Origin of the sequence: Streptomyces sp. NPDC057307 (assembly GCF_042667665.1) — a bacterium.
GTDB lineage: Bacteria > Actinomycetota > Actinomycetes > Streptomycetales > Streptomycetaceae > Streptomyces.
Genome location: NZ_JBHUZM010000047.1, coordinates 1 through 50,390, shown reverse-complemented (window position 1 = coordinate 50,390; position 50,390 = coordinate 1). Strand labels below are relative to the sequence as shown.

The window sequence follows — 50,390 nt, the reverse complement described above, 5'->3', positions numbered from 1 at the left end:
CGTCGGCGGACGTGACGGCGGCGGCAGCGGCCTCCGTCGCGGTGGCTGCCGCCTCCGCGAGCGCCGCGGCGGGCTGGGTCGCCGCGATGGCGGCGGCGACGGCCTTCACCGCGGCGGCGGACGAGGCCGCGTCGGCCTTGGCGACATCGGCGGCGGTGGCGGCGTTGGCCGCGGACGCGGCGGCGGCCGTCGTGGAGGCCGCGCAGGCGACGGGATCGGCCGCGGCCGAACTCGGCCCGGCGGTACGGGTGTCGGCCTGGGCGACAGCCGTGGCACCGACGGTCAGAGCGGCCACGGTGAGAGCGGCGGCGGCGATGCGTTGAAGCGTCATGAGGGAACCCCTGTCTGCTGAAGGGTGAGCCTCGGTGCCCGGCGCAGGGGCCGGACCACGGATTCCACCGGGACGGGGAACCGAGGTGGCTCACACCGGAAGCACAACACCCGCCGACTCCGGTGTCCTGTCGGCAGTTGGGCGCATCCCGCCCGCGACCCCCACGCGGACGCCCGCCGCCACCCGCGCCGGAGCGCCTGCTCACAGGGCGTGGCGCGGCCGGACCGGGGGGCCGTCCGGCCGCCGCCCCACCGGCCCAGCCGAGTTCCCCGTACGAGCACGGGACTCGCCGCCGTACGCCCGCCCCGTACGCCCGTCCCGTACGCCTCAGATCAGCCGGGAGCGGATCAGGAACCGCACCCCTTCCGGTGCCTCCAGCGAGAAACCGCTGCCGCGCCCCTCCACGACGTCCACGATCAGCCGGGTGTGCCGCCACGCCTCGTACTGGCTCACCGACATCCAGAACGGCACCGGCTCCGTGACGCCCTCGACCTCCAGGGACTCCAGGAGCACGTCCGAGTTCCCCGTACGGAACTCACCGTCCAGGTAGCACATGGGCGCGCTGCCGTCGCAGCAGCCGCCCGACTGGTGGAACATCAGCGGTCCGTGCTCGGCCCGCAGTTGCCGTATCAGATCGGCGGCGGCGGGCGTCACCTCCACCCGCGTGCTCTCCTCTGCCGCGCTCTCCTCTTCGCTCATCCCGCCAGTGAACCGGACCCAACGTTGCATGAAGGTTGCGTGCCCGCGGGGGAGCTTCCTGAATTGCCATCAGATATTTTATGACCGGGTATACCGCAGGGCATCAAGTGGTGCTATTTATATAGAGTCCATGACCCCACTCATCGGAGAAGTATTCGTGCGTTCCAAAAGACCACTCATCGCCGCACTTCTGGCAATGGTCGTAGCCGCAACCGTCGCCCCCACAGCGACCGCGGCACCGAAGGCGGCCGGTAAGTACGTGGCCATCGGCGACTCCTACGCGGTCGCCCCCGGTACGCGTACCTACGACAACCCCGACGACCCCTGCCGGCGAGGTCCGCTGACCTACCCCCGGCTCTGGGCCGCCCAGCACCCGGACACCGGTTTCGTCGAGGCATCGTGCTCCGGCGCGACCACGGCCGATGTCGCCAGCACCCAGATACCGCAGCTGACCGCCGACACCACACTGGTAACGGTGCAGGTGGGAGGCAACGACGTCGGTTTCGTCGATGTGCTGACGAACTGCATCCTGACGATCGACGACGCGGACTGCATCGCCGGCGTCGAGCTCGCGAAGCAGGCCGCCACCGGCGCGCTGTCTCCCGCGCTCGCGCAGACCTACGGCGCGGTGCGGGCCGCCGCGCCGTCGGCGAAGGTCGTCGTCGTGGGCTACCCCCGGCTCTACAAGATCGGCGGTTCCTGCGGAATCTTCGGTCTCAGCGACGCCGAGCGTGCGGCCATGAATTCAGCGGCCGACGTACTGAACGACATTATGGCGAGCCGTGCGGCCGAGGCCGGATTCACCTTCCTGGACCCGCGTCCCGCATTCGACCCGCACACCCTCTGCTCGGGTGGCTCGGAATGGGTGACGAGTCTGGAGTGGGACAAGATCAACGAGTCCTACCACCCGAATGTGGAAGGCCACAGGGACGGATATCTGGCAGCCCTGAACTCCATTACCGGCTGACTCGATCGTATTGATCGAAACAGCTGATAACGGCTGAGAGAAACTGAGAACTGGTGAGGGCATTCCGCTCGATCGCGGAATGCCCTCACTTGCTTCTCACCGATTCAGCGGCACCGGCTCCCCGGCCGCCGGTCCACCGGCACCCGCACCCGCACCCGTGGCCGCACCCGCAACCGTCTCGGCTCCGCCGATCGCCGAGACCGCCGCGTCGTCGCCCACCAGCATCTGGGACGAGGCCAGTTCGCGGTACAGCACATCCGCCTCGACCAGCTCATGATGGGTTCCCGTGCCACGTACCCGACCGTGTTCGAGCACCACGATCTGATCCGCGCCCGTCACCGTGGAGAGCCGGTGCGCGATCAGCAGCACGGTGCAGCGCCGCGCCGCCTGCTCGACCGCCTCGCGCAGCGCCCGCTCGTTGTTCGCGTCGAGCTGCGCCGTCGCCTCGTCGAGCAGCAGCACCTCGGGACCGCGCAGCAGAGCGCGCGCGATGGCGAGCCGTTGCCGCTCACCGCCCGAGAGCGCGACGCCCCGGCTGCCGACCTCCGTCCGCAGGCCGTCGGGAAGCCGCTCGATCAGCGAGTCGAGCCGCGTCAGCCGCAGAACTTCCGCGACCTCCTCGTCCGACACGTCCGAGGCCGCGTACGTGAGGTTCTCCTCGATCGTCCCCGCCATGACGGGCGACTCCTGTTCGACGTACGCGATCCGGCGCCGCACCTCGGCGCGGGGCAGGGTCGCGATGTCCACACCGCCGATCAGGATCCGGCCGGCCGCCGGCTCGTAGAACCGCTGGAGCAGGGCGAACATCGTGGTCTTTCCCGCACCCGAGAGACCCACCAGCGCGCTCTGGGTGCCGCCGCGCACCGTGAACGAGATGCCGCGCAGCGCGGGGGACCGGTCCGGGTAGGAGAAGTGGACGTCCCGGAACTCGACCGGAGGCGCGTCCGTCCCGTCCCAACGGCCCCTGTGCGCCGGTCCGTTCACCTCGGCAACGTCCCGGTCCACGCCATCCACGTCGTCCTCGATCGGCATCCGACCGACCTGCTCGATACGCCCCACGGCGCCGAGCCCCTGCTGCAGCATCCCCAGCCCCGCGACCAGCGAGCCGATCGGGCTCGCCAGGTAGAACACGTACAGCAGGAACGCGATCAGCGCCGACGACTCCAGACTTCCCGAGGCGACCAGCGCGCCACCCACCCCGAGCACGGCGAGGAACGCCGCCTGGATGGAGACGCCCGACAGCACCTTCACCATCGCCACGTACCGCGCGCCGACCAGGCCCGCCCGGTACGCGCCGTCGACGGCCTGTCCCGCGGACGCCGTCTCCCTGCCCTCCGCGCCGTTGGCCTTCACGGTCCTGGCCGCGCCCAGCGCCCTGTCGAGCGCCGCGCCGACGGCGCCGATCGACTCCTGCGAGCGGGCGACCGCCTCCCGGATCCGCGGCAGGATGAGCACCATCACCAGCGTGACGCCGAGCAGCACCGCCACGGTCACCCCGAGCAGCCCCACATGCACCAGGCCCATCAGGATCACGGCCCCCAGGATGCTGAGCACGCCGTTGGCGACCATCACCAGGCCCTCGGTCGCGGCGTTCTGCACGAGGGTGCTGTCGGACGTGACGCGGGAGATGAGATCGCCCGGCGCGCGGCGGTCGAGTTCGGGCACCCGCAGCCGGATCAGCCGGAACACCAGATCCCGGCGGATCTGCCGTACCACCCGCTCCGAGGTGCGCTGCTGCCACCAGGACTGGAGCCCGGTGAGCACCGCCCCCAGGACGACCAGGCCGGCCAGGAGCAGTACGGGCCCCATGACCCCGCTGCCTTCGCCGAGTCCGTCCAGTACGTGCTGCGCCACCAGCGGCTGTACGAGGCCGGCCCCGCTCGCCCCGAGGAGGAGCAGCAGTGTGGCGCCCAGGACGAGGCGGTGCGGCCTGGCGTAACCGAGCAGGACGCGCAGCGGAGCCGTGCCGGGTGTGCCGGGCATGTCTGACGTGGCGTCAATTGCCTTGCTGGCAGTGGTCTTGGTGTCACCGGCGGATTCGGTGCGGGGGTCGGGGGGAGCGGAAGCCGAGGTCATGGGGGGTCCCGTGGTTGCGGTCGGGGTGCGGGGGGTGAGGGGAGCGGGCCGGGGGTCAGCCGGAGGCGGGGACGGGGGCATGCCGCGCCGCGATCCGTTCGAGGTGGTCGGCGGCGGCGGCCCGGCCGCCCGCCGCACGTAGCGACCGGCCGATGGACTCGGCGGCGGCCCGGTGTCCGCCGGCGTCGTCCAGCACGGTCTCGATCGCCGCCCCGAGCCGGGCGGCGTCCACACGCCGGAAGCGGACCCGCACACCGGCGCCCGCGTCGACCACCTGTCCCGCGACGATGGGCTGGTCGTCACGGATCGGGGCGAGCACCAGCGGCAGGCCGTGCCACAGCGTCTCGCACACCGTGTTGTGGCCGGCGTGGCAGACGACGGCGTCGGCCCGTGCCAGCAGGTCGAGTTGGGGCACGTGCGGCCGCACGATCACACCGGGCGGTACGGCTCCGAGGGTGCGGCCGGGATCGACCACCACCCCCTGCACCCGGTCGCCGAGCGCGTCCAGCGCGGCCACCGCCTCGGTGAGGAAGCGGCCTCCGGCGTCCGCGTTGGCGGTGCCGAGTGAGACGAGGACGAGGCGGCGCGCGGGGTCGAGAAGATCCCACGGAAAGTCCGAACTCCCGGCGCGCGGCGCGACGGCGGGACCGACCAGATGGACCTCACCGCCCGGCAGCGGCGAGTCACCGACCAGCTCGCGCCCCGTGAAGGCGATCACGCCGTGCGGCGAGAAACGCGGATCGCCGGACACGGTCGGATCACCGATCCGGGCCCGCAGTCCGCCGAGCAGGTCGGCCAGCCAGGCGCCCACCTTCGGAAACTCCGCCAGCGGGTCGACGAGTTCGGCCGACGTGGTCGCGGAGGTGACATGCACGATCCCGCGACGCTCGGCGACCAGCGCTCCCGCGACGGCGTGCTGGTCGGTGAAGACGGCGTCGGGACGGAACGCGTCGATCGCCGCCTCGATGCCCGGCGCCATCAGATCACCGAGCGGGACGAAGAACTTCTCCCACAGGTGCTGGAAGGCGCCCGGCCCCGCGAGACCCGGCGGCCGGCTCAGCCCGTTGTCCGGCATGGCGCACTCGTGGACCCGGGCCCCGGGGCCCGCGAGCGCGCGGATCTGGTCGCCGTAGCCGGCCCACGCCACCTCGTGGCCGCGCCCCGACAGTTCGTCGGCGACGGCGGCCAGCGGGTTGGTGTGACCGACCAGTGGGGGGACGACGAGCAGAAACCGTGTCACCGCACCGCCTCGGCCAGGGTGTGTTCCCTCACCCAGCGCAGGATCAGGTCCTGGGTCTCCTCGGTGCGCTCGACCAGCACCGAGTGCCCCTGCTCGGCCAGGACCACGGTGCGGCAGGACACCAACTTGGCTTCCAGTTGCGGGACTTGAGCGCTCAGCCCGGACTCGTCACCGAAGATCGCGAGCACCGGGCAGCCGTCGAGCGCGTCGAGGCCGTCGTCGATGACACGGCCGGCCGGGACGTCCTCGGCCAGGGTGGTCGTGGCCAGGATGCGGCTGGCTCCCCGGGAGAGCCGGGCGGTGTGCGCGCCGTGGTTCGCCGAGATCCAGCCGATGACCTCCTCGCGGGCGAGCTGGTTCTTGGCGTCCCTGAGCCCGTCGGCCATGTGCCGGGTCCACTCGGCCACCGGGGGCTCGGACTCGATCATGGTGACGGTGGCGACCCGGTCGGGGTGCCAGGCGGCGAACGCGGTCGCGATCGTGCCGCCGAAGGAGTTGCCGACCACATGCACCCGGCGCGTCTCGCCGAGCGCGTCGAGCACGTCCACGAGATCGCCGACGAACGATTCGAGCCGGTACCCCGTGGCCGGCCGGTCGCTGCGGCCGTGGCCCCGCAGGTCGTACATGATCACGTCGATGCCCGCCGCCGCGAACGCCGGGCCGAGCGTGAAGTAGTAGCTGGCCAGACTGTCCGTGAGCAGACCGTGCACGAACACCACGACCGGTGTCTCGCCGCCGTCGGCCGGCGGGTTCGCGGCGGGCAGCCGCTGGACGTGCGTGGTGATGTCGCCGGTGCGTATCTTCGCCATGGATCAGACCTGCCCGGCGGTGCGCAGGGAAGCGGCGACATAGTCGACCAGCTCGCCGACCGTGAGCGCGATGATCTCGTGCAGTTCGAGATCCGCGATGAACAGGGCCAGATTGACCTGGTCGCCGTAGTGCTCGCGCAGCGAACCGGCCAGGGTCACCAGGTCGATGCTCTCCAGTTCGAGATCGTCGTGGAAGGTGGTCTCCCGCGTGATCTCGGCGTCGTCCAGACCGTCTTCCTCCAGCATGGTCCGCAGCATCGCGGTGATGTCGCTCTCCACGGCCGCCGCCACGGTTGCCTCGATTTCGGTGGTCATGCCGAATCTCCTGTCAGGTGCATCTGGTCTGTGCGGTCTGTCTGGTCTGTGCGATCCGTGCGGTCCGCGCGGTCCGGCCGGGTGTCGTTCTCGGTCGTCGTCCAGGCGACGACGTACTGCCGCTCCGGCAGCCCCGGCGGATTGCCTGTCTCTGCCAGGCGCACCTCGTAGAGCCGTCCCCCGGCCACCACGCGTGCGCGCCTCTCGTCGGCGGCCACCACGCGGTACTCCGCGGGGCGGCCACGCAGACCGGTGCCGCGCGCCTTCGCGACGGCTTCCTTGGCGGTCCAGAAGCGGGTGAACCACAGGGCGCCACTGCCCGGAGACCGCGCCACCAGGGCGTCGAGCAGGGTGAGTTCGGAGGTGTCGCACGAGGTCTCGACCGTGGCGCGCGGCCGTTCGGCGATCTCCTCGATGTCGATGCCGCAGGTCCCGCGCGCGGCGATGGCCACCCCCGTCTCGCGGCGGTGCGCGATCGAGACGGTCAGCTCGCCGACCGCTCGCCCGTGCACGCCCTCGACCAGCGGGCGCCCCGACGTGTCGTTGCGTACGGAGATCTCGGCCGGATAGATCTCGCCCGCGCCCTCCCGCCACAGCAGCCGGCGCACCGCGTCCTTGGCCGAGATCCGGCCCAGGAGCCACTGACGCCTGCGCACCGGCGGCAGCCCGTCGTAACGGGCCCGCTCCGCGCTGCCCAGCATGTTGCGCATGATCAGCTCGCGCGTCGCCAGGTCCGGCCAGCGCTCGTGGACGATCGCCCAGCCGCCCGGCCGTTCCGTGGACAGGGTGTTCTCGCCCGGGAAGCGGTCCACCGCGCGGATGTTGGCGTCGGTGTCGAATCGCCGGTCCTGCCAGCCGGTGAACTCCGCCCAGACCAGGCCGTCTTCACCGATCAGCTGCATGTCGGCCGTGAGCGTGAGGTCGGTGACCTCGGTGATCCGGATCAGACAGGTCAGCCGCTCGCCCGGCCGCGGATGCGGCCCGTGGAAGCGGATGCGCTCCATACGGACCGGGAACACGGTGGTGCGCTCGGTGAGCGTCGCCATGATCCAGTAGCCGAGCAGCTGACCGACGTTGTCGAGCAGGGCGCCGGGCGCCTCGGGGGTGGTCAGCACCCCGCGTACCCACCGGTCGCCGATGGCCGTCAGCTCGCTGACGCCCTGGAAGCGCGGCCCGTGGAACATCCACCGCTCGTCGTAGAGCTGCTCGGCCGTCAGGCCGGGCACCCGTTCGGCGGTGGTGTCCACCGGCCAGGCCGGGGGCGGCGCGGGATGGGCGGCGGCGAGTTCGACCACGGCACGTGAGTAGCCGGTGAGGCTCACCTCGACCCGGTCGGCCGCCAACTGCCGTACCTCCAGCGGCACATCGACGGCAGGCATCGCCTCGATCCACTTCAGCAGGCGCACGTCGTGGACCGCGATCGCCCGGGTGCCGGGGACGACACGTTCCGCGATCTCCATGAGATGGCCGATGACCGTGGTGGCGGGGACGATCGGCCAGCGGTCGCCCTCGTCGGGCCAGCCCGGACGCTGCCGGAAGAAGCAGTGGTCGAGGAGGTACGGCATCTCGGCGACGTCCACGCGCAGCGCGGCGGGGGGCCCCGGGACCGGCGGGGGCGTCGCCGTCGGAACGGTTCCCCGCCGTAGGACGCGTGCCGCGATCAGCTCGTCCGCGACGGCCGCCGTGTCGTTGATCAGCGCCGACAGTTCGGCGGCGATCGGGAACCGGGCACCGTCCCGGCCGAGCGCCTCCAGCCGTGCGAGCGCGCCACCGTCACCGGCGCCGCCGCCAAGTGAGCGGGGGGCCGGGGGATGGCCGATGCTGTCGGCGAGGAGCTTGCGGGCCTGCTCGGGCAGGGACACCAGCGCCCCGCCGAGATCGAGCCGTACGCCGGGCCGGGCGGCGCGACCCGCGCTCGCTCGCGTCCCCGTGACGGCGGCCGTGCCGCGCGCCGATCCCAGCAGCGGACCGACGTCCGGGGCCGCGCCCTCCACCCACAGCGCGGTGACGACCCGGCGCAGCTGCGCCAGACTGTCGCGCGCCGAGGAGTGCGCGGAGACGACCAGCCGGTCCTTGCCGGCCAGGGTGTCGTCGATCAGCGAGCCGAGCTGACCGGCACCCAGCTGGATGAACGCGCGGTGCCCCGCCTCGTGCATCGTCGTGATCAACTGCCGGAAGCGCACCGGTTCGAGCAGATGCCGGACGAACAACTCCCGTACGGCAGCCGGGTCCTGGGGATAGCGCGCGGCGGTCGTCGCCGACCAGACCGGCGTGGACTGCACGTGCAGTGTGTACGTCTCGGCGGCCCGCCTGATCGGATCGAGATACGGGGCGAGCATCGGGGTGTGGAAGCCGGAGCGGAACGGCAGCACCTGCCCGATCACACCCTCGGTCCGGAACCGGTGGACCAGTTCGCCGACCGCCTCCTCCGGACCGCAGATCATCGACTGGTTCGGCGCGTTGTCGTGCGACAGCACGACGTCGCTCCGGCCCGCCAGTTCGGCGAGCACCCGGTCGGCGGGCATCCCGAGCACGGCGAAGGCCGCACCCGGTACGCGCAGCGCGTCCGGGTCGAAGCCGGCGAGGAAGGTGTCGACCTCGTCGGCCGCGTGAATCCCGCCGCAGGCCATGGCCGTCCACTCGCCGACACTGTGTCCCGCGACCGCGTCCGGCACCACGGACAGCCTGCGCAGCGCCGTGTCGAGGAGCCTGCCGAGCTGGAAGACCGCCGCGCCGTGCCGCCCCACGTCACCGACCTCGGCGTCGTGCCGCGGCGCCCAGGTCAGTCCGAACCGCTCGGCCAGCGAGTCCACTTGGGCCTCGAACTCGGCTTCGAGTCCGGGGAACACGAACGCGGTCGTGCCGCCGCCCGGACCGAGCAGCGGGCGCGGGCTGAACCACACGTCGCTGCGTCCGCGCCAGGCCGCGCCCTTCGTGACCGCCTTCCTGGCCAGCTTCAGCCTGCGGGCCGTCGGGTCCACGATGCCGAGCCGGACGGGACGACCGGCGGCGGCCGCGTGCTCCTGCTCGTCGAGACCGGCCGCCAGGACCGTCGAGTCGTCGGCGTCCAGCAGCGCGGCGAGTGTCGCCTGATCGGGGGCCGCGAGCCGCAGCACCCGCTCCGGTTCGATGACGGTCGCGGTCGCGGTCGCCCGCGCCGTACGCCTGTCGACAGTCACGCTCCCACCGACCGATGAAGACGCGACCGATGCCGACCCGGCCGGTGCCGACGAGGAGGCCGGTCCCGACGCCGCCTGTTCCAGCACGACATGGGCGTTGATGCCGCCGAAACCGAACGCGTTGACGCCCGCCCGCCTCGGCGCCCCGGTGACGGGGGTCTCCCAGGGTGCCGACTTCGACAACGGCGTGAACCTGGTCGCCTCCAGTGCCGGATGCGGGTCCTCGCAGTGCAGTGTCGGCGGCAGCACCCCGTGATGGAGTGCGAGCGCCGCCTTGATCAGCCCCGCGATACCGGCCGCCGGCATCGTGTGACCGATCATCGACTTCACCGACCCGATCGCGGCACGCGCACCCGCCGCCGGGCCGAACACCTCGGCGAGCGTGGTCAGTTCGGCACGGTCACCGGCCGGGGTGGCCGTACCGTGCGCCTCCAGCAGACCGATGGCGTCGGCCGCGCGCGGGTCGAGCCCCGCCGCGTCCCACGCCTGCCGTACGGCGCGGACCTGCCCGCCGGGGTCGGGGTTGAACAGACTGGCCGAACGGCCGTCGCTCGCCACCCCGGTGCCGGAGACCACCGCGTACACCCGGTCGCCGTCGCGCTCCGCGTCCGCGAGCCGCTTCAGCACCACGATGCCGGTGCCCTCACCGATCAGCACACCGTCCGCGCCCTGGTGCAGCGGGCGGATCCGTTCGCTCGGCGACAGCGCGCCGAGCTGGCTGAAGACACTCCACAGCGTGATGTCGTGGCAGTGGTGCACCCCGCCCGCGAGCATCACGTCGCAGCGGCCGCTGTCCAGTTCACGTACGGCGTGGTCGACCGCCACCAGCGACGAGGCGCAGGCGGCGTCGACGGTGTACGCCGGTCCGCGCAGATCGAGCCGGTTGGCGACCCGGGAGGCGGCCAGGTTCGGCACCAGCCCGATCGCCGACTCCGGCTGTTCCGGGCCGAGTTGACCGGCGAACGCCGACCGTACTTCCTCCAGCCGGTCGTCACCCAGCTCGGGCGCCAGCTCACGCAGGGTGCGCACCAACTGGTTCGCCGTACGCACCCGTTGGTCCAGCCTGACCAGACCCGGCGTCAGATAACCGCCCCGGCCCAGCACGATCCCCGCCCGCTGCCGGTCCGCCGGCAGCACCGGCTCACCACCGGCGTCGGCGATCGACTGATGGGCCACGTCGAGCGCGATCAGCTGGTCCGGCTCCGTACCCGCGACGGAGGTCGGCATGATGCCGAACCGCGTCACGTCGAACTCGGCGCTCTCGTCGACGAATCCGCCCCGCCGGCAGTACACCCGGTCGCTGCGCGGGGGACCGCCGGGCGCGTAGAACTCCTCGTCCCAGCGGCCCGCCGGAACCTCGGTGATCGAGTCGACGCCGTTGACGATGTTGTGCCAGTAGCTCTCCAGGTCGTTGGCGCCCGGGAAGTACACGGCCATGCCGACGACGGCGACCGGGGTGCGGGAGTCCACCGAGGTCACCAGCCCGACGCGGTGTAGACGGTCGCGTGCACCTCGGGCGCGCCCCAGGCGAGTTCACGCAGCAGGCTCAGCGGTCCTTCTTCGGGGTCGATGAGCTTGATGCCCCGTGCGGCGTAGGAGCGCATCAGCGCGGGGGTGACCATCCCGCCGTTGGTCTCGGCGGCTGCCCACGGGCCCCAGTGCACGGTCAGTCCGCGCCGGTCGTCCGTGGACCAGCGGCGGCCCAGCTCCTCCAGCGCGTCGTTGGCCGCGGCGTAGTCGGACTGGCCGCGGTTGCCGAGCGCGGCGGCGATACTGCCGAACAGCACCGCGAACCGCGGGCCGCGCGGCAGCACGTCCACCGCGTCGAGCACGGCGCGCGCACCGTCGACCTTGGTGGAGAAGACCCGGCCGAAGGACTCCGTGGACTTCTCGGCCAGCAGCTTGTCCTCGATGACCCCGGCGGCGTAGACGACTCCGTCGAGCCTGCCGTGCTCGGCGTAGATGTCCTTCACCGTGGCCCGTACGACCTCCGTGTCGAGCACGTCCACGCAGTGGTAGCGGACTTCGCTCCCGAGCGCTCGCAGCGTGTCGACGGTGGCCCGTACCTCGCGCTCGGCGAGTACCGCCCCGACCAGGCGCTCCACCTCGCCGGGTGAGGTCAGGCCGGTGGCCAGGAAGGCGGCCCGCAGTCCGTCGCGGTCGGCGGCGCCGGCCGTGGCCGGGTCCTCCGACGCGGCGGGCACAGGGGTCCTGCCCATGAGTTCGATACGGCACCGGCTCGCCGAGGCGATCGTGCGGGCGAAGCGCGCGGTGATGCCGCGGGCGCCGCCGACCAGCAGGACGACCGACTCCCGGTCGAGCCCCGCCGCCTCGGCCTCCGCCTGGCCCTCGCCGGCGGGGCCGGCTCCGGTGGCGGCGAGCGCGCCGAGATCGGTCGGGGTCAGCCGCAGCGCGCGCCGCTTCCCGCCGTCGGTGAGGACGACCGGTTCCCGTTCGGTGGCGGCGAGTTCGGTGACGAGGGCGTCCGACACCGCGTCGGCGGTCGCGTCGGCCGCCACCTCGACGAGGGTCGCCTTCGTGTCGGGGTACTCACGGGCGACACTGCGGAAGAAGCCGCGCAGCCCGCTGGCCGCGCCCCCGGTCCTGCGCTCGACGGCGATGACGGTGCCGGGTGCGCCCGCGAGCGCCGCCTGGAACAGGGGGAGGGCTGCGGGGAGCGGCGGTTCCGCCGCGTCGAGCGTGTCGAGGAGGACCACGGCGTCGGCGGTGGCCGTCGGCAGCTCACCGGCCGGTACGAGCATGGGCGAGGCACCGGCCGCGCGCAGCCGCTCGGCCAGCACGGGGGCCAACTCGCCGCCGCCGAGCAGCAGTACGGCGGCTCCGGCGGTGATCGTGCCGGTCACCTCGGCCAGCGGCGCCTCGGTGAACTCCAGGCGCTGCGGGGCGAGGACCTCCGCCTCGGCGGGTGAGCTTTCGACCGCTTCCGTGGCCGGCTCCGCGTTTGTCTGCGTCTCGGCCTCAGGAGCGTCGCCGGTGCCGGTGAGCCGTTCGACGAGCAGGCCGGTGATACCCGCCGCGGTGCGCGCCGTGCTGAGACCGTCCAGCTCGCCGCTCGCGTCGAGGGGGAGGCCGAGGCGTACGGCGAGTTCGCCGGCTATCTCGGCGCGCTTGATGGAGTCGACGCTCAGGTCGGCCTCCAGATCCAGCTCCGGCTCGATCATCTCGACCGGGTAGCCGGTGCGGTCCGCCACCACGGTCAGTACGGCGGCGAGCACCGACTCCGGGTCGGTCGCCGACGCGGTGGCCTCGGCCTCCGCGACGGGCGTGGTGGTGGGGCCCGCCGCCGCGGTGGGGGACGCGGCGGCGGGCAGTGCGAGGACCGCCGGTGCGGTCGGTGCGGTGACGGCGGGTACAGCCACCGCAGGCCATTCGACCGCAGACCGAGCCAGCACGGCGGCCACCGCTCCCGGTCCGCCGAGGTAGGTCATCAGGACGTCGCGCTGGGCGGCGACCAGGTCGCGGCTGGTGCGCAGGAATTCGGCGACGAGCGCGTCCGGTGCGCTGTGGGGGGACTGGTTCTCCGGCACGATCAGCTCCGTAACGGGTCGGGCGGGGTGCAGGGCGGTGGGGGGAATGGTGCCGTCGGCGAGCCGGACGAGCTGGCCGTCCACGGTCCAGCCGGGGCTGCGCTCGGCGACCGTCGTCTCCGGGTCGACTGCGTCCCGGCCCTGGAAGAGGCGGCCGGTGCGGACGTCGGCCCCGTTGACGGCGAGTTGAGCCAGGGCGGTGAGGAAACCGCTCAGGCCGCCCGGCCGTCCGCCGTCCAGCGGAATCGTCCGGTGGGGGCGGTCCCCGAGGACGGCCGAGACCAGCCGGCTGAGCACCCGGCCCGGCCCGACCTCGGCGAAGACGCGGGCACCGGCGGCGTACATGGACTCGATCTGCTCGGCGAACCTGACCGGCGAACCGATCTGGGCGGCGAGCCCCGCCCGTACCTCTGCGGGATCCTTCGGATAGGGCTCCGCCGTGCGGTTGGCCCACACGTCGAACGCCGGTGGATACACGGTCAGTCGGTCGAGCCGTTCGGCGAACGCGTCACCCGCGCCGGCCAGCAGCGGACTGTGGAAGGCGCAGGCCACCTGGAGCGGTTTGACGGAGTGGCCGGCGTCCCGCAGCCGCGCGACCGCCGCGGCCACCTGCTCGGTGGGACCTGAGATGACCGTCTGGGTGGGCGAGTTACGGTTCGCGGCCACGACCTCCCCGTCGAGGCCGGCCAGCCGCAGCACCTCGTCCACCTGCTCGGGCGACGCCGTGACGGCGGCCATCGTGCCGGCGTCACCGCCCGCGGTACGGGACAGGATCGCCTCGGCGCGCGCGGCGCTCGCGGTGATGACGTCCCCGGGGGAGAGCGCCCCGGCCACGCCGAGCGCGACCAGTTCGCCGTAGCTGTGCCCCGCCGCCATGTCCGGGCGTACGCCGACGGAGGCGAGCAGCTCGGCGGCGGCGAGTTCGACCACGCCGAGCGCGGGCTGGGCGACGGCCGTGTCGGTGATGCGGGCCAGCTGTCCGGCCTTGCCCTGCTCGCCGAACGCGGCCGGTGGGTGGAGGACGTCGGCCCAGCGCGCGCCGAGCTGGAGGTAGCGCTGCAACTCGGGGAAGGCGACGAAGAGTTCGGCGAGCATGCCCGGACGCTGGCTGCCCTGCCCGGGGAACAGGAACGCCAGTTTCCCCTCGGCGTCACCGGCGCTCCCGTCACCGGCGCTCCCGTCACCGGCACTCCCGTCACGGGCACTCCCGTCGGCGGCCCGGATGTCGGCCTCCGCCGCCCGGACGCCGGCCTCGGTGGTGTGGATCCCGGCCCCCGCCGCCCGGACGCCGGCCTCGGCGATGTGGATCCCGGCCTCGGGCGCGTGCTCGCCCTCCGCCGCGCGGCGCAGCGACTCGGGGAGTTCGGCGAGGCTGTTCGCCACCACGGCGATCCACACCCGCTCGCCACGTACCGCCGACCGGTCGCTCCGCCGTGCCGCGCTACGCGCGTAGTCGCGCAGCTTCCACCTGCCTCCCATGGCCAAGAGGTCCTGGAGCGCCCGGACCGCCCGTCGGGCCGCCTCGGCGTCCTGCCCCCGGAACGTGAAGAGTTCGGCCGGCCACGCGTCCAGGGAATGCGCAGGTGGCGCCTGGGTGTACGCGCGTAGAACAACGTGGAAGTTGGTGCCGCCGAATCCGAAGGCGCTCACTCCCGCGACACGTTCCGCCGGCTCCACCGCCCACGGCGTCGCCGTCGTGTGGAAGACGAACGGGCTGCTCGCCTCCTTCCAGGCGGCGTTGGGCTCCTTCAGGTGCAGGGTCGGCGGCTTCACCCCGTGGTACAGGGCGAGGGTGACCTTGATGAGCCCGGCCAGTCCGGCCGCGCACTTGGTGTGCCCGATCTGGGACTTGACGGAGCCGACCGCGCAACTGGCCACCTCGGCACCGGCGTCGGTGAACACCTCGGTGAGCGTGCCGAGTTCGGTACGGTCCCCGACCACGGTCCCGGTGCCGTGCGCCTCGACCAGTCCGACATCGGCAGGCGAGACACCGGCGTTGCGGTAGGCACGGGTGAGGGCGGCGTGCTGTCCCTCCGGTCGGGGCGCGGTCAGACCGAGCGCGCGTCCGTCACTGGCGCTGCCCACCCCGTCGATCACGGCGTACACGCGGTCGCCGTCGCGCTCCGCGTCCGCGAGGCGCTTGAGGACCACGCAGGCCACGCCCTCGCCGAGGGCGATGCCGTCGGCGGCGGCGTCGAAGGTGGCCGAGCGGCCCGTGGGGGAGAGCGCGTGCACGGACGAGAACAGCAGATAGTCGTTGATGCCGTTGTGCAGGTCGGCGCCGCCGCACAGCACCATGTCGCTGGTGCCGGAGACGAGTTCCTTGCAGGCGACGTCCACGGCGGTGAGCGATGAGGCGCACGCCGCGTCGACGGTGTAGTTGGCGCCGCCGAGGTCGAGCCGGTTGGCGACCCGTCCCGCGATGACGTTGGCGAGCATCCCCGGGAAGGAGTCCTCGGTGAGTTTGGGCAGTTGCTCGTCGAGCGCGGGCGGGATCGTGCCGATGTAGCCGGGCAGCACCGTACGCAGCGTCGTCGCGTTCGACAGGTCGCTGCCCGCCTCGGCGCCGAACACCACGGACGTACGGGCGTGGTCGGTGCCCTTCGCGTCGTACCCCGCGTCGGCGAGCGCGCGCCGCGCGGCCTCCAGCGCGAGGAGCTGCACCGGTTCGACGGCGGCGAGCGAGGCCGGCGGGATGCCGTAGCGCAGCGGGTCGAAGGGGATCTCGGGCAGGAAGCCGCCCCAGCGGGACGGGGTGCGTTCGCCGTCGCCGTCCGGCGCGTAGTAGCGCTCCTGGTCCCAGCGCTGGGCGGGGACCTCGGTGACACAGTCCTTGCCCGCGAGGATGTTGGCCCAGAAGTCCGCCAGGTCGGGGGCGCCGGGGAACATGCCGGCCATGCCGACCACGGCGACCCGCAGCGGCTCGGGAGCCGGCCGCTCGTCGGCCGCGCCGATGCCGAGCGGGCCGCGCAGTTCGGTGGCCCTGGCGCGCAGCCAGCCGGCCGCGCCCTCGCTCACGGCGTCGTGCAGCGTGGCGACGGTGGTCACGGCCTCTCGGAGCACCACGACCTCACCGGCCATGAACATGCCCTCGTCGGCCTGCCGGGTCTCGTCCACGGCGAGCAGGTCGTCGCCGACCCGCTCGATGCCCTTGCTGGCGAGGCGCAGCCGGCCGACGTTGAACCGCTCCAGACGTTCCCAGATCTCCCGGTCGGGCACGCCTTGTTCGCGCAGTTCGTCCTTGAGGGCGGCGAAGTCCTCGCTGATGGCGCTGCGCGCGCACCGGGTGGCGTGGCCGGGCGCCGTCTCCAGCAGATCGGTCCGCTCCGCGTCGAGGATCCGGCGCTGGAAGAGCGGCTGGATGGCGCCGCCGTGTACCGCCTCCTCGGTGAACAGGTAGGCGGTGCCCATCAGTACGCCGAACGCGACACCGGCGCGGGTCAGCGGGGCGGCCAGCGCGGCGGCCATCGCGGCCGAGCGCTCGTCGTGGATGCCGCCGGCGAAGAGCACGGTCAGCCCGGCGGCCCCGTCGTCGGCCGCGTCGTCGGACGTGGCTCCGGACTTTGCTCGGGCCTCGGCGAGGAATTCGAGCAGGACCTCGGTCTGTGCCTCCCACAGGGGGAAGCTGTTGCGCGGTCCGACGTGGCCGCCGCACTCGGCGCCCTCGAAGATGAACCGGCGCGCGCCCGCCGCGAGGAACTGGCGCAGCAGTCCGGGCGACGGCACGTGCAGGAAGGTGGTGATGCCCTCCGCCTCCAACGCGGCCGCCTGGGCCGGCCTGCCGCCCGCGATGATCGCGTGCGTGGGCCGCAACTCGCGTACGACGTCGAGCTGCGCGGTCTTGATGTCCTCGTCGGCGAAACCGAGTACGCCCACACCCCACTTCGCGTCGCCGAGTGCGTCGCGGGTGCGTTCCAGCATCGAACGGGTCCGGTCGGCGTTCGCCAGCGCGAGTGCGAGGAACGGCAGTCCGCCCTCGGCCGCGACCGACGCGGCGAACGCGGGCTCGTCGCTGACGCGCGTCATCGGCCCCTGGGCGATGGGCAGCCGGGTACCGAGTGCGCGCGCGCCGGCCGACCCGGCGGCCAGCGCGGCGGCGGGGGCGTCGTCGGCGAACGCGTCGGCCATGGCGGCCGTGATGCCGCGTACGGCCTCGGCCACCGTGGTCCAGCGCTCGGCGAAGGAGGCGGCGAGGAAGGCGTCCTGACCGAGGGGGACGAACTGGGTACGGAGATCGTCCGTACCGATCCTGGCCGTGAACTCGGCCTTGTCCAGCGGGAGTTCGGGGGCGCCGGGACCACGGCGGCGCAGCACGCGCACCCCGTGGTGCAGCACGGTCTCCGAGCCGTCGAGTCCGGCGAGCACACCGGTCAGCTCGGTCGGCAGTCCCGCCTCGTCGAACAGCGCGAGCTGGGTGTCGAGTACGACTCCGGCCGCGCCTCCGGCGACGGTGGCGGCGGCGGTGTGCGGTCCGATGCCGCCGCAGGCCCAGGTGGGGAGGTCCAGGGCGGGTTCGGCGAGCACCTGCTGGAGGAGGACGAAGGTACTCAGCTCACCCGCGCGTCCGCCGCTCTCCGAGCCGCGCACGATCAGTCCGGCGGCACCGGCCTCGGTGGCGCTCAACGCCTCGGCCAGGCTGGTGACTTCGACCAGGACGCGGCGGCCGGTGAACTCGGCGGGCGACCGGGCGGGATCGGCGAGCAGCACTGTGTCCACGAGTTCGGGCAGCTCGTCGGCGGTCGCCGAACAGCCTTCACGTATCCGGACGCCGAACGGAACGGACGACCAGCGGCAGGTGCGGTCGAGGAGGTCGGCCACCTCCCGGGGGTCTCCGGTGGGCAGTTCGAGCACACCGACCGCGCCGGTGGCGGCGGCCGTGGTGGTCAGGCGTGGGGACGGCCGTTGCAGAGGGTTGATCACGATGACCGAATGCGGCAGGGAAAAGTCGTTGGACCAAGAAGGTCCCGGAGTCCGCATGAACTCTCCAGATACGTGGGGCAGTTGTGGGGATTGGCAGTTAAGTGGCCGCGCTTCCCCAGAGTCAACCGATCACAGAGAGTCGCCATCGCGATTCATCGAACATCTGTGCGTCTTTGGTGCGGGGTGGATTCAGGCAGACGGGAGGTTAGGGGACGTTTTTCATGTGCGTCATCCGTGGATCATGTCGTTGATATCGACATGACATGCGCGTGGAACGTTCGGTGCCCACGGGTGCCTGAAGCTGTGCTTCAGATCACAATAACTTTCTCGATGGGTGTCCGGTTCCGGCCTTATGGCTACACAGAGTGAGACGGCTCCGATGAGCGGGCCTGTTGACCTTCAAGGGTGAGTTTCGGCAGCTCAGCGGCTTGAAACGGCCGCCTCCCGCGCTTCCGGAAGCCATCTTTCGCAGCGTTTCAACACTCAATGTCCACGGAGAGACGAAAGATTGGCGACGGAGCGCAGCCGAGAGCCACGCGCCGAACCGCCGCGATATACGACCTCACATTCTCCCGCTCCCGCGCGTCTACCTACTGAACAGGGACGTCGTACGAGAAGGAGGCCGGGATCATGACCGACATCGGACAGCCCGCGGGCACGAATACGGACACGGCTACGGGCGCGAGGACGGACGCGGGGACGGCTAAGGCCACGGGCACGGACACCCGCCACGCGATCGTCGAGACCTCGCTCGGCGGCCTCACCGTCGTCGCGTCGGGCGACGCGATCACCGGCCTGTACTTCCCGCACCACTGGTACATGCCGTCCGACGCAAGCCTGGGCCGACGCGTCGACGTCCAGGACGACGCCCTGCTGACCCTGGCCGCGACACAGCTCGCCGAGTACCTCGACGGCGACCGGACCACGTTCGACCTGCCGACGCGGACGAACGGGGACGCCTTCCAGGAACGGGTCTGGGCGATGCTCCGGGAGATCCCGTTCGGCGAGACCACCACGTACGGCGAACTGGCCGAACGCCTGGGGAACAAGTCACTCGCGCAGTCCGTCGGCCAGGCGGTCGGCCACAACCCGCTCTCCATCATCGTGGCCTGCCACCGGGTGGTCGGCAGCAACGGGAAGCTCACCGGCTTCGCGGGCGGCCTCAAGCGCAAGCAGCGACTCCTGGAGATCGAGGAGCCCACGACCGTGAAGGAGGCCAGGCTCTTCTGAACAGGGCACCCACTCACCGGCGGAGAATGATCGTCATGAAGAAGCCTTTCGAGCGGGTGGTCGAGGAACACGCCGACACCGTGCTCCGCGTGTGCCGGGCGGTCGTCGGCGTCCACGACGCCGACGACGCCTGGTCGGAGACGTTCCTCGCCGCGATGCGCGCCTACCCGGACCTGCCGGACGACGCCAACGTGGAGGCGTGGCTGGTGACCATCGCCCACCGCAAGGCCATCGACATCACCCGCGCGGGCCGGCGGCACGCCGTCCCCGTCGCGGAGTTGCCCGAGCGGCCGTCGGCCGTCGGACTGCCGGGCGAGACCGACCACGACCTCTGGCGGGCCGTCAAGGCGCTCCCCGAGAAACAGCGGCAGGCGGTGGCGTACCACCACTTCGCCGGACTGCCCTACCGGGACGTCGCGGAGATCGTCGGAGGCACCCCGGAAGCGGCGCGCCGCGCCGCGTCGGACGGCATCAAAGCACTCAGAACCACCCTCTCCGACCGAAGCTGAAAGGAGCGACACCATGAGCGACGCAATGAAGGACGACGACGCCACCAATGACCCGGACGTCTCCCCCCTCCTCGACCGCGCCACGGCCGCCCCCGAGACTCTCGCCCGCCTGCACGCCAGGCTGGAGGACGCGGCGACCCGCGACGGCCTGCTGGACGTCGCGTACACCGTTGTCGACAGTCCCGTCGGCCGGCTCCTGCTCGCCGCCACCGAGAAGGGCCTCGTCCGCGTGGCGTTCCACAACCAGGACCACGACAAGGTCCTCGACGACCTGGCCGGCGCGCTCAGCCCCCGGGTGCTGCGCGCGCCGAAGCGCCTGGACGACGTGGCCCGCGAACTCGACCAGTACTTCAACGGCGAGCGCAGGACGTTCGACCTGCCGCTCGACCTGTCGCTGTCGCACGGCTTCCGGCAACTGGTGCAGCGTCACCTCCCGGAGATCTCCTACGGACGGACGCTGAGCTACGGCGAGGTCGCGCGGCTCGTCGGCAACCCGAAGGCGGTCCGCGCCGTCGGCACGGCCTGCGCGACCAACCCGCTTCCCGTCGTCGTCCCCTGCCACCGCGTGCTGCGCGCCGACGGAACGCTGGGCGGTTACGCGGGTGGTGCCGCCGCCAAGTCCGTCCTCCTGGATCTGGAGGCCGCGGCCTGACGCATCGTCAGAAGAGGGCAGCCGCACGGCCGATCCCGGCCGAATGGCGCCTTTCCCACTGACGTATCCCTCCCCGCAACCCCACAATGGCAGGCCCATGACATGTCATGACCGGGAAAACGGGGAGGGAACATGAGTCCGCACCTGAATTCGTCCCGCACCAAGAGACCGTTCCGCAGAGAGTCCCACGGAGGGCTCGGCAGAGCGCTCCGCACGGCCGCGTCGGCCGTCGCCGCACTGGCCCTGCTGCTCGGCTGGTTCACCGCCACCGGATCAGCGGCGTACGCGCAGGAGTCCGGCACGCCGACCCCCACTGCCTCGACGACCCCCACCGCCTCGACGGCACCGGCCGGCAAGGCGGTCGCGGTGCGCGGCGGCAACGTCATCTACAGCAGCGTCGGCACCCGCTGCACCGTCGGCTTCAATGCCCGTAGCGGCAGCACCTACTACGGCCTGGTGTCGGGCCGCTGCGCACAGGGCGCCACCAACTGGTACGCGGACGCGGCCCTGACCGTGTTCGTCGGCACCACCGCCGGATCGAGCTTCCCGGGCAACGACTACGCGCTCATCCGCTACACCACCAGCACGGCGGTGACCTTCCCCGGCGAGGTCACACTCGGCGCCGGCGGGGCGCAGGACATCACCGGCGCCGCGAACCCGACGGTCGGCCGGTCCCTGTGCCATGTCAGCCAGGTGGCCGGAGTCCGCTGCGGCACCATCACGGCCGTGAACGTCACGATCAACTATCCCGAAGGCGTGGTGAGCGGGCTGTTCAGTTCCAACATCTGCTCCGAGCCCGGCGATGTCGGCGGCCCCGCGTTCTCCGGAACGACCGCGCTGGGCATCATCGTCGCCGGCAGCGGAAGCTGCTCGTCGGGCGGCACCACCTTCTACCAGCCGGTCGTGGAGTGGCTGTCGGTCTACGGCCTCTCCCTCTACTGACGGCCCCCTCCACCGGAGGAGGCCGCGACATCACGGGTGCCGGACGGGCGCGGTCGCGCCGCCCCGTCCGGCGGCGGAATTCGGCCATGGTCTCCCGTGGCGCCGGAGGCCGTACGGAGAACGATCGTTTTCTAGACTGGCGGCCAGTCGAGAATGACCGTTCTCAGGAGATGTCCCATGACCGTCCGCCCGCCCGTACCGCCCTTCGACCGCACCGCCGCCCTGGCGAAGGTGCAGGCCGCCGAGGACGCCTGGAACACCCGCGACCCGGAGCGCGTCGCCGGCGCGTACACGGTCGATTCCGTCTGGCGCAACCGCGACACCTTCGTCACCGGGCGCCCGGCGATCGTCGAGTTCCTGAGCGACAAGTGGTCGCGCGAACTCGACTACGCGCTCCGGAAGAACCTCTGGACGTTCGACGGTGACCGGATCGCGGTGCGGTTCCAGTACGAGTGCCGCGACAGCGGCGGCCAGTGGTGGCGCAGCTACGGGAACGAGCTGTGGGAGTTCGACGAGAACGGACTGATGCGGCGCCGTGAGGCCAGCATCAACGACCTGCGGATCGAGGAGTCCGAGCGGCGGATCTTCGGCCCGCGTCCGGAGAGCGAGCGCGGGGTCGAGTTCCCGATCCGTTGACGCGCGAGGACGTGCGGGGGACGTGCGGACCGGCCCTCAAGCCGCGCGGGTCGCGATCCCGGGGTACGAGAGCACCAGACCCGCCTCGTCGTAGACCAGCCGGCAGCGGAAGCCGAAGACCTCGGCCGCGTACTCGTACGTCTGCCGCGACCCATCGTCGGCGACGCGCCGGTACTCCTGCTCCAGCCGCTCGACGGAGAGGTCGAGCGCGCGCACGTACGCGGCCGGCGCCGCCGACGAGGCCCCGACGGCCAGTTGGAAACGGTGCACGGGAAGGGTGTTGGTCATCGCCGACGACTCCAGGTCGACGTCGAGAACCCCGTCGAGATGCGGCGCCGGCGCCCCGTCCACCCGCCAGCGGCCCGCGCCGTCCGCCTGGAGCACGGTCGAGCGCGTCCCGGCCTCCGACCGGCCGGTGACGACGGCCCGGCGCGTCAGCCAGTCGGTGTCCAGGGTGATGTCGTAGTCGACGGTCCAGGTCCGACCGTCCTCGACGGCCGTCGTACACCCGACGATGTGCCGCTGGTCGCCCGAGTGCCGGAAGTACACGACCTCGAACCCTTGCCGTGCCTGCTCGTGCGACCAGGCGGCGGACGCCGGAAGCGGTACGAAGGTGGTCATGCCGTTACGGTTTCATGCCCCGCCCGCGCGCGGGACGCGGACGCGCTCACCCGGACCGGGCCGCCGCGACAGGACTCCCAGGAGTGTCAATTGACGAACGGTCTCGAAAACGTGCTGTGGCTCGGCGGCCCACCGGGAGCGGGCAAGAGCACAGTTGCCCGACTGCTCGCCCGACGTCATGGCCTGCGCTGGTACAACTCCGACGCCCACACCTGGGAGCACCGCGACCGGGCGGTCGCCGCAGGACACTCGGCGGCGATCCGGTTCGAGGAGATGACGATCCCGGACCGGCGGTCCGCCTCCCTTGAGGACAGGCTCGCCATGTCCCTGCACCGTGTGCGCGGCCCCATGATCCACGACGACCTTCGCGCTTTGCCGACCGCGCCGCTGACGATCACCGAAGGGACACCGATCACCCCGGAGGCGGTCGGCGACGGATCGGCCCTGTGGCTCATCCCGACACCGGGGCTGCGGCGGAAGCGGCTGAATGAACGCAACCTGCCTTCCGGGACAAGGGAGTTGTACGAGCACCTGAGCGATGTGATCGCCGAGGAGGTCGAGCAGCTCAGGGACCGGATCGTGGTGATCGACGAGTCATGGTCCCTGGAACAAGTCGCCGCGGAAGTCGAAAGACGCTTCGGCGCGATGCTCGCCCGGGGACCGAGCGCGAAAGACCCGGCCGAACGACGCCAACTGATCCGCTACGCCAACCGTGCTTCCGTCGATCAGTACCGCGGCTATTTCGCCCGGCCGTGGGCGCGGGCGCTGGGGGACATCTCGGAGGTCGTGCTGCCCTTCTTCTGTGAGTGCGCGCACGACACGTGCGACGAGCAGGTGAGCCTCGCCGTGTCCGATTTCCCCGCGCCCCCCGACGACACGTCCCCGCCACTTCTCGCCGAAGGCCACGACCCCGTCGAAGAGCGGCGGCCCGGTCACGCGTCGTCGGGCCGACCGGTGCGAGGCGGGCTACGCCGACAGGCCCAGTGACCGGACGAGGTCCAGCATCTCGGCGCGGTAGATCTTCTCGGGCGCGCCGGTCTGCCCGCCCAGATGGCCGTAGATCTCCAGCGACACCAGCCCGTGCATTCGCCCCCACACCCGCAGCGCGAGAGCCACGGCGACGGGCGGCAGATCCGGGAAGTCCTCGCGGACCGCCGCGGCCAGCGACGGGGCGAAGTCGGACCACTCGTAACTCTCGTCGGACTGCCGGGTCACCGCCCGCGGCCACGCGGTGGCGACGAGTCCGGTGAGCCCCGCGCAGGCCCGGCGCGCGGCCTCGGCGGCCGGACCGCCTTCCGGGGGGCGGTAGTTGGGCACCGGGTCCCCGTACACCAGCCGGAACCCCTCGGGGTTGTCGAGCGCCCACCGCCGGAACGCGGTGGCCCACGCCAGGATCCGACCGGCGGCGTCGTCGGCCGGCAGCGCGTCGCGCGCGGCCTCCGCCACGTCGACGAGCGAGGTGTACACCTCGGCGATCAGGGTGGTGACGAGGTCGTCGCGGGTCGCGTAGTAGCCGTAGATCGCGTTCGCGGTCATCCCCATCTCACGGGCGATGGCGCGCAGCGTGATCGCGTCCGGCCCGCCCGAGGACATCAGGGCGAGCGCGACCGACTTGATCTCCTGAGTGGTCTCCGCCCGCAGCCGGGCCCGTCTGTTCTGCGGCCGCGGCGGACTCGGTGGCTGGGGCGGCGGGACCGACGAGGGCGTATGAGCTTCCATGGCCGGACTGTACAGCGTCGCTCATCTGATCACCGTGCCGAAACCGCACGCCGTGCGGTCCCGGACGATGCCAGAATGCTTCCCATGATCGTAAGACTCGCGCGAGAGCAGGATCTGTCCGGCTTCCTCGGCCTGGCGGCCCAGGTCGAGCACTGGTTCGGGCCGATGGTGGACGACCCCGGCTTCAGTGACGCCGTGGTCGAGCACACGCGCGGAGGGAGGGCGCTCGCCGCGGTCGACCGGCCGGAGCCGGTGGCGGCGCGGCCGGACGGCGCTCGACCGCCCCTGCTCGGCGGCCTGTTGTTCGGGTCCGACGCCCCGACGTTCCATGTGCACTGGCTCGTCGTCTCGGAGCAGGCGCGCGGCCGGGGCGTCGGCGCCGCGCTCATGGCCGAGGTGATGAAGAGGTTCGTCACGGGCCCCGGCACCGTCGAGGTGGTGACCTTCGGCGCCGACCACCCCGGAGCCGTCACCAGCGGCGCCCGCGCCTTCTACGAACGGCTGGGCTTCATCCCCGCCGAGGCGACCGCCCCCGGCCCGGAGGGCGGCTCACGCCAGGTCTACCGACTGACCGTCGGCTAGCGCCCGAGGCCCCGTGGCCGGCCGCCCGGACCCGTCATCGACCGACCGGTTCCACGGGCGCGTGCCCCAACCCCGGTTGGCGTGAACAGGCCCCTGCGGCAAGGTAGTTGATGCCCCTTAAGCCGGGGGAAGGGTCATCGGCCAGGTGCTCGCGGTGACATAATCCGGCGCATGACGTCAGGCACCCCCAAACCCCAGATCGACACCAGCAAGCCCCACCCCGCCCGGTTGTACGACTACTACCTCGGCGGCAAGGACAACTACCCGGTCGACCGGGAGCTGGCGGAGAAGCTGGCCAAGGGGGCGCAGCGCGGGGCGCAGATCAACCGTGAGTTCATGCACCGGGCCGTGGCCTGGGCGGCCAGGAGCGGTATCGACCAGTTCCTCGACATCGGCACCGGCATACCCACCGAGCCCAATCTGCACCAGATCGTGCAGAGGATCGTTCCGGCCGCGCGGATCGTGTACGCGGACAACGACCCGATCGTCCTGCGGCACGCCGAGGCGCTGCTGGTGAGCACGCCCGAAGGGGCCACCGAGTACGTCGAGACCGACGTGCGCCAACCGCGGGGCGTCCTCGAACACGCCCGCCGGTTCCTGGACTTCGACCGGCCCGTCGCGCTGTCCCTCGTCGCGGTGCTGCACTTCCTCGGGGACGACGACGATCCGTACGGCGTCACCCGGACCCTGGTCGACTCCCTGCCGTCCGGCAGCCTTCTGATCATCTCGCACGGCACCGCGGACTTCCTGGACCCCGAACAGGCGAAGAAGATCACCGGCACCTACCGGTCGGGCGGTATCAATCTCCGGCCCCGCAGCAGGGACGAGGTCGAGCGGTTCTTCGACGGGCTCGAACTGGTGGAGCCCGGTCTCGTCCGGGCCCCCGACTGGTACAAGGACACGCCCGCCCCGGCGGCCGAGGAGAGCGGCTTCTACGTCGGAGCCGCCCGCGTCCGCCGAGCGCCCTGACCTGAACCGACCCCGACCCCGACCCTGGGTCGCTCCGTCGGTTCAGGCCGCGTCCGCGTTCCGCCGTACCCGCAACTCGCGTAGCTCGTACAGCCCGACACACGCCGCCAGCACCGCCACGCACCCGGTGAAGATCAGGCCCACGGTCCGCAGTTCCAGCAGCAGTGTCAGCGCGCCGATCCCGATCACCGGTAGTGAGATACCGATGTACGCGACGACGAAGAACGTGGAGATCGTGCCGCCGCGCGCCGTCGGCGGCGCCGCCGCGCCGATGGCGGTGATCGCCGCGCGGAACGCCAGCCCCTGGCCCAGTCCGCCGCAGACCACGCCGACCACCAGCAGTGGCAGCGACTCGACGAACAAGGAAGCTCCCACCAGTACGAGCCCCGCCACCAGCACCAGGCTGCCGCCCGGCAGCGCTCTCGCCGCTCCCACCCGGCCCATCAGGGACTGCCCGACGGTGGAGGCCAGGAAGACCGAGAAGACGACGGCGCCCGACACCGCCAGATTGCTCTCGTGCAACGTCGTCGCGATGAACGTCGGCGTCACCGCCGTACAGAGTCCCAGCAGCGCGAAGCCGGAGAACGCGGCCAGCGCCGCCGGCGCGAAGATCCCCCGCACCTCGGGCGGCACCTTCAGCCCCTGCGGCCGCAGCCTCGGACGCCGGGTCCGGTGCTCGACCGGCTCCGGCAGGAACCACGTCACGACGGCGCCCACGGCCACGAGCGCCAGTGCCGCGATGAACGGCAGCTTCAGCGGGGACGGCGCGTACTGCGCGAGCAGCCCCGCGAGCAGCGGGCCACAGCCGAGTCCGCCCATGTTCGCCGCCGTGGCGGCCAGTCCCGCGCGCGCCTCACGGCCCGGCGGCGCCAGCTCCATCACGGTGGCGGTGGCGGCGCCGCTGAACAGCCCCGCGGCGAAACCCGACAGGAGGCGTCCCGCGAACAGCAGCGGCAGTCCGCCCTCGGTGAGGAAGCAGACCGCGCTGGCGGCCGAGAGCCCGAGCGCGAAGAACAGGACCGGCCGGCGGCCCGCCTGGTCGGAGAAGTTGCCCGCCAGCAGCAGCACGGCGATGACCCCGAAGGCGTAGACGGCGAAGACGACCGTCACCATGAACTCGGAGAAGCCGAGCTTCTCGCGGTAGAGCCCGTACAGCGGCGTGGGCAGCGTCGTACCCAGCATGCCGATCGCGAAGACGACCGCGGCGCCGAGATATCCGGCCGACAACCGTCGTGTGGTGCGCTGCGGCATGGGCACTGTGTCCTCACCATGTAAAAACATATGAAAAGGGGTATTGCTCCCATATCCTCGGTGAGGTGGCACTGCCTGTCCAACGAAGGGTCAGGAATCCACCGACCGAATCCCGGGCCCGGATCCGGGCCCGGACCCGGCCGCGGTGAACGCCAGCGAGATGTTGTGGCCGCCGAATCCGAAGGAATTGGCGACCCCCGCCGCCCAGGTCCCCCGGCGCGGACGGCCGGCGACGACGTCCAGGTCGATCGCCGGGTCGATCGTGTCGAGATTCCTGGTCGCCGGCACCGTCCCGTCCCGCAGCGCCAGCACCGTCGCCAGCGCGCCCAGCGCCCCGGACGCACCCAGCAGATGGCCCGTCATCGACTTGGTCGCGGTGACGGCCGGGTGTCCGCCGACGGCCTCGGTGATGGCGTCCGCCTCCGCCACGTCGCCCTGCGGGGTGGATGTCGCGTGCGCGTGCACGAGACCGACATCCCCCGGGGTCAGGCCGCCCGACCTCAGGGCCGTACGGATGGCGCGCACCTGACCGGCGCTGTCCGACGCGGTGATGTGCCGCCCGCTGGACGTCACCCCCGCGCCGACGAGTGCGCCGTGGGGGCGCGCGCCGCGCGAGCGGGCGAACTCCGCGCGCTCCAGCACCAGTACGGCGGCGCCCTCACCCAGCACGAAGCCGTCGCGCCCCGCGTCGAACGGGCGCGACGCCCCCGCCGGATCGTCGTTGGCCGTGGACAGCGCCATCATCTGCGCGAACCCCGCCAGCGGCAGCCCGTGCAGACACGCCTCCGTCCCGCCCGCCACGACCACGTCGGCCCGGCCGAGCCGGATCAGATCGAGCCCGGTGGCGATGGCCTCGGCGCCGGACGCGCACGCGCTCACCGGTGTGTGCGCCCCGCCCAGGGCGCCCAGGTCGATGCTCACCCAGGCCGCGGGTCCGTTGGCCATCAGCATGGGCACCGTGTGCGGCGAGACCTTGCGGGGCCCGGACTCCTCCAGGATGTCGTCCTGGCCGAGCAGTGACAGTACGCCGCCGACTCCCGTACCGATCACGACCGCGATCCGCTCCGGATCGGCCTCCGGACGCGCCGCGTCGGCCCACGCCTCGCGGGCGCTGACCAGGGCGGCCTGCTCGCACCGGTCCAGCCGGCGGGCCTCGGTGCGCCGCAGGGCGGTCGCCGGATCCGTCCGCAGCCGGGCCGCCAGCCGGACGGGCAGCCCGGCCGCCCAGTCGTCGTCCAGTACGCCGATCCCGTTCTCCCCGGCCAGCATCGCGGACCAGGTGGTCGCCACGTCACCGCCCAGCGGGGTGGTCGCCCCGAGGCCGGTCACCCACACACCCTCGTCTGTTCCCTGTGTCGCTCTCATGATCCGCACCGTAGCCAACCAACCGTCTGGTCGGCAATGTAGAGTTCTGCCATGCCTCCCACCGATCAACTGGCAGGAACCCGCGGCCGGCTGCTGGCCGCGGCCCGCGACGAATTCGCCGCCCACGGCATGGGCGGCGCGCGCGTCGGCCGGATCGCCGAACGGGCCGGGGTCAGCAAGGAACGGATCTACGGCTACTTCGGCAGCAAGGAGAAACTCTTCGCCGCCGTCATCTCCGAGGCCCTGACCGAGCACGCGACGCTGCTCGGGCCACCGGCCGGCGATCCCGCCGAGTACGCCGGCCGGATCTACGACCTCCACCGGCGCAACCCGCAACTGCTGCGCCTGATGATGTGGGAGGCCCTCTACTACGACGGGGGCGGCCTGCCGAACGAACAGCCGCGCACCGCCCACTACCGGGACATGGTCGCGACGCTCGAAGACACCCTCGGCACCGGGTCCGACAGCGAGGCGGCGAGCACCCTCCTCGCGCTCATCGGCCTCGCCATCCTGCCGACCGCGTTCCCCCAGATCACCCGGCTGATCCTCGGCCCGGCGGCCGACGAGGCCGAAGGGGCCCGCGGGGCGGACACCGCCGACGCTCCCGACGGCGACGACGATGCTCTGCGCGCCCACATCGTGCAGTTGGCGCGCCGAATGGTTTCGTCAACGAGCGGGCGGCCGGCGCCCGGATAGGCGACCCGTCGAGCGACTCAGGGTGATTCATATGCTTTAGATGCGATTTCTTAATATTCGACCCATGGCGTGTCCGTCGGTCAGGTAGCCCCCGGACAGGCAGCTTTGGGCCATGACACAGACCAAGGCCGTCGCGACCGGCCTGCGAGAGACGAGCCGCCCGGCCCGCCGGGACTGGACGGCCGACAGCGGTCTCCTGTGGCTGGCGGTCGTCGCGAGCGTGTACACGATCGTTCAACTCGTCTTCCTCGTACCGGGATCCGGGCTCGGCTGGGACGAGACCGTGTACACGAGCCAAGTCAGCCGCGCCGCCGCCGACACCGCGTTCTTCAGCGCGCCCCGCGCGCGGGGCATCACCTTCCTCATCGCCCCGGTGACCTCGATCACCTCCTCCGTCGAAGCGCTCCGCGTCTATCTCGCGCTGCTCTCGGGCGCCGGGCTCTTCCTCGCTCTTCGGGTGTGGCGGCACCTGCTTCCCGCGTCCGTACTCGCCCTCGCCGGCGCCCTGTTCGCCGGGCTGTGGATCACCCTCTTCTACGGGCCGCAGGTCATGCCGAACCTCTGGGTCGCCCTCGGCTGTCTCTGCGCCGTCGGCTTCTTCCTCAGGGCCGCGCGCGACCGGACCGATCGTACGGCCCTGATCGGACTCGGCGTCGCGGTGGCTTTCGTCGCACTCATGCGCCCCACCGACGCCTTCTGGCTCGGCGTGCCGCTGGCGCTCGTCGTGCTCGCCGTCGGACGGTGGCGGCGGTGGGCCCTGTTGGCGGCGCTCGCCGCGGGCGTGGCCATCGGCTGCGCGGAGTGGATCATCGAGGCGTACGTCAGCTACGGCGGCCTCTTCACCCGGCTGGCGCGGGCGAGCGAGATCCAGGGACACCTGGGCTGGCACCTCGTCTTCGCCGACCACATGCGCTCGCTCGACGGTCGGCTGCTCTGCCGCCCCTGCGACGTCCGGTGGCGCCGGCCCGCCACCGCGATCTGGTGGTTCGCCCTGCCGCTGCTCACCCTCGGCGGAGTGCTGGTCGCCGCCCGCCTGCGGCGGCTGCCGCTCCTCCTGGTGCCGACGCTGGTCGGACTGTCGATGGCCGTGCAGTACCTGCTGCTGATCGGGTACGCCGCGCCGCGCTTCCTGCTTCCCGTGTACGCGCTGTTCGCGCTGCCCACCGCCCTCTTCCTGACCTGGCTCGTGCGGACCGCCAGGCCCCGTCGGCTGGTCGTGGCCTTGCTCGTGACGGCGGCGGTCGCGCATCTGTGGGTCCAGGGTTCGGTCGTCGCCGACCGGGCGGAGCGCAGCCGCGCCGACCGGGTGAAGCTGGACGGGGTGGCGGCCGAGCTGGCACGGCAGGGGCTACGGCCGCCGTGTGTGGTCAGCGGCACGGAGGCGATCAGGGTCGCCTTCCGGGCCGGCTGCGCGTCGCGGCAGACCGGCGGCCACGACGGCAGCATCACCCCCGGCCAACTCGTGGCCTACGGGCGCGAACGGCCGGTGGCGTTCGTGGCGGCGGGCAACGCCCGACCACCGGCGTACACGCGCGGCTGGCGGGTCGAGCGGATTCCGGATCTGCCGGGCCTGCGCGACTGCCGTGTGTATCTGTCACCGTCCGCCCGCCAGGTACCGGCCAGCCTGCCGTAACACCCCAAACAGGGCTCATTTCTCAGCCCGTTCGACGGCCGGGGACGGCCTTCCGGGTGAACTCCGCCGCCCCCAGCAGGGTCTGATCCAGCGTCAGTACGAAGACCGGGCCGTCCGGGTCGGCGCGCTCGCCCACCGTGAACCGGTGGGCCGAGTGGTCCTGGGCCGGCCAGGTGTGTGACACCCGGCCGTCCTCGACCTCGCGGCACTCCCCGTACGTGAACTCCATCCGGTCCGGCTCGGTCAGCGACCAGGTGAACTCGGTGATGCACTCGTACGACGAACGACGACCCGACTCGGTCCACCCCGTACCGTCGTCATGGATCAGGACCTCCCGATACCGGCCGTCTCCCAGATGCGCGCGCCACAGCCCCGTTGGATCACTCATCCGGTAATTGTGGCAGGCGATACGGAAACGATGCGTGTTGCCCGAGACGCATCGTTTGGCAAGAGTGACCGGTGCAACTCGATATACACCGGCACCGGCACCCGAACCCGAAGCGAAGGACGGCCCGCCATGCCCGAAACACGTGTCACCCCCGAGGTCCTGGTGATCGGAGCGGGCCTGGCCGGTCTGGCCTGCGCGCACGACCTCGCCGCGACCGGCCTGCGCGTCGACGTGCTGGAGGCGTCGGACGGAGTCGGCGGGCGCATGCGGTCCGATCGCGTCGACGGCTTCGTCGTCGACCGGGGCTTCCAGGTCTTCAACACCTCCTACCCGCAGGCGAAACGCCGCCTCGCGCTGCGCGACCTCCGCCTCCGCCCGTTCACACCGGGGGTTCTCGTCCACACCGACCGGGGCCGGGTCCACTTCGCCGACCCCACCCGCGCGCCGCGTACGGTCGGTGGCCTGCTGCGCGGCGGTCCGGCGGGGCCCCGCGATCTGCTCGCCCTCGCCGCCCTGTCCGCCCGCGACATGCTCGGGCCCGTACGGCCCCTGAAGCGCGCCGAGGACCACACCACGCGGACGGCCGTCGCCGCGGCCGGGATCTCCGAGGAGTTCGCCGACCTGTTCTTCCGGCCGTTCCTGTCCGGCGTCTTCCTCGAAGACGAGCTGGAGACGTCCAGTCGGGTCTTCCATTTGGTGTGGCGCAGCATGCTCCGCGGCACGCTCTGTCTGCCGTCGGACGGAATCGGCGATGTACCACGGCAGTTGGCCGACGCTCTGCCCGCCGGCACCGTACGGTTCGAGTCCCCCGTCGACCGGCTCACCGACGACGGGGTCCTGCTCGCCGACGGCGGGGAGAGCGCGGCGGGCGTCGTGGTCGTCGCGACCGGGCCGGAGCCCGCCGCACGTCTGCTGCCCGGCCTGGACATGCCGCCGTACCGCGTCGTCACGACCTACTTCCACACCGCGCCGACGTCACCCCTGGCCGAGCCGACGCTGCTCACCGACACGCGGCTGCGCTTCCTCAACAGCTGCGTGCTGAGCGAGGTGGTGCCCGGCTACGCGCCGGCCGGCTCCTCGCTCATCGCCACCTCCGTCCTCGGCGAGGACACGGAAGGCCGGGAGCGCGCGCTGCGCGAGGCGCTCGCGGAGACGTACGGGACGGACACGGCGGGCTGGGACCTGGTGACGGCGCGCACCATCCACGACGCGCTGCCTTCGATGCCGCCTCCCCAGCCGCTCACCCGGTCCTCCCGCGTCGGCCCCGGACGCTATGTGTGCGGGGACCACCGCACGACCGGGTCCGTCCAGGGCGCGCTGGCGTCCGGTGCGCGGGCGGCCCGCGAGATCCTGCGCGACCTGGGCCGGTAGGCGGCTGACGGCGCGCGCCGGCCGGTCGCGTCGCGCCGTCTCAGTCCTTGTCGCGTGCCCGCAGGAAGCGGTCCCGGCCCTCGGCCAGATCCAGGAGCGGGTCCGGGTAGTCGTACCGGGCCCGTTCGAGTTTCGGGAGCTTCCACGGCTCGTGGACGGCCGCGCCCGCGAGTCCGTGCAACTCCGGTACCCACCGGCGTACGTAGCGGCCCTCCGGGTCGTACCGCTTGCCCTGGGTCACCGGGTTGAGCACCCGGTTGGGACGCGAGTCGGTGCCGGTCCCGGCCATCCACTGCCAGTTGAGCTGGTTGTTGGCGATGTCGCCGTCCACCAGCAGCTCCAGGAAGTGGCGCGCGCCCACGCGCCAGTCCACATACAGCGTCTTCGTGAGGAAACTCGCCGTCAGAAGCCTGCCCCGGTTGTGCATCCACCCCTCGTGGCGCAACTGGCGCATCGCGGCGTCCACCACCGGATAGCCCGTGCGGCCCGCCTTCCACGCCTCGATCTCCGCACCGGCGGACTCCTCCGACCGCCAACGGTCGTGCTTGGTGCGGTAGTCGGCCGCCGACGCGCCGGGCCGGGCGGCCAGCACCTGGTGGTGGAAGTCCCGCCAGCACAGCTGCCGTACGAACGCCTCGGCGCCCGCACCGCCCGACCGGCGCGCCCGCACGACGAGTTCGGTGGGGGAGAGGGTGCCGAAGTGCAGATGGGGCGAGAGCCGCGAGGTGACGTCGCCGGCCAGGTCGTCATGGCCGTCCTCGTACGTCGCGAGGCCGGCCCGCCGCCAGTCGGCGAAGCGCTTGCGGCCCGCCGTCTCACCGCCCTCGGCGAGACCTGCCGAGACCCCCGCCGTGTCCGCGCGCGCCGGTACGGGCTCGGAGCCGATCCCGGCCGGTACCCGTACGGTGCGGGGCGCCGCGAGCACGTCCCGCAGGCGCTCCCGCGACCAGCGGCGGAAGTACGGGGTGAACACCGCGAAGTGGTCCGAGCCGTCCGGGGTGACGGCGCCCGGCGGGACCGCGGTGAGTGTGGCGTCGTGGACATGCAGCCGACGGCCGTCGGACTCCAGCGCGCGGCGCAGCCGCTCCTCGCGCCGCGAGGCGTAGCCGCTGACCCCGCCCGCCGTCCGCACCTCGTCGGCGCCGGCCTCGGCGGCGACCTCACGGGTCACCCGGACCACGTCGCCGGTGCGTACGACGAGCCGCCCGCCGCGCGCCCGGAGTCCCGCGTCGAGATCGGTCAGACAGTCGGCGAGGAACGCCCGGCGGTTGGGCGTGGCGAAGCCGGCCGACACGATCGCCCTGTCGAGGACGAACAGCGGCACCACCTCGTCGGCGCCGGCGAGGGCCGCGCGCAGCGTGGGATTGTCGTGCAGGCGCAGATCGCCGGTGAACAGGACGACCGAGACGGTCATGGAGCCACTTCCCCTCACGTATGTCACTCGTGCCCGCTTTTCCGTCCGTCCGGGGCGTCGGGGGCGGCCGAGGCGTCCGGGGCGTACGGATGCGGCCCGGTCCGGATGATGGCGCGCCGACACCCGGCCGGGGGACTCCCACGGCGCCGCGTCACCCGAAGAGGCGCACCCTTGACGCGGCTGCCCGACGTACGGACGGCGCCCGTGGTGGACTGAGGCGCGCCGACCGGGCGCCGACAGCGCGCCGCAGGGGGACGGCGCGTCCGAACTCCCCCGTCCGATCCGAATGAGCTCCGAATGAACGGTGAACGCAGTCGTCCGACGCGAGGAGAGGAAACGCGATGCGCGGCAGTGGGACCGGGAACCGACTCTCCGAAACACACTCCCAGGCACATTCCGAGGCACTTTCCGAAGCACCCGAGGGCGCACGGCGGGACGTCGTCTTCGCACGCGACATCGCCGAACGCGTCGCGTACTTCACCCCGCGTGGCGGGGAGGACAGGGGGACCGGGGCCGTCCTGCCTGGCGCCGCCGGGCCCGAACTCGCCCGGACCCGCGCACTCGTACACGACGGCATGACGGCCGGATCCCCGCCGGCCAACCCCCACCGCGACCCGCCGCACCCGGAGCGGCTCCGCGCCGCCGGCCGGGGGAGCGGCCGATGAAGACCCTCGACGGCCCGACCGGCCACGTCGTCGTGGTCGGCGCCGGACTCGCCGGACTCTCCGCCGCCCTGCATCTCCTCGGCGCCGGACGCGCCGTCACCGTCGTCGAGCGCGGCACCCGGCCGGGCGGCCGGGCCGGCCGGGTCGAACGCGGCGGCTACCGGATCGACACCGGCCCCACCGTCCTCACCATGCCCGACCTCGTCGAGGAAGCCTTCGCCGCCGTCGGCGACACACTCGCCGACCGGCTCGACCTCATCCCCCTCCACCCCGCCTACCGGGCACGATTCGCCGACGGCAGCGCACTCGACGTCCACACCGGCGCCGACGCGATGGCGGCCGAGGTCGAACGCTTCGCCGGACCGCGCGAGGCACACGGCTACCGGCGGCTGCGCCACTGGCTGGAGGAGCTGTACGCGGTGCAGATGCGCCGCTTCATCGACACCAACTTCGACTCGCCGCTGAGCCTTCTCCACCCCGACCTCGTCCGTCTGGCGGCACTCGGCGGCTTCGGCCGGCTGGACGCCCGCATCGGGTCGTTCCTCTCGGACGAGCGCCTGCGCCGGATCTTCTCCTTCCAGGCCCTGTACGCCGGCATCCCGCCCGCCAAGGCCCTGGCCGCGTACGCCGTCATCGCCTACATGGACACCGTCGCCGGGGTCTACTTCCCGCGCGGCGGCATGTACGCCCTGCCCCGGGCCATGGCGGACGCGGCGGCGGACGCGGGCGCCGACTTCCGCTACGGCCACGACGTCACGCGCCTGGAGCGCTCGGGCGGAGGCGGGGCCGCCGGCGGCTCCGGAGACCGGATCACGGCCGTCGTCACCGGCCGGGGCGACGACCAGGTACGCATCCCCTGCGACGCGGTCGTCCTCACGCCCGACCTGCCCGTCACCTACCGCCTGCTCGGCCGGCCGCCGCACCGCCCGGTCCCGCTGCGGTTCTCGCCGTCCGCGGTGATCCTGCACGCGGGCACCGACCGCACCTGGCCGGAACTGGGCCACCACACCATCTCGTTCGGACACGCCTGGAAGGGCACATTCCGCGAACTGACCCACACCGGGAGCCTCATGAGCGACCCCTCCCTGCTCATCACCCGTCCCACGGCCACCGACCCGTCCCTCGCCCCACCGGGCCGTCACCTCCACTACATCCTGGCGCCCTGCCCCAACACGCGTATCGGGCCCGGCGTCCAGGAGTGGGCGGACCTCGGCCCCCGCTACCGCGACAGCCTTCTCACCGAACTCGAACGGCGCGGACTCGACGGACTCGGCGCCGCCATCGAGGAGGAGTGCCTCGTCACTCCCGCCGACTGGGCCGCCGAAGGGCACGCGGCGGGCACCCCGTTCTCCGCCGCCCACACGTTCGCGCAGACCGGCCCCTTCCGCCCGCGCAACCTGGTGCGCGGCACCGTGAACGCCGTGCTCGCCGGCTGCGGCACCACCCCCGGAGTCGGCGTTCCCACCGTCCTGATCTCCGGCAAACTCGCCGCCGCCCGCGTCACCGGCGCGGACGGCCGGGGCGCCGGCCGCGTACCGGGAGGACGACGCGCATGAGCGACCGCGAACTCGACGCCGCCGGCATCGACGACCCGCATCTGCGCGCCGCCTACGCCCGGTGCCGCCGGCTCAACGCCCGGCACGGCAAGACGTACTTCCTCGCCACCCGCCTCCTGCCCGTCGGGCGGCGCCCCGCCGTACACGCCCTGTACGGCTTCGCACGCTGGGCCGACGACATCGTCGACGACCTCGAATCGACCGCCACCGTCGCCGAGCGCGCCGAACAACTGGGTGCTCTCCAGGAGCGGTTGGCGGCCGGACTGCGCTCCGGGCGCAGCGGCGAGCCGGTGGTCAGGGCGCTCGCCCACACCGCGGCGGCGTACGGCATCGACCACCGGCTGTTCACCGACTTCATGGCCGCCATGCGCAGCGACCTGGCGGTCACCGACTACGCCAGCTACGACGACCTGTGCGGCTACATGCACGGCTCGGCCGCCGTGATCGGCCTCCAGATGCTGCCGGTACTCGGCACCGTCGTCCCCCGCGAGGAGGCCGCCCCGCACGCCGCCGCACTCGGTGTCGCCTTCCAACTGACCAACTTCGTCAGGGACGTCGGCGAAGACCTCGACCGGGGCCGGATCTATCTGCCCGCCGATCTGCTCGCCGCCCACGGAGTCGACCGCGAACTGCTGGCTTGGAGCCGTACCACCGGTGTCGGGGACCGGCGCATCACCGCCGCGCTGAAGGCCGCCGTCGCCCTGACCCGTGGCGTCTACCGGCGGGCGGCGCCCGGCCTCGGCATGCTCGACCCGGTGTCACGCCCGTGCGTCCGCGCCGCGTTCGTCCTGTACGGCGGGATCCTCGACGCCGTCGCCGACGACGGGTACGCGGTGCTGCACCGCCGCGCCGTCGTACCGCGCCGACGGCGGGCCGTCGTGGCCTTCGACGGACTGGTACGGGTGGCGGCCGCCCGGACCAGAGCCGCCGCCCGCGCAGCCGGCACGGAGGCCACCACCGGCGTACAACTGACCCAGGCGCGCGCGGACGCCGCCGCGCACGAGGAGGTGGCATGAGCGCCCACGACGACGGCCCGCGACGTCGGTACCCGCTGCGGCTGCGCCGCGGACCCGTCAAGTGGGAGCGGCAGAAACCCAGTTGGCGCGAGGCCCGGCCGGCCCTCATCGCGGCGGCGTTGGAACAGGCGCTCGCCCGGCCGTCGGGCAACTGGTACGTGATCGGCGCCGCCCGCGACGTACGGCCCGGCCGCCCCCTCGGACGCACCGTCGCCGGTGTCGAACTGGTCGTGTGGCGCGACGGGTCGGGAAAGCTGCTGGCCGGCCCCGGCGCCTGCCCCCACCTCGGCGCACCGCTCAAGGACAGCCGGGTGCACTGCGGCACGCTGATCTGCCACTGGCACGGACTCGCCCTGGACGGCGGGCCGTTCGCGGGCTGGGAGCCCTTCCCGGCCTACGACGACGGGGTGTTGGCCTGGGTCCGGCTCGACCGGGCAGGCGGCGAGGAGCCGTTGGACCGGCCGGTCGTCCCGCCCCGGCCCGAGGCCGCCGGCTCCGTCGACGCCGTCTACACCGGCTTCGGGGTGTGCGAGCCGGAGGACGTGGTGGCCAACCGGCTCGACCCCTGGCACGGCGCCTGGCTGCACCCGTACTCCTTCGTGGATCTCACGGTCCTCGCCACCCCGGATGAGGGGGCTGACGGCTTCGCCGTGAACGTCTCCTTCAAGGTGGCCGGGCGGGTGGTGGTGCCCGTACGCGCCGTCTTCACGGCGCCCGAGCCGCGCACGGTCGTCATGCGCATCACGGAGGGCGAGGGCCGGGGCTCCGTGGTGGAGACCCATGCCACCCCGCTCGGCCACGACGGCCACGGCCGGCCGCGAACCGCCGTCGTGGAGGCGGTGGTCGCCGCCTCCGGCCGTCCGGGCTTCACGGCCGCCCGCGCCGTCGCCCCCGCGCTGCGCCCCCTGATGCGCGCGGTCGCCGGCCGTCTGTGGCGCGACGACCTCGCGTACGCGGAACGCCGCTGGCACCTGCGGAGCACCGGCCGCTTTCCCGGCTAGGACGTGTCCGGCGGGCCTCCGGGGGCCGGGCGGTCGCTAGGTATACGTACTCATGCACCCACGCCGCCCGGACCGGCAGGGTGTTCGGCATGAGCAACCTGCCCGTGGCGCCCCCGGCCTTCGACGCCTCGGTGAAGCCCCGCGCGGAGCGCGGCCCCGACGTGGGGGCCTCGTGCGCGCTGGTCTTCCTCGAACTGGTCGCCGTGGCGGTGATCGTCGTCCTGTGGCCGTTCCTCGACCACTTCGACCTGGACCCGGCCTCCGACAACGAGACGGTGTCCCTCTGGCGGTACCTGCCCGCCCTCGGCGGCGTCGCCGTGGTGGCAGGCGTGGCCGCCGTGATCGCCGCCCGTGCGCGTGCCACCGTGACCGCCGTGAGCCAGGGCTCGACGGCCGTGCTCATCGCCCTCGCCTTCTTCGCCGGAGCCGCCCTCCAGTCCCACGAGGACGAGCGGAACCGGCCCGTACCGGCGCCGACCGGGCCCGTGGGCTGCCGCAGCGGTGGCGACAACAGCGAGTGCGCGCGGTACGGCGGATGACCGTTGCGGTGGGGCGGTTGGACCGCGCCGTGCGGCGGGTGGACCGCCCGGGTCACCGCCGGGCCAGCCGCACCAGCGCGCGCAGCCCGGCCGACCGCCCCCGGGCCGGCACGGTCCACAGCGTCTGACCGTGTACGCCCCACCGCTCCAGCAGCGCGTTGGCGGCCAGGAAGCCCGTGGTCGCGGCGCGTTCCATGAGCGCCACCGGCAGGTCCGTACGTACGAGGTCGCCGGCCACCACGACGGCGGGGTCGGGTGTACGTACGGTGGGCCGGTCGCCGTAACCGCCCACCGGGAACAGCGGACAGTCCGACCGCCACTCGTGCCGCGCGTCGACCACCCGCGCGTCCCGCGTCTCCGGATACACCCGGTGCAACTGCTCCACCAGCAGCCGCTGTTGACGGTCCCGGTCGGCGCCGGGGGCGACGGCGTACGCGTGCAGCTCGACCACCGAGCCGCCCGTCCCGGCCGCCCACCGCGCCGCCTCGCCCTCCCAGCGGTCCAGCACGCTCACGTTGTCGAGCCCGCCGAACCCGCTGGTCCCGAGGAAGCCCGGCCGGTCGGCGGCCACCGGACGGTCCAGCCACAGCCGCGACACCAGGAACGGCGGGGCGTTGCGCAGCCGTCCGATCCCCGCCCGCCACCCCGCGTCGCACAACTGGGGCGATGCGGCGACCACTTGGCGCAGCCCGGCGCTGTCCAGCGCGAGCACCGCGGCGTCGTACCGCCGTGGCCGCCCGCCCGCCGTCACGGTCAGTCCGCCGTCGGCCCTCGGCGCCACCTCGTCCACCGCCGTACCGGTACGCAACTCGACGCCGTGCCCGGTGAGATACGAGCCCAGCGGGTCCCACAAGGCGGCGGGGAAGGGGGCGTTCGGCACCTCGAAGAGCAGGCCCTCGCTCGACCCCAGGAAGTAGATGTGGAACATCAACACCAGCTCGGCGGCGGACAGTTCGGCCGGATCGGAGAAGAAGCTGCGGGAGAACACCTCGAACGCCAGATGCCGAGCCGCCTCGGGAAACCCGATCCCGGACAGGAAGTCCTGGGCGCTGACCCGGTCCAACTCCTCGTACACCTCGGGCACCCGCACATCGAGGAGCGGCAGCGCGGCCGTCGGATCCATCCGGGTCAGATCGCGGCAGCCGAAGGTGGGGCTGAGCGCGACGAACCCCAGGGCGCTCCACGGCGGCGTCCGGGGGACCCGCGCGAAGCTGTCGTACAGGCCCCCGCCGTGCAGCAGCGGATAGTCCGGCAGCCCGGTGAGCATGCCGAGGCCGGGATCGGCCCGCCGGAGCAGCCCCCGGAGGTTGTAGTACTGCCGGAAGAAGGCGTGGAAGCCCCGGCTCATGGTGGCCGTCGAACCGTCGGCCAGCGTGACGGGCCAGCCGGCCAGCCGACCGCCGAGGCCCTGTTCACGCTCGTACACCGTGACGCGCGCGCCGCGCTCCGCGAGCGCCGTGGCGGCGGCGAGGCCCGCGATGCCGCCACCGACGACCGCGACGCCCGGCGCGTCGGTCCCGCCGAACCGACTGCGCCCCGGCGCCGCTCGGACGACCTGGGCACGACGGTCCCGGCCCCGGCGGGGCGCGGTGGGGCCGCTCACCGCGAGCGCCCCACGAAGGTGTGCACGATGCCCGTCTGCCAGCCCGGCATCGGCAGCACCCGCACCTCCGCGAACCCGGCACGGCGCAACCGGTCGCCGAAGCCCGACGCCGTGTCGAACTCGACCACGCTGCGCCACAGATGACGGTAGAGGTCCGCGTCACCGGCGAGCCGCCCGGCGGGGAGGACGATGCCCTTGCACACGGCCGTCCAGACCGCGCGGTCCACGGCGCGCCCGCCCAGCGCGTACTCGTGCACACCGAGCCGGCCGCCCGGCGCGAGCAGGGACCGTACGGCGGCGAGTGTGCCGTCCGGATCGGTGACGTTGCGGAAGAGATACGCGGCGAAGAGCGCGTCGAACGGGCCGGTGACGCCCGCGTCGGCCAGCCGCTCCACCGGTGCGTGGACGAACGAGACGCTCCCCGGCCACGGCTTGCCGGCCGCCCGTTCCAGCATCCCGGCCGAGGCGTCCACCGCGACGATCTCGGCGTGCGGGGCGGCGGCCAGCAGCGCGGCCGTCGACGCGCCCGTCCCGCAGCCCAGGTCGAGCAGCCGCAGCCCGGCGCCGCCACGGGGCAGCCGCAGGCGCCGCGCGGAGCGCCTGAGGTGCGCGTGGTAGCCGGGGTTGACCGCGACCAGCCGGTCGTAGCTGAGTGCGGCATGGTCGAACGCGGCGGAGAGTTCCGCGTCGTGCAGGAGCGTCATCCGACATCCCTCCCTCTCGGTGCCCGGCGAGTGAGCCAGGGCAGTTCGGCGACGGTGCGCAGCATCGGACCCACCGGGGTGCGCAGGCCGATCGCGAAGTCCTCGTACGGACGGGTGTCACCGTCCAGGAAACGGAGCAGCCGTTCCATCGGGACGCGCCGGAACAGCCCCTCGAAGAACGCGGCACCGTCGACCCGCCCGCTGTCCAGTCCTCGCAGCAGGACCGCGTCCATCGCCCTGGCCCGCGCCGAGTGGGCGGGCGGCGGCTCGGGCACCCGGCCCGCGTGGTACGCGGCGGCGACCGCCCCCGTCTGCCGCTGTACGGCGGCGAAGGTGTAGCCGGTCGACGGCCGGGTGGCACCACCGGCGGTCCCGATACGGAACACCGAACGGCCCACCCGGCGCGGGAAGCGGCCGTCGGTCATCGGGATGACACCCTGCTCGGACGCGGTCACCTCGAAGGGGCCCAGCCCGAGGACCTGTTGGACGTAGTGCCTGAGCGCCGCGTCGTAACCCGCGTCGTCCAGTACCTCGCGGGAGAACTCGGTGTACTCCACCAGCGCCTCGTGGGCGCTCGTCGGCAGGACGTATCCGAAGGACAGTCCGTGCGGTGGCTGCGGGGTCCGGAAGTCCATCAGATCGGCGGTCCGGGGGTCGAACGACGGCCGGTCGGTCCGGACGAACCAGCCACGGAAGTGCTGGAGCAGCGTCGTCCGCGCGGGGGGCAGGACACGCGGCGGACGCGAGTCGAACACCCAGCGGCCCCGCAGCGTCAGCGGACTCCCGTCGGCGGCGACGCCCGTCACCTCGGCGCCGGACGCCACGTCCCTGATCCCGTCGATCCGCGCCGCCACACGACGCGGCGCCCCCGGCCCGTCGAGCCGCCGGGCCAGCAGCGTCTCGAAGGCGCCGGACCGCAGCATCTTGTACCGGTACGGAGCGGGCCGCCCCACACTCGCGGCGCCGTCCCGCCCCCGTACGCGCAGCGAGTCCCACGAGGCGGTCAGCGCGCCGTCGAAATCGCCGGGGGAGGTCTCCCAGAAACACCAGGTCCGCTCGGGCGGCCTCAGCGGCCCGGCGGGGGCGTCGACCAGGGTCACGTCCGGAGCCGGGCGGCCGGGGGGAGGGGTGCGCAGCCGGTACGCGAGGGAGAGACCGGCCGCGCCCGCGCCGACGACGATCACGTCCGTCTCGTGCGTCACCGTTCCTCCCGTCGCCCCTGTCGCCCCGTCAGCATTGCGCATCGGGAGCCGACTTGGACGCAGGCGGCGCGGACGGGCGCGCTTACTCCGGGACCGGATCCCGGAAACCCCGGCGGCGGGCCGCACCCGGCCGGCAGAGCAGCAGCCGACCCAGCATCAGGAGCCCACCGCGCAGCGCGCCGTGGCGGTGCAGGGCCTTGACCGCGTAGGTGGAGCAGCTCGGGGTGTACGGGCAGCACGGCGGCCGGTCCGGGCTGATCTCCGTCCGGTAGTGGCGGACGGCGGCGTACATCGCACCGGCCGTCCGCCCGGCGGGCCGGGGTGCCGACGGGTCCGGGCCGGCCGAGGGGCGGCGTAGCAGGGGGAGGAGGAGAGCGGGCAGCGCGATCAGCCACAGCTGGGGGCAGCACTGCCGGTACCCGACGTAGCTGTCGAGGCACGTCTCGACGCAGCCCGGCTCGTCGTCCTTGTCGCGTGGCCCGTCGTCCCCGTTTCCGTACCGCCCCTGTCGCCTCTGCCGTGCCTGCTGTTCACGGGCCCGATCGGGCCTTCTCGACGTCGTCACCACGCCCCTCCCCGTTCCCGGCGGATTTTACGTGTGGGCCCCGGACCTGCTGTAACTCGCCCCAGGAGGAGCCCGGTTCACCCGAGCCCGAGCCTGGACGCGTGCCCGACGTCACGACGGGCAGGCGTTCGCCGCCGCGCCCCGGTACGTGTGGTAGACGGGCGACGGGTCCCGGCCGCCCGGTCGCGGCGGGAACTCGACGACCGGCACGGGCTTGCAGACGGCCCACTGGTCGTTCACGTCCGGCCCCGCGAAGCCGTACGTCCCGGCGGCGCCCACCAGACAGGACGTGCACGTGTTGCCGGAGATGCTGGGAATGACGAGCGTGTGGTAGACGTCGTCCTTCGAGGGGAGATACAGACCGCCCCGCGTCCGGCTGTCGTCCTCGTTCTCGTTGATCTCCGTGAACGTGCGGTCGACGGCGTCGGCGAGCAGGGTGAAGCCGTCGTGGTACATCACCGCGTAACCGTCGTCGAGCGGCGCCCGGCCCAGCTCGTGATCGTTCGTCAGTTCCCGGAAGCTGTCGAGGAATCGGCCGAGCGCCTTCTTCGGTTCGGCCGACTCGTTCCACCAGGCGGGATCGACGGCTGACGCGTCGACGATCCTGGCCCGCGCCTCCTCCAGCCACCGCTTGGGCTCCTCCGCGGTGAGGGTGGGCTCCAGCCCTATGCCGACCTTGAGGATGCGCAGTTCCGAGGTGCGACCGCAGTCGCCCTCCTGGGCGAGGCGTGCGACGAAGGCGGGCAGGTCCTGGTCGCGGCCGGCGAAGAAGACGGTGTCGGACTTCTCGTTGCAGATCTTCTGTACGGCGTCGGTGAACCGCTGCGGGATGCCCTCGGCGGTGCCCGACGAGCCGATGAAGTTGGAGCTGTGGTCCGACAGGTCGTACGTGGCGTTGAAGTGCTCCTCGAAGACGCCGCGCAGATTCTTCGAGTAGACGTCCTCGTCGCGGTTGTCCCAGACCAGGAATCCCTTGCGGTCCTGCGGGTTCCTGTCCAGGTAGAGCTTGAGCGCGCGGGCGAACTGGTCGTTGTTCGGCGAGGTCTTGAAGAAGTACGTGGAGTTCATGTCGGCCGAGGTGATGACCGGGCCGACGGTCGGGATCTTGAGCTTGCTGAGTGCCTTGATGGTGTCCCGCGTCTCCGGGGTGCTGCTCGGGATCCCGGTCACGCCGACCAGCGGCGCGCTTCTGTCCTTCGCCAGTTCGGCGAGCCGGTCGACGACGGGCTCCCACTGGTCGAGGTTCCGGCCGTCGGGCGCGAGCAGCAACTGATAGTGCGGCCCGCCGAAGGCGTTGGCCTGCCGCTGCGCCGCCAGCGCGCCGGCCAGTCCCCGGCGGATCATGTCCGTGGTCATCGCGCTGTGCTCGTCGGCGGTGAAGGGCATCATCAACGCGATCCGTACGTAAGGGATCTTGGGCCCGCTCGACGGCGACTCCCAGCCCTCGCGCACCCGGGTGTTCTCGTCCGCCACCGCCTGGATGAGGCTCGCGATCTCCGGGTCCGCCTCGAACGCGCCCGCGGTGACTCCGACGCAGTCGCCGCCGATCTCCTTCAGGTCGTCACCGCAGGGGCCCGGACCCCGCAGGAGGTTGACGAGGACCACGATCACGACGGCGGTCAGCGCCCCCAGACCGAGGGCGGCGAGCCAGTCGACCGGACCCCACTCGCGGGGGTGGCGACGCAGCAGCCGGACCATCATGTGCTTCCTCCTCACTCGCCGGGGACGGGTAACGGGCGCTTCTTGCGTGCCGCGACGGGCCAGCTGCGGGCGGCCTGGCCCAGGACCGCGTGCCAGGACCGGTGCCGTGGTGAGAGGTACGCCAGCTCCTCGCCGACCGCCCGGCACATGTCGGGGTCCGGCTCGGTGTGCGGCTGCGACACGTGCCACAGGGCGTGCAGCAGCCGGTTGACGCAGCGCTCGATGTCGTCCAGCTCCGCGTACCGGCCGTCGTGCGCCCCGAGCGCGACCTGGGTCCGTTCGTCGATCCACTCGCCGGCGGGCGGCGTCGGCGGTGTGGGGGCCGTCGCCGCGTACCGCAGGCACAACACCCAGTGCCTGGCGGCCTGTTCGTCCTGCTCGGACTGGAACTCCTCGGCCAGCGTGGCGACGACCGTCTCGGCGTTCCCGGCCGCGAGCGTGTGCCGCAGCGCGTCCGCCTCTCCACTCTCGCCGCGCTGCGTGTGGTGTATCCGCAGGAACTGGTGGATCTCCTGCCAGTTGCGGCCCGCGTCCGCCACCCGCGAGGTGCGCCGTGCCTCGTGCACGAGCAGCGTCTGCAGCAGCGTGTCGGCGACCAGCGGCTCGTCCGGGCTGGTGAGCCGCTGCCACTGCTGGTCCTCCAGGTAGTCGGTGGCCGAGTTGGCGGGCAGCTGGTCGGGCCCCCGGAACCGCAGATGGGCCGCCAGTGCCTCCGCCGCCGTGCTGTCGCGGGCCAGCGAGAGCAGGGTCAGCCGGTCGCGCTGGCGCCGGTCCGGAAGCAGCCGCTCCAGCAGCACCTCGGTGACCGCGCGGCCGTCCTTCGTGGTCAGTTCGAGCAGCCCCCGCGGCTCCACGGCGGCGCCCCGCTCGGTGGCGTCGAGGACAGCCGCGCACAGCACGGTGGTCGCCGCGGGATGCCCGCCGGTCAGCGAGTGCACGGCGGAGGCCAGATACGGGTGGAGCGGCCTGGCCGGCCGGTCCGGCACCAGCAGGGGCAGGATGTCGTCCCGGCTCAGCGGCGCGAGCGGTACGGCGAGCAGACCGGCGGAGGGGACACGGCCCCGGCGCTCCCAGCCGGACGACTTCACCAGGTCGGGCAGCTCCCGCCGGATCGCGGCGTCGTCCTCCTCCGGCAGCTCGCCGAGCCGGGTGGCCACGACAACAAGCTCCTCGTGGTCGGGGCGCTCGGGCAGCGCGCGGTTCTTCAGGAGCAGATCGAGAAACGCCTGACCCGCCGTCAGATGGGCGTCGTCGAGCAGTACGAGCGGCCAGGGCTCCCGGTTCCACCGCTGGAGCCTGCCGTACGAGGCGGCGACATCGTGCAGGAAGGCCGCCATCAGGCTCTGCTCGGCGAAGTCCCGGTAGTCACCGCCCTGTTGGAACCACTCCCCGAGCAGTGGCAGCGGATCCTGCCCGTCCGTGCCCGGCGGAAAGCGGCGCGCGTACCACTCGCGGGCCGCGCCCGGTCCGTACCGCTCGGTGTACTCGGCCAGCACGGCGCCGGTGACCGCCTCCCGGTCCCGCTCCGCGTCATCGGCCGGCGGGCCCTCCAGCCGGCCCTCGACGGCGCCGGCCCAGGTGTGCCGCAGCGTGTCCTCGTCCCCGTCGGCGAGCCGGCACGCCAGCAGCAGCCGGGCGTGCAGCAGGCACGTCGCGTCCCGCTGCTCGGCGTTGCCCCGTTCCCAGCCGGAGACGGCGAACAGCCCGGGCGTCAGGACCGGGAAGCGGCGCCGCAGCTCCGGCGCGAGACCGCACACCAGCTCCGCCAGAACTCCGACGAGGGTCGACGCGGTGGCGGCCGTACCCCGGGCCGGGCCGAAAGGCAGCGCACCCGATTCGGTCGGCACGACCCTGACGTGGGCCAGCGGGAGCCGGTCCCGGTAGTGCGCCGCCAGGTCCGCCAGGACGGCACTGCGCCCCATGCCGTGCTGGCCCGTGACCAGCACCACGGGCAGATCGCCGTGGAGTTCCCTGGGCGTACGGGACCTCTCGTCGTACGTCAGACCGGTGAGCCGGGGGACGAGCGAGCGCAGCAGCGGATCCCGGCCGTGGAGCGGTGACGTGTCCGACGGGCACATGTGGTCGCGTCACGCCCCCTTCGTCCGTCGCTGACCGGCAGCCACGAGCCCGGAGGTGGGCGGCACCGCTTCCCCGAGACACCAACCGCTGACATCCATACCAATTAAGCCTGGAATCATAGAACTTACCGGCCGGGTAACCCCCTCGCCAGGTCGGCACCACACTCTGTCACCTGGTTGTGACAGGTGGGACTCGGGAGGGCGCGCGCCTCAGGACGGCCCCGGCACCGGTGTCAGGACCCCGGCGGCGGCGTCAGGGATGCGGATGGATGTCGAGTTCGACGCTGTCGGGGAGGGAGTCCGCGCCGCGGATCTCACCCGCGTACGAGAGCCGGACCAGACGCAGTCGGCGCAGCCCGGCCAGCGAGCCCAGATCCAGCTCCGAGACCTGGGACAGATGAATCTCCTCAAGTCCCGGCAGCCGCCTGGCGATCCGACGCAGGGGCACCGCCGCACCCGCCCTGGCCCGCACCGTCAGGTGTGTGACCTGCGGGATCTCCGTACGCGGCGCGAACAGCAGCATGCTGAGCTGCTGCGGCGACAGGGTCAGCCTCCGCAGCTCCGGCAACTCGCCGAGGAGCGAACCCCATTCATCGGGCGTCACGCGATCGCTCGCGTCCTGGAGCCGTAGCTCCTCAAGTCCCCGGCAGTGCACGATCCCCGCGAGCTGCGCCGCCGCAGGCGGCAGGGACAGCAGCCGGAGCGAGGCGGCGCGCGGCAGATCGGACAGCCCGCGCCACGGCACCTCCGACCCCACCAACAGCCCTTCCAGCGAAGGGCAGTCCGACAGCTTCAGCAAGGGCTCGAACTGGGGGAGGTCCCGCAGTTCCAGCCGCCGGAGGTGCGGCAGCCGGGTCAGCGGCGTCGGATCCTTCACGTTCCGGCAGCCCTGGAGCGCCAGCGTCTCCAACTGGGGGTAGACGGACAGCAGCTCCAGGTCCTCCAGCTGCAGCGTGTTGTGCAACCGCAGCTCGCGCAGCCGGCACGGGTTCAGCGCCGTACGGATCTCCTCGGGACCGAAGTCGCCGTGCAGCCCCACGCGTTGATAGCCGGACATGGTGCGCAGGGCGTCCAGCTCGGCGTGCGAGCGCACCGTGACGACCTCGTCCGGGGCGGTCTCCAGCAGCGGCCGCACGATCTCCTCGGCGTACACCAGCGTGTCGAACCGGTCCCAGTGGTCCAGGAGTTGCGCCCGGACGGCGGACTGGCTCGTCCCCAGGAACTCGCGCAGCCGGGGGATGGCGGCGTCCCCGCCGATCTGGCATATCGCGTGGACGGTGGCCAGCTCCTCGTCACCCGTCAGGTCCTTCGCCCGGGGCAGCAGACCGAGCAGCAACGGGCCTGTCTGGGCGAGCGATCTCGCCTCGCGCAGACTGCGCGGCGGAAGCATCCGCGCGGCCCGGTCCTCGATCGCCTCACGCACCGTCGGCTCCAGACGCGTGGCCTGTTCGAGGGAGGCGAGGGCGAGCAGCCGCAGCCGCGCCTGCACCGCCGCGTCCTTCTCCCGGTCGCCGCGCTCCCGCAGACGGGTCAGCAGGTCGGCGCGTTCCTGGTGTCGTGCCTGTGCGACGGCCATCTGAACCACGTCCTCCCACTGGTCCAAGTGTGCGTTGTTCACCAGCATGCCCATGTCGCGCTCCTCCAGCACCGCACGGGCACCCAGGAAGTCCTGAAACGTCCGGTGGATGAAGCTCACCGCGCCGGTGGCGGGCTCGCGCAGCAGGCCCGAGCGCTCCAACAGGAGCTGCAGTGCCTCTTCCGGCGTACCGACCTCGGCGAGACGCGGTACGGACGGCTGAAGCCGGCGCACCACGTCCACCGCGTCCGCCCGCTCCAGCTGCGTCCGCTCGTTGCGCAGCAGCCAGTACGCCAGCCGCTGGAGCGGCTCCGTCGCCGACTTCTGGTCCAGCTCGGGGCGGTGGCCGCGACCGTACACCTCACGCTCCAGGTCACGCCGCTCCAGCAGCATGGAGAGCGCCGCCTCGTACAGCGAGGAACGGCCCTGCGGCAGGAAGCCGCGGCGCTCCCGGTGGAGGGCGCACATCAGCGCGCACATCAGCGGGTTGGTCGCCAGCCGGCTCAACTCGGGGCTGCTGCGCAGCGACTGGGTCAGCGACTCGCCCAACTCCTCCGTGGCCCTGGCCGCCGTGTGCCAGCGCCGGATGAACTGCCGCATGTCGGCGGGGCGCATCGCGGTGAGCGTGAACTCCTGGAAGCCCTCGCGGGCCAGCCACTCCCGGTCGAGGGCCGAGGGGCGGGAGGTGAGCAGCCACAGATTGCCCGGGAAGACGGCGATCAGCTTCTTGAGCCAGGCCCTGGCGCGGGCCCGCTCGCCCTTGGGGATCTCGTCCGCCCCGTCGATCAGCAGCACACCGCGCCCGTGCTGCAGCACCCGCGCCGCCCACCCGTCGGGCTCGGTGCCCACCAGCGGGCAGCCGATCCAGCGCAGGAAGTCCTCGGGCATGGGCAGTTCGGCGTCCTTGCGCACCAGCGCGCGCAGCGGCAGCACGAACGGCACGCGCCCGTACAGCTGCGGCAGACCGCCGGGCACCCGGTCCTGCTGCGCGGTCGTGAGGGCCAGCCACTGGACGAGGGTCGTCTTGCCGGTGCCGGCGACCCCGCGCAGCAGTACCCGCTCATGACTGGCGAGAAGCGCCTCGGCCGGGCCTCCGGCGCGGTCGGTCTCCGCGTCGCGGTCGACGCCCGCCCGGCCGTCCACCACGGGGACGGGATCGGTCCCGCCCCGGTACGGCACGGCCTCCAGGCTCAGATACGCGGACTCCAACGGCCAGTCCTGGCCGTCCGGTTCGCGCAGGTCGACGCCGTAGATCGTGAGCCGGCCGTGGCACTCGACGACGTAGCGCGCGTACGCCTCCTCGAAGTCGGCGTCCCGGCGGCTGATGTCGGGCAGCCGGTCCAGCAGCCGGTCCAACTTGGCGCTCTGCTCGCGCAGTTCGCGGCTCTGCTCGATCTGGGCGCGGGCCGCGAAACCCGGCTGCTGGGAGAAGAGGCGTACCAGATGCACACAGGCCGTCTCCAGGAGCCGGTCGTGGAAGCGCGCGGCGTCGTCACTGAGGAGGCGGCGGGTGTCGGGACCCGCGCGGCGGGACAGTTCGGCGGCGAGCCGCTCGGGGCCGAGCCCGAAGGCGTGCACGTCGTCCATGTCGAGATCGCCGAGCGCGTGCAGCGTGCGGGTCAGGGCCTGGCCGACCGCGTCGTGCTCGTCGGCGCCGACCGGCGGATCGTGCGGCCCGGCCGCCCGGACGGCGCGGCGCACCAACTCGCGGGCGAGCTTGTGCAGATCGTCCTCGCTGAGGGTGCGGTGCTCCTTGTTGAAGGCCACCATCCGGCGGATCGGGATCGGGCGGTCGCCGAACTCCGCTCCCGGCACCTTGGCGGCCGGCAGTAACAGCCGTTTGAGTACCGGTACGACCACCGCGGACGCGATCCGCAGCCCCACCATGCCGCCGTCCACAGCAGCCCCCTCCCTCTCCCGCGTCGAACCGCCCCCGTGCGGGGCCGGTTCGACCGTGCGAGGCCCGCGGACCCCTGTAACTCTCCTCAGCCTAGCGGCGGGAGCCCCGGTCGGGTCAGGGCTCACCCGGGTCGCGCGACGATCGCACGCCGTCGCACGCCCGGCGCCAACTGCCGTTGCGGGAAAGGGGCGTAGACGATGCCCCGAGGCCGCCATGCCGGCC

General features: G+C 72.6%; 38 protein-coding genes. 17 read left to right on the top strand and 21 right to left on the bottom strand.

Annotated elements, in window-relative coordinates; translation table 11 throughout:
* Together ACFUN8_RS18495 and ACFUN8_RS18490 are read right to left on the bottom strand one after the other, a co-directional pair.
* Positions 1-331, bottom strand: a 331-nt coding sequence (locus tag ACFUN8_RS18495) for a hypothetical protein (protein ID WP_383638263.1), incomplete at its 3' end; no start/stop codon positions are given.
* 327 nt (positions 332-658) lie between these two features.
* Positions 659-1,030 (bottom strand): DUF779 domain-containing protein, encoded by a 372-nt coding sequence (locus ACFUN8_RS18490; RefSeq protein ID WP_383638260.1) that lies wholly within the window; start codon positions 1,028-1,030, stop codon positions 659-661.
* Between the two features lie 196 nt (positions 1,031-1,226).
* On the opposite strand from ACFUN8_RS18490, the gene ACFUN8_RS18485 reads away from it, so the two are divergent.
* Positions 1,227-1,997 (top strand): SGNH/GDSL hydrolase family protein, encoded by a 771-nt coding sequence (locus ACFUN8_RS18485; RefSeq protein WP_383638257.1) that lies wholly within the window; start codon positions 1,227-1,229, stop codon positions 1,995-1,997.
* Between the two features lie 96 nt (positions 1,998-2,093).
* Here the strand turns inward: ACFUN8_RS18485 and ACFUN8_RS18480 are convergent, their stop codons facing one another.
* From ACFUN8_RS18480 to ACFUN8_RS18455, 6 genes are read right to left on the bottom strand one after another with little or no spacing between them, the layout of a single operon-like run.
* Positions 2,094-4,073: an ABC transporter ATP-binding protein gene (locus tag ACFUN8_RS18480; protein WP_383638254.1), complete on the bottom strand. Its 1,980-nt coding sequence runs from the start codon at positions 4,071-4,073 to the stop codon at positions 2,094-2,096.
* A gap of 55 nt (positions 4,074-4,128) precedes the next feature.
* Entirely contained in the window at positions 4,129-5,313 is a 1,185-nt protein-coding gene (locus tag ACFUN8_RS18475) for a glycosyltransferase (protein WP_383638251.1), read from the bottom strand.
* Positions 5,310-6,122, bottom strand: a complete 813-nt coding sequence (locus ACFUN8_RS18470) for an alpha/beta fold hydrolase (RefSeq protein WP_383638248.1) — start codon at positions 6,120-6,122, stop codon at positions 5,310-5,312. Before ACFUN8_RS18470 ends, ACFUN8_RS18475 begins: the two co-directional genes overlap by 4 nt.
* Positions 6,123-6,125: 3 nt before the next feature.
* A complete protein-coding gene (locus ACFUN8_RS18465; protein ID WP_383638245.1) occupies positions 6,126-6,437 on the bottom strand; it encodes an acyl carrier protein in 312 nt (103 codons plus the stop codon).
* Positions 6,434-11,095, bottom strand: coding sequence for a beta-ketoacyl synthase N-terminal-like domain-containing protein (locus ACFUN8_RS18460; RefSeq protein ID WP_383638242.1), 4,662 nt, complete (start codon positions 11,093-11,095; stop codon positions 6,434-6,436). Before ACFUN8_RS18460 ends, ACFUN8_RS18465 begins: the two co-directional genes overlap by 4 nt.
* Positions 11,092-18,141, bottom strand: a complete 7,050-nt coding sequence (locus tag ACFUN8_RS18455) for an SDR family NAD(P)-dependent oxidoreductase (protein ID WP_383638239.1) — start codon at positions 18,139-18,141, stop codon at positions 11,092-11,094. The genes ACFUN8_RS18460 and ACFUN8_RS18455 overlap by 4 nt, the downstream gene beginning before the upstream one ends.
* A gap of 573 nt (positions 18,142-18,714) precedes the next feature.
* Between ACFUN8_RS18455 and ACFUN8_RS18450 the strand changes: the two genes are divergently transcribed.
* From ACFUN8_RS18450 to ACFUN8_RS18430, 5 genes are all read left to right on the top strand, one after another.
* The gene (locus ACFUN8_RS18450; RefSeq protein WP_383638236.1) at positions 18,715-19,314 is read left to right on the top strand and encodes a methylated-DNA--[protein]-cysteine S-methyltransferase; all 600 of its coding nucleotides are present in this window, start codon (positions 18,715-18,717) and stop codon (positions 19,312-19,314) included.
* A 35-nt stretch (positions 19,315-19,349) separates the two neighbouring features.
* Positions 19,350-19,823, top strand: coding sequence for an RNA polymerase sigma factor (locus ACFUN8_RS18445; protein WP_383638234.1), 474 nt, complete (start codon positions 19,350-19,352; stop codon positions 19,821-19,823).
* Between the two features lie 13 nt (positions 19,824-19,836).
* On the top strand, positions 19,837-20,475 hold the full coding sequence (locus ACFUN8_RS18440; RefSeq protein WP_383638231.1) for a methylated-DNA--[protein]-cysteine S-methyltransferase: 639 nt from the start codon (positions 19,837-19,839) through the stop codon (positions 20,473-20,475).
* Between the two features lie 132 nt (positions 20,476-20,607).
* Positions 20,608-21,417 (top strand): S1 family peptidase, encoded by an 810-nt coding sequence (locus ACFUN8_RS18435; protein ID WP_383638229.1) that lies wholly within the window; start codon positions 20,608-20,610, stop codon positions 21,415-21,417.
* A 177-nt stretch (positions 21,418-21,594) separates the two neighbouring features.
* Positions 21,595-22,053: a nuclear transport factor 2 family protein gene (locus tag ACFUN8_RS18430; RefSeq protein WP_383638226.1), complete on the top strand. Its 459-nt coding sequence runs from the start codon at positions 21,595-21,597 to the stop codon at positions 22,051-22,053.
* Between the two features lie 36 nt (positions 22,054-22,089).
* Here the strand turns inward: ACFUN8_RS18430 and ACFUN8_RS18425 are convergent, their stop codons facing one another.
* Positions 22,090-22,674: a putative glycolipid-binding domain-containing protein gene (locus ACFUN8_RS18425; protein WP_383638223.1), complete on the bottom strand. Its 585-nt coding sequence runs from the start codon at positions 22,672-22,674 to the stop codon at positions 22,090-22,092.
* Positions 22,675-22,764: 90 nt separating this feature from the next.
* Here ACFUN8_RS18425 and ACFUN8_RS18420 point away from each other — a divergent pair, with 90 nt between their 5' ends.
* Positions 22,765-23,661 carry a hypothetical protein gene (locus ACFUN8_RS18420; RefSeq protein WP_383638220.1) on the top strand — a complete coding sequence of 299 codons (897 nt, stop codon included), beginning with the start codon at positions 22,765-22,767 and terminating at the stop codon, positions 23,659-23,661.
* On the opposite strand, the gene ACFUN8_RS18415 is transcribed toward ACFUN8_RS18420, so the two are convergent.
* Positions 23,641-24,393, bottom strand: coding sequence for a TetR/AcrR family transcriptional regulator (locus ACFUN8_RS18415; protein WP_383638217.1), 753 nt, complete (start codon positions 24,391-24,393; stop codon positions 23,641-23,643). The genes ACFUN8_RS18420 and ACFUN8_RS18415 overlap by 21 nt on opposite strands.
* Before the next feature lie 84 nt (positions 24,394-24,477).
* Here ACFUN8_RS18415 and ACFUN8_RS18410 point away from each other — a divergent pair, with 84 nt between their 5' ends.
* Together ACFUN8_RS18410 and ACFUN8_RS18405 are read left to right on the top strand one after the other, a co-directional pair.
* On the top strand, positions 24,478-24,975 hold the full coding sequence (locus ACFUN8_RS18410) for a GNAT family N-acetyltransferase (protein ID WP_383638215.1): 498 nt from the start codon (positions 24,478-24,480) through the stop codon (positions 24,973-24,975).
* A 171-nt stretch (positions 24,976-25,146) separates the two neighbouring features.
* Positions 25,147-25,944 carry an SAM-dependent methyltransferase gene (locus ACFUN8_RS18405; protein ID WP_383638212.1) on the top strand — a complete coding sequence of 266 codons (798 nt, stop codon included), beginning with the start codon at positions 25,147-25,149 and terminating at the stop codon, positions 25,942-25,944.
* A gap of 42 nt (positions 25,945-25,986) precedes the next feature.
* Here ACFUN8_RS18405 and ACFUN8_RS18400 read toward each other — a convergent pair whose 3' ends face one another.
* A complete protein-coding gene (locus ACFUN8_RS18400) occupies positions 25,987-27,195 on the bottom strand; it encodes an MFS transporter (protein ID WP_383638209.1) in 1,209 nt (402 codons plus the stop codon).
* A gap of 90 nt (positions 27,196-27,285) precedes the next feature.
* Positions 27,286-28,560 (bottom strand): beta-ketoacyl-[acyl-carrier-protein] synthase family protein, encoded by a 1,275-nt coding sequence (locus ACFUN8_RS18395; RefSeq protein ID WP_383638206.1) that lies wholly within the window; start codon positions 28,558-28,560, stop codon positions 27,286-27,288.
* A 51-nt stretch (positions 28,561-28,611) separates the two neighbouring features.
* Here ACFUN8_RS18395 and ACFUN8_RS18390 point away from each other — a divergent pair, with 51 nt between their 5' ends.
* Positions 28,612-29,256 carry a TetR/AcrR family transcriptional regulator gene (locus tag ACFUN8_RS18390; RefSeq protein WP_383638203.1) on the top strand — a complete coding sequence of 215 codons (645 nt, stop codon included), beginning with the start codon at positions 28,612-28,614 and terminating at the stop codon, positions 29,254-29,256.
* 112 nt (positions 29,257-29,368) lie between these two features.
* On the top strand, positions 29,369-30,889 hold the full coding sequence (locus ACFUN8_RS18385; protein WP_383638200.1) for a hypothetical protein: 1,521 nt from the start codon (positions 29,369-29,371) through the stop codon (positions 30,887-30,889).
* A 22-nt stretch (positions 30,890-30,911) separates the two neighbouring features.
* On the opposite strand, the gene ACFUN8_RS18380 is transcribed toward ACFUN8_RS18385, so the two are convergent.
* Entirely contained in the window at positions 30,912-31,277 is a 366-nt protein-coding gene (locus ACFUN8_RS18380) for a hypothetical protein (protein ID WP_383638198.1), read from the bottom strand.
* A 129-nt stretch (positions 31,278-31,406) separates the two neighbouring features.
* On the opposite strand from ACFUN8_RS18380, the gene ACFUN8_RS18375 reads away from it, so the two are divergent.
* Complete coding sequence (locus ACFUN8_RS18375) at positions 31,407-32,648, top strand: NAD(P)/FAD-dependent oxidoreductase (RefSeq protein ID WP_383638195.1); 1,242 nt, start codon at positions 31,407-31,409, stop codon at positions 32,646-32,648.
* 40 nt (positions 32,649-32,688) lie between these two features.
* On the opposite strand, the gene ACFUN8_RS18370 is transcribed toward ACFUN8_RS18375, so the two are convergent.
* The gene (locus ACFUN8_RS18370) at positions 32,689-34,062 is read right to left on the bottom strand and encodes a cryptochrome/photolyase family protein (protein ID WP_383638192.1); all 1,374 of its coding nucleotides are present in this window, start codon (positions 34,060-34,062) and stop codon (positions 32,689-32,691) included.
* A gap of 341 nt (positions 34,063-34,403) precedes the next feature.
* Here ACFUN8_RS18370 and ACFUN8_RS18365 point away from each other — a divergent pair, with 341 nt between their 5' ends.
* From ACFUN8_RS18365 to ACFUN8_RS18345, 5 genes are all read left to right on the top strand, one after another.
* Positions 34,404-34,727: a hypothetical protein gene (locus ACFUN8_RS18365; RefSeq protein ID WP_383638189.1), complete on the top strand. Its 324-nt coding sequence runs from the start codon at positions 34,404-34,406 to the stop codon at positions 34,725-34,727.
* Positions 34,724-36,283: a phytoene desaturase gene (locus ACFUN8_RS18360; RefSeq protein ID WP_383638186.1), complete on the top strand. Its 1,560-nt coding sequence runs from the start codon at positions 34,724-34,726 to the stop codon at positions 36,281-36,283. The genes ACFUN8_RS18365 and ACFUN8_RS18360 overlap by 4 nt, the downstream gene beginning before the upstream one ends.
* Entirely contained in the window at positions 36,280-37,299 is a 1,020-nt protein-coding gene (locus ACFUN8_RS18355; RefSeq protein ID WP_383638184.1) for a phytoene/squalene synthase family protein, read from the top strand. Before ACFUN8_RS18360 ends, ACFUN8_RS18355 begins: the two co-directional genes overlap by 4 nt.
* The gene (locus ACFUN8_RS18350; protein WP_383638181.1) at positions 37,296-38,300 is read left to right on the top strand and encodes a DUF5914 domain-containing protein; all 1,005 of its coding nucleotides are present in this window, start codon (positions 37,296-37,298) and stop codon (positions 38,298-38,300) included. Before ACFUN8_RS18355 ends, ACFUN8_RS18350 begins: the two co-directional genes overlap by 4 nt.
* 89 nt (positions 38,301-38,389) lie before the next feature.
* A complete protein-coding gene (locus ACFUN8_RS18345) occupies positions 38,390-38,839 on the top strand; it encodes a DUF6234 family protein (protein WP_383638178.1) in 450 nt (149 codons plus the stop codon).
* Between the two features lie 52 nt (positions 38,840-38,891).
* Here ACFUN8_RS18345 and ACFUN8_RS18340 read toward each other — a convergent pair whose 3' ends face one another.
* The 7 genes from ACFUN8_RS18340 to ACFUN8_RS18310 all read right to left on the bottom strand — a co-directional run bounded on the left by ACFUN8_RS18340 (position 38,892) and on the right by ACFUN8_RS18310 (position 50,167).
* Complete coding sequence (locus ACFUN8_RS18340) at positions 38,892-40,442, bottom strand: FAD-dependent oxidoreductase (protein WP_383638175.1); 1,551 nt, start codon at positions 40,440-40,442, stop codon at positions 38,892-38,894.
* On the bottom strand, positions 40,439-41,146 hold the full coding sequence (locus ACFUN8_RS18335; RefSeq protein ID WP_383638172.1) for a class I SAM-dependent methyltransferase: 708 nt from the start codon (positions 41,144-41,146) through the stop codon (positions 40,439-40,441). Before ACFUN8_RS18335 ends, ACFUN8_RS18340 begins: the two co-directional genes overlap by 4 nt.
* Complete coding sequence (locus tag ACFUN8_RS18330; protein ID WP_383638169.1) at positions 41,143-42,348, bottom strand: lycopene cyclase family protein; 1,206 nt, start codon at positions 42,346-42,348, stop codon at positions 41,143-41,145. The genes ACFUN8_RS18335 and ACFUN8_RS18330 overlap by 4 nt, the downstream gene beginning before the upstream one ends.
* A gap of 82 nt (positions 42,349-42,430) precedes the next feature.
* Positions 42,431-42,913 (bottom strand): membrane protein insertion efficiency factor YidD, encoded by a 483-nt coding sequence (gene yidD, locus ACFUN8_RS18325; RefSeq protein ID WP_383638166.1) that lies wholly within the window; start codon positions 42,911-42,913, stop codon positions 42,431-42,433.
* Positions 42,914-43,024: 111 nt separating this feature from the next.
* Positions 43,025-44,614 (bottom strand): ABC transporter substrate-binding protein, encoded by a 1,590-nt coding sequence (locus ACFUN8_RS18320; protein WP_383638163.1) that lies wholly within the window; start codon positions 44,612-44,614, stop codon positions 43,025-43,027.
* A gap of 11 nt (positions 44,615-44,625) precedes the next feature.
* Entirely contained in the window at positions 44,626-46,692 is a 2,067-nt protein-coding gene (locus ACFUN8_RS18315; protein ID WP_383638160.1) for an ATP-binding protein, read from the bottom strand.
* Between the two features lie 253 nt (positions 46,693-46,945).
* On the bottom strand, positions 46,946-50,167 hold the full coding sequence (locus ACFUN8_RS18310; protein ID WP_383638157.1) for an NACHT domain-containing protein: 3,222 nt from the start codon (positions 50,165-50,167) through the stop codon (positions 46,946-46,948).
* Between the last annotated feature and the right edge of the window lie 223 nt (positions 50,168-50,390).

What these genes read in the sequence shown, in the direction of transcription:
- ACFUN8_RS18435 (WP_383638229.1), top strand. Translation starts at nt 20,608, where the DNA reads ATGAGTCCGCACCTGAATTCGTCCCGCACCAAGAGACCGTTCCGCAGA.
- ACFUN8_RS18445 (WP_383638234.1), top strand. Translation starts at nt 19,350, where the DNA reads ATGAAGAAGCCTTTCGAGCGGGTGGTCGAGGAACACGCCGACACCGTG.
- ACFUN8_RS18470 (WP_383638248.1), bottom strand. Translation starts at nt 6,122, where the DNA reads ATGGCGAAGATACGCACCGGCGACATCACCACGCACGTCCAGCGGCTG.
- ACFUN8_RS18425 (WP_383638223.1), bottom strand. Translation starts at nt 22,674, where the DNA reads ATGACCACCTTCGTACCGCTTCCGGCGTCCGCCGCCTGGTCGCACGAG.
- ACFUN8_RS18485 (WP_383638257.1), top strand. Translation starts at nt 1,227, where the DNA reads ATGGTCGTAGCCGCAACCGTCGCCCCCACAGCGACCGCGGCACCGAAG.
- ACFUN8_RS18315 (WP_383638160.1), bottom strand. Translation starts at nt 46,692, where the DNA reads ATGTGCCCGTCGGACACGTCACCGCTCCACGGCCGGGATCCGCTGCTG.
- ACFUN8_RS18490 (WP_383638260.1), bottom strand. Translation starts at nt 1,030, where the DNA reads ATGAGCGAAGAGGAGAGCGCGGCAGAGGAGAGCACGCGGGTGGAGGTG.
- ACFUN8_RS18350 (WP_383638181.1), top strand. Translation starts at nt 37,296, where the DNA reads ATGAGCGCCCACGACGACGGCCCGCGACGTCGGTACCCGCTGCGGCTG.
- ACFUN8_RS18320 (WP_383638163.1), bottom strand. Translation starts at nt 44,614, where the DNA reads ATGATGGTCCGGCTGCTGCGTCGCCACCCCCGCGAGTGGGGTCCGGTC.
- ACFUN8_RS18415 (WP_383638217.1), bottom strand. Translation starts at nt 24,393, where the DNA reads ATGGAAGCTCATACGCCCTCGTCGGTCCCGCCGCCCCAGCCACCGAGT.
- ACFUN8_RS18385 (WP_383638200.1), top strand. Translation starts at nt 29,369, where the DNA reads ATGACACAGACCAAGGCCGTCGCGACCGGCCTGCGAGAGACGAGCCGC.
- ACFUN8_RS18405 (WP_383638212.1), top strand. Translation starts at nt 25,147, where the DNA reads ATGACGTCAGGCACCCCCAAACCCCAGATCGACACCAGCAAGCCCCAC.
- ACFUN8_RS18335 (WP_383638172.1), bottom strand. Translation starts at nt 41,146, where the DNA reads ATGACGCTCCTGCACGACGCGGAACTCTCCGCCGCGTTCGACCATGCC.
- ACFUN8_RS18355 (WP_383638184.1), top strand. Translation starts at nt 36,280, where the DNA reads ATGAGCGACCGCGAACTCGACGCCGCCGGCATCGACGACCCGCATCTG.
- ACFUN8_RS18375 (WP_383638195.1), top strand. Translation starts at nt 31,407, where the DNA reads ATGCCCGAAACACGTGTCACCCCCGAGGTCCTGGTGATCGGAGCGGGC.
- ACFUN8_RS18410 (WP_383638215.1), top strand. Translation starts at nt 24,478, where the DNA reads ATGATCGTAAGACTCGCGCGAGAGCAGGATCTGTCCGGCTTCCTCGGC.
- ACFUN8_RS18480 (WP_383638254.1), bottom strand. Translation starts at nt 4,073, where the DNA reads ATGACCTCGGCTTCCGCTCCCCCCGACCCCCGCACCGAATCCGCCGGT.
- ACFUN8_RS18365 (WP_383638189.1), top strand. Translation starts at nt 34,404, where the DNA reads ATGCGCGGCAGTGGGACCGGGAACCGACTCTCCGAAACACACTCCCAG.
- ACFUN8_RS18465 (WP_383638245.1), bottom strand. Translation starts at nt 6,437, where the DNA reads ATGACCACCGAAATCGAGGCAACCGTGGCGGCGGCCGTGGAGAGCGAC.
- ACFUN8_RS18345 (WP_383638178.1), top strand. Translation starts at nt 38,390, where the DNA reads ATGAGCAACCTGCCCGTGGCGCCCCCGGCCTTCGACGCCTCGGTGAAG.
- ACFUN8_RS18360 (WP_383638186.1), top strand. Translation starts at nt 34,724, where the DNA reads ATGAAGACCCTCGACGGCCCGACCGGCCACGTCGTCGTGGTCGGCGCC.
- ACFUN8_RS18455 (WP_383638239.1), bottom strand. Translation starts at nt 18,141, where the DNA reads ATGCGGACTCCGGGACCTTCTTGGTCCAACGACTTTTCCCTGCCGCAT.
- ACFUN8_RS18450 (WP_383638236.1), top strand. Translation starts at nt 18,715, where the DNA reads ATGACCGACATCGGACAGCCCGCGGGCACGAATACGGACACGGCTACG.
- ACFUN8_RS18380 (WP_383638198.1), bottom strand. Translation starts at nt 31,277, where the DNA reads ATGAGTGATCCAACGGGGCTGTGGCGCGCGCATCTGGGAGACGGCCGG.
- ACFUN8_RS18440 (WP_383638231.1), top strand. Translation starts at nt 19,837, where the DNA reads ATGAGCGACGCAATGAAGGACGACGACGCCACCAATGACCCGGACGTC.
- ACFUN8_RS18370 (WP_383638192.1), bottom strand. Translation starts at nt 34,062, where the DNA reads ATGACCGTCTCGGTCGTCCTGTTCACCGGCGATCTGCGCCTGCACGAC.
- ACFUN8_RS18390 (WP_383638203.1), top strand. Translation starts at nt 28,612, where the DNA reads ATGCCTCCCACCGATCAACTGGCAGGAACCCGCGGCCGGCTGCTGGCC.
- ACFUN8_RS18430 (WP_383638226.1), top strand. Translation starts at nt 21,595, where the DNA reads ATGACCGTCCGCCCGCCCGTACCGCCCTTCGACCGCACCGCCGCCCTG.
- ACFUN8_RS18395 (WP_383638206.1), bottom strand. Translation starts at nt 28,560, where the DNA reads ATGAGAGCGACACAGGGAACAGACGAGGGTGTGTGGGTGACCGGCCTC.
- ACFUN8_RS18400 (WP_383638209.1), bottom strand. Translation starts at nt 27,195, where the DNA reads ATGCCGCAGCGCACCACACGACGGTTGTCGGCCGGATATCTCGGCGCC.